51 protein-coding genes (1 of these 51 running past the window's edge) are annotated in these 57,671 nt (G+C 48.6%); 31 read left to right on the forward strand and 20 right to left on the reverse strand.

Going from position 1 to position 57,671, the window contains the following annotated elements; translation table 11 throughout:
- Window positions 1-191 precede the first annotated feature (191 nt).
- From DU481_RS06240 to DU481_RS06250, 3 genes are read left to right on the forward strand one after another with little or no spacing between them, the layout of a single operon-like run.
- Window positions 192-800, forward strand: coding sequence for a LemA family protein (locus DU481_RS06240; protein WP_090319944.1), 609 nt, complete (start codon window positions 192-194; stop codon window positions 798-800).
- A 60-nt stretch (window positions 801-860) separates the two neighbouring features.
- Entirely contained in the window at window positions 861-1,718 is an 858-nt protein-coding gene (locus tag DU481_RS06245) for a TPM domain-containing protein (protein ID WP_350133366.1), read from the forward strand.
- On the forward strand, window positions 1,719-2,219 hold the full coding sequence (locus DU481_RS06250) for a TPM domain-containing protein (protein ID WP_350133367.1): 501 nt from the start codon (window positions 1,719-1,721) through the stop codon (window positions 2,217-2,219).
- Window positions 2,220-2,276: 57 nt separating this feature from the next.
- Here DU481_RS06250 and rsmA read toward each other — a convergent pair whose 3' ends face one another.
- The 11 genes from rsmA to DU481_RS06305 all read right to left on the reverse strand — a co-directional run bounded on the left by rsmA (window position 2,277) and on the right by DU481_RS06305 (window position 14,656).
- Window positions 2,277-3,041 carry a 16S rRNA (adenine(1518)-N(6)/adenine(1519)-N(6))-dimethyltransferase RsmA gene (gene rsmA, locus DU481_RS06255; RefSeq protein ID WP_350133368.1) on the reverse strand — a complete coding sequence of 255 codons (765 nt, stop codon included), beginning with the start codon at window positions 3,039-3,041 and terminating at the stop codon, window positions 2,277-2,279.
- Window positions 3,031-4,041, reverse strand: a complete 1,011-nt coding sequence (gene pdxA, locus DU481_RS06260; protein WP_350133369.1) for a 4-hydroxythreonine-4-phosphate dehydrogenase PdxA — start codon at window positions 4,039-4,041, stop codon at window positions 3,031-3,033. Before pdxA ends, rsmA begins: the two co-directional genes overlap by 11 nt.
- Complete coding sequence (locus tag DU481_RS06265; RefSeq protein ID WP_350133370.1) at window positions 4,031-5,359, reverse strand: peptidylprolyl isomerase; 1,329 nt, start codon at window positions 5,357-5,359, stop codon at window positions 4,031-4,033. Before DU481_RS06265 ends, pdxA begins: the two co-directional genes overlap by 11 nt.
- Before the next feature lie 42 nt (window positions 5,360-5,401).
- On the reverse strand, window positions 5,402-7,618 hold the full coding sequence (locus DU481_RS06270; RefSeq protein ID WP_350133371.1) for an LPS-assembly protein LptD: 2,217 nt from the start codon (window positions 7,616-7,618) through the stop codon (window positions 5,402-5,404).
- A 181-nt stretch (window positions 7,619-7,799) separates the two neighbouring features.
- Entirely contained in the window at window positions 7,800-8,144 is a 345-nt protein-coding gene (locus DU481_RS06275; protein WP_350133431.1) for a DMT family protein, read from the reverse strand.
- 4 nt (window positions 8,145-8,148) lie between these two features.
- Complete coding sequence (gene ubiD / locus DU481_RS06280) at window positions 8,149-9,612, reverse strand: 4-hydroxy-3-polyprenylbenzoate decarboxylase (RefSeq protein ID WP_350133372.1); 1,464 nt, start codon at window positions 9,610-9,612, stop codon at window positions 8,149-8,151.
- An 11-nt stretch (window positions 9,613-9,623) separates the two neighbouring features.
- Window positions 9,624-10,493, reverse strand: a complete 870-nt coding sequence (gene ubiA / locus DU481_RS06285; protein ID WP_350133373.1) for a 4-hydroxybenzoate octaprenyltransferase — start codon at window positions 10,491-10,493, stop codon at window positions 9,624-9,626.
- Entirely contained in the window at window positions 10,490-11,032 is a 543-nt protein-coding gene (locus DU481_RS06290) for a chorismate--pyruvate lyase family protein (protein WP_350133374.1), read from the reverse strand. The genes ubiA and DU481_RS06290 overlap by 4 nt, the downstream gene beginning before the upstream one ends.
- Before the next feature lie 155 nt (window positions 11,033-11,187).
- Window positions 11,188-12,120, reverse strand: coding sequence for a bestrophin family protein (locus tag DU481_RS06295; RefSeq protein ID WP_350133375.1), 933 nt, complete (start codon window positions 12,118-12,120; stop codon window positions 11,188-11,190).
- A gap of 98 nt (window positions 12,121-12,218) precedes the next feature.
- Window positions 12,219-14,252, reverse strand: a complete 2,034-nt coding sequence (gene recG / locus DU481_RS06300) for an ATP-dependent DNA helicase RecG (protein WP_350133376.1) — start codon at window positions 14,250-14,252, stop codon at window positions 12,219-12,221.
- An 11-nt stretch (window positions 14,253-14,263) separates the two neighbouring features.
- Window positions 14,264-14,656, reverse strand: a complete 393-nt coding sequence (locus DU481_RS06305; protein ID WP_350133377.1) for a RidA family protein — start codon at window positions 14,654-14,656, stop codon at window positions 14,264-14,266.
- 153 nt (window positions 14,657-14,809) lie between these two features.
- Here DU481_RS06305 and murA point away from each other — a divergent pair, with 153 nt between their 5' ends.
- Window positions 14,810-16,060 carry a UDP-N-acetylglucosamine 1-carboxyvinyltransferase gene (murA, locus tag DU481_RS06310; RefSeq protein WP_350133378.1) on the forward strand — a complete coding sequence of 417 codons (1,251 nt, stop codon included), beginning with the start codon at window positions 14,810-14,812 and terminating at the stop codon, window positions 16,058-16,060.
- A 74-nt stretch (window positions 16,061-16,134) separates the two neighbouring features.
- On the opposite strand, the gene DU481_RS06315 is transcribed toward murA, so the two are convergent.
- Complete coding sequence (locus tag DU481_RS06315) at window positions 16,135-16,749, reverse strand: hypothetical protein (RefSeq protein WP_107803279.1); 615 nt, start codon at window positions 16,747-16,749, stop codon at window positions 16,135-16,137.
- Between the two features lie 222 nt (window positions 16,750-16,971).
- On the opposite strand from DU481_RS06315, the gene argH reads away from it, so the two are divergent.
- The 6 genes from argH to htpX all read left to right on the forward strand — a co-directional run bounded on the left by argH (window position 16,972) and on the right by htpX (window position 23,796).
- Window positions 16,972-18,387 (forward strand): argininosuccinate lyase, encoded by a 1,416-nt coding sequence (argH, locus tag DU481_RS06320; RefSeq protein ID WP_350133379.1) that lies wholly within the window; start codon window positions 16,972-16,974, stop codon window positions 18,385-18,387.
- 3 nt (window positions 18,388-18,390) lie between these two features.
- A complete protein-coding gene (locus DU481_RS06325; protein WP_350133380.1) occupies window positions 18,391-19,275 on the forward strand; it encodes a fructosamine kinase family protein in 885 nt (294 codons plus the stop codon).
- Between the two features lie 83 nt (window positions 19,276-19,358).
- Entirely contained in the window at window positions 19,359-21,035 is a 1,677-nt protein-coding gene (gene pyrG, locus DU481_RS06330) for a CTP synthase (RefSeq protein WP_350133381.1), read from the forward strand.
- Window positions 21,036-21,140: 105 nt separating this feature from the next.
- The gene (gene eno, locus DU481_RS06335) at window positions 21,141-22,424 is read left to right on the forward strand and encodes a phosphopyruvate hydratase (RefSeq protein WP_107803283.1); all 1,284 of its coding nucleotides are present in this window, start codon (window positions 21,141-21,143) and stop codon (window positions 22,422-22,424) included.
- The gene (gene ftsB, locus DU481_RS06340) at window positions 22,424-22,732 is read left to right on the forward strand and encodes a cell division protein FtsB (RefSeq protein WP_090320004.1); all 309 of its coding nucleotides are present in this window, start codon (window positions 22,424-22,426) and stop codon (window positions 22,730-22,732) included. The genes eno and ftsB overlap by 1 nt, the downstream gene beginning before the upstream one ends.
- A gap of 182 nt (window positions 22,733-22,914) precedes the next feature.
- On the forward strand, window positions 22,915-23,796 hold the full coding sequence (gene htpX, locus DU481_RS06345; RefSeq protein ID WP_350133382.1) for a protease HtpX: 882 nt from the start codon (window positions 22,915-22,917) through the stop codon (window positions 23,794-23,796).
- A 125-nt stretch (window positions 23,797-23,921) separates the two neighbouring features.
- Here htpX and DU481_RS06350 read toward each other — a convergent pair whose 3' ends face one another.
- On the reverse strand, window positions 23,922-24,266 hold the full coding sequence (locus DU481_RS06350; RefSeq protein ID WP_350133383.1) for an exosortase system-associated protein, TIGR04073 family: 345 nt from the start codon (window positions 24,264-24,266) through the stop codon (window positions 23,922-23,924).
- Between the two features lie 485 nt (window positions 24,267-24,751).
- Between DU481_RS06350 and DU481_RS06355 the strand changes: the two genes are divergently transcribed.
- From DU481_RS06355 to yut, 9 genes are all read left to right on the forward strand, one after another.
- Window positions 24,752-26,113: a hypothetical protein gene (locus DU481_RS06355; protein WP_350133384.1), complete on the forward strand. Its 1,362-nt coding sequence runs from the start codon at window positions 24,752-24,754 to the stop codon at window positions 26,111-26,113.
- A gap of 100 nt (window positions 26,114-26,213) precedes the next feature.
- The gene (locus tag DU481_RS06360; RefSeq protein ID WP_350133385.1) at window positions 26,214-27,101 is read left to right on the forward strand and encodes an urease accessory protein UreD; all 888 of its coding nucleotides are present in this window, start codon (window positions 26,214-26,216) and stop codon (window positions 27,099-27,101) included.
- 78 nt (window positions 27,102-27,179) lie between these two features.
- The gene (locus DU481_RS06365) at window positions 27,180-27,482 is read left to right on the forward strand and encodes an urease subunit gamma (protein WP_090320016.1); all 303 of its coding nucleotides are present in this window, start codon (window positions 27,180-27,182) and stop codon (window positions 27,480-27,482) included.
- Between the two features lie 39 nt (window positions 27,483-27,521).
- Entirely contained in the window at window positions 27,522-27,830 is a 309-nt protein-coding gene (locus DU481_RS06370) for an urease subunit beta (RefSeq protein ID WP_090320019.1), read from the forward strand.
- Window positions 27,831-27,863: 33 nt separating this feature from the next.
- Window positions 27,864-29,570: an urease subunit alpha gene (gene ureC, locus DU481_RS06375; protein ID WP_350133386.1), complete on the forward strand. Its 1,707-nt coding sequence runs from the start codon at window positions 27,864-27,866 to the stop codon at window positions 29,568-29,570.
- A 130-nt stretch (window positions 29,571-29,700) separates the two neighbouring features.
- A complete protein-coding gene (ureE, locus tag DU481_RS06380) occupies window positions 29,701-30,231 on the forward strand; it encodes an urease accessory protein UreE (RefSeq protein WP_350133387.1) in 531 nt (176 codons plus the stop codon).
- Window positions 30,232-30,234: 3 nt separating this feature from the next.
- On the forward strand, window positions 30,235-30,918 hold the full coding sequence (locus DU481_RS06385) for an urease accessory protein UreF (RefSeq protein ID WP_350133388.1): 684 nt from the start codon (window positions 30,235-30,237) through the stop codon (window positions 30,916-30,918).
- A 17-nt stretch (window positions 30,919-30,935) separates the two neighbouring features.
- Window positions 30,936-31,571, forward strand: a complete 636-nt coding sequence (gene ureG, locus DU481_RS06390) for an urease accessory protein UreG (RefSeq protein ID WP_350133389.1) — start codon at window positions 30,936-30,938, stop codon at window positions 31,569-31,571.
- Window positions 31,572-31,666: 95 nt separating this feature from the next.
- Window positions 31,667-32,647 carry an urea transporter gene (gene yut / locus DU481_RS06395; protein ID WP_350133390.1) on the forward strand — a complete coding sequence of 327 codons (981 nt, stop codon included), beginning with the start codon at window positions 31,667-31,669 and terminating at the stop codon, window positions 32,645-32,647.
- 175 nt (window positions 32,648-32,822) lie between these two features.
- On the opposite strand, the gene nikR is transcribed toward yut, so the two are convergent.
- Together nikR and DU481_RS06405 are read right to left on the reverse strand one after the other, a co-directional pair.
- Window positions 32,823-33,284, reverse strand: coding sequence for a nickel-responsive transcriptional regulator NikR (nikR, locus tag DU481_RS06400; protein ID WP_090319201.1), 462 nt, complete (start codon window positions 33,282-33,284; stop codon window positions 32,823-32,825).
- A 38-nt stretch (window positions 33,285-33,322) separates the two neighbouring features.
- On the reverse strand, window positions 33,323-35,401 hold the full coding sequence (locus DU481_RS06405; protein ID WP_350133391.1) for a TonB-dependent receptor: 2,079 nt from the start codon (window positions 35,399-35,401) through the stop codon (window positions 33,323-33,325).
- A 141-nt stretch (window positions 35,402-35,542) separates the two neighbouring features.
- On the opposite strand from DU481_RS06405, the gene DU481_RS06410 reads away from it, so the two are divergent.
- The 4 genes from DU481_RS06410 (at window position 35,543) to DU481_RS06425 (ending at window position 39,556) form a co-directional block, all read left to right on the forward strand.
- Window positions 35,543-36,511, forward strand: coding sequence for a metal ABC transporter substrate-binding protein (locus DU481_RS06410; protein ID WP_350133392.1), 969 nt, complete (start codon window positions 35,543-35,545; stop codon window positions 36,509-36,511).
- Window positions 36,489-37,310, forward strand: a complete 822-nt coding sequence (locus tag DU481_RS06415; protein ID WP_350133393.1) for a metal ABC transporter ATP-binding protein — start codon at window positions 36,489-36,491, stop codon at window positions 37,308-37,310. The genes DU481_RS06410 and DU481_RS06415 overlap by 23 nt, the downstream gene beginning before the upstream one ends.
- Window positions 37,310-38,146: a metal ABC transporter permease gene (locus DU481_RS06420; protein WP_350133394.1), complete on the forward strand. Its 837-nt coding sequence runs from the start codon at window positions 37,310-37,312 to the stop codon at window positions 38,144-38,146. The genes DU481_RS06415 and DU481_RS06420 overlap by 1 nt, the downstream gene beginning before the upstream one ends.
- Before the next feature lie 129 nt (window positions 38,147-38,275).
- Entirely contained in the window at window positions 38,276-39,556 is a 1,281-nt protein-coding gene (locus DU481_RS06425) for a diguanylate cyclase (protein WP_350133395.1), read from the forward strand.
- A 26-nt stretch (window positions 39,557-39,582) separates the two neighbouring features.
- Here the strand turns inward: DU481_RS06425 and olsF are convergent, their stop codons facing one another.
- From olsF to DU481_RS06450, 5 genes are all read right to left on the reverse strand, one after another.
- Entirely contained in the window at window positions 39,583-41,340 is a 1,758-nt protein-coding gene (gene olsF, locus DU481_RS06430) for a bifunctional ornithine lipid synthase OlsF (RefSeq protein WP_350133396.1), read from the reverse strand.
- A 121-nt stretch (window positions 41,341-41,461) separates the two neighbouring features.
- Complete coding sequence (gene vapC, locus DU481_RS06435; RefSeq protein ID WP_350133432.1) at window positions 41,462-41,860, reverse strand: type II toxin-antitoxin system VapC family toxin; 399 nt, start codon at window positions 41,858-41,860, stop codon at window positions 41,462-41,464.
- Complete coding sequence (locus DU481_RS06440) at window positions 41,860-42,054, reverse strand: type II toxin-antitoxin system VapB family antitoxin (protein ID WP_350133397.1); 195 nt, start codon at window positions 42,052-42,054, stop codon at window positions 41,860-41,862. Before DU481_RS06440 ends, vapC begins: the two co-directional genes overlap by 1 nt.
- Window positions 42,055-42,122: 68 nt before the next feature.
- A complete protein-coding gene (locus DU481_RS06445; protein WP_350133398.1) occupies window positions 42,123-42,887 on the reverse strand; it encodes an alpha/beta fold hydrolase in 765 nt (254 codons plus the stop codon).
- Window positions 42,884-43,912 carry a M14 family zinc carboxypeptidase gene (locus DU481_RS06450; RefSeq protein WP_350133399.1) on the reverse strand — a complete coding sequence of 343 codons (1,029 nt, stop codon included), beginning with the start codon at window positions 43,910-43,912 and terminating at the stop codon, window positions 42,884-42,886. The genes DU481_RS06445 and DU481_RS06450 overlap by 4 nt, the downstream gene beginning before the upstream one ends.
- 212 nt (window positions 43,913-44,124) lie before the next feature.
- Here DU481_RS06450 and DU481_RS06455 point away from each other — a divergent pair, with 212 nt between their 5' ends.
- From DU481_RS06455 to DU481_RS06490, 8 genes are all read left to right on the forward strand, one after another.
- The gene (locus tag DU481_RS06455; RefSeq protein WP_350133400.1) at window positions 44,125-44,934 is read left to right on the forward strand and encodes a UDP-2,3-diacylglucosamine diphosphatase; all 810 of its coding nucleotides are present in this window, start codon (window positions 44,125-44,127) and stop codon (window positions 44,932-44,934) included.
- A gap of 17 nt (window positions 44,935-44,951) precedes the next feature.
- A complete protein-coding gene (locus tag DU481_RS06460; RefSeq protein WP_350133401.1) occupies window positions 44,952-45,866 on the forward strand; it encodes a patatin-like phospholipase family protein in 915 nt (304 codons plus the stop codon).
- Window positions 45,867-46,138: 272 nt separating this feature from the next.
- Window positions 46,139-51,646, forward strand: coding sequence for an Ig-like domain-containing protein (locus DU481_RS06465; protein WP_350133402.1), 5,508 nt, complete (start codon window positions 46,139-46,141; stop codon window positions 51,644-51,646).
- Window positions 51,647-51,749: 103 nt separating this feature from the next.
- The gene (locus DU481_RS06470) at window positions 51,750-53,021 is read left to right on the forward strand and encodes a GNAT family N-acetyltransferase (RefSeq protein WP_350133403.1); all 1,272 of its coding nucleotides are present in this window, start codon (window positions 51,750-51,752) and stop codon (window positions 53,019-53,021) included.
- A gap of 175 nt (window positions 53,022-53,196) precedes the next feature.
- Entirely contained in the window at window positions 53,197-54,240 is a 1,044-nt protein-coding gene (locus DU481_RS06475) for an MJ1255/VC2487 family glycosyltransferase (RefSeq protein WP_350133404.1), read from the forward strand.
- A 41-nt stretch (window positions 54,241-54,281) separates the two neighbouring features.
- Window positions 54,282-55,283, forward strand: coding sequence for a diacylglycerol/lipid kinase family protein (locus DU481_RS06480; protein WP_350133405.1), 1,002 nt, complete (start codon window positions 54,282-54,284; stop codon window positions 55,281-55,283).
- A gap of 369 nt (window positions 55,284-55,652) precedes the next feature.
- Complete coding sequence (locus DU481_RS06485) at window positions 55,653-56,801, forward strand: ABC transporter substrate-binding protein (RefSeq protein ID WP_350133406.1); 1,149 nt, start codon at window positions 55,653-55,655, stop codon at window positions 56,799-56,801.
- Window positions 56,798-57,671: the beginning of a cache domain-containing protein gene (locus DU481_RS06490; protein WP_350133407.1), read on the forward strand. The gene runs 1,313 nt beyond the window's last position; only the first 874 of its 2,187 coding nucleotides appear in the window; the start codon lies at window positions 56,798-56,800; its stop codon lies beyond the right edge, outside the window. Before DU481_RS06485 ends, DU481_RS06490 begins: the two co-directional genes overlap by 4 nt.

The following is a 57,671-nucleotide window of genomic DNA, read 5'->3' on the forward strand; positions in this document are numbered from 1 at the left end:
TTTCATTAACTTCTACAATACCGTTAAGCCTCATAAGAGTTTGAATAATGCCACCCCTTATGAAATACTCGACGCTTATTTCAATCAACCTCTCTGTAAACAACCCTGAGGTTTCTTACAACTTAATAAAGATTGTAATTGCTACTTTCATCTCCATTTATAAAGTAATTTCAATTTTATGGGAGCAGGATATGCGCGCTTTTCTATCGCTCACGGTAATTCTCTATGCGCTTCTTTTAAGCGGCTGCGGTTACAATACGCTGCAAGCGACTGATGAACAAATTAAAGCCAGCTGGGCGGAAGTTTTGAATCAATATAAGCGCCGCGCTGACTTGGTTCCTAATTTGGTCAATACGGTTAAGGGATTTGCCGCACAAGAAAAAGATGTGTTGTTAGGCGTCACGACTGCTCGCTCCAGAGTCGGCAGTATTCAAGCCACCCCGGAGCTGCTCAATAATCCCGAAGCTTTCGCCAAATTCCAGAACGCACAAGGTGAGTTATCGAGTTCACTCGCTCGATTACTGGTTGTTACTGAAAACTATCCCGAATTAAAGTCGGATGCAAATTTCCGCGATTTACAGGCACAGCTGGAAGGTACTGAGAACCGCATTACCGTGGCACGCAATCGTTATATCAAAGCGGTGCAGGAATACAATATCGTGGTGCGTTCTTTCCCCAGCAATCTCACGGCAATGATGTTCGGTTTTCAAACCAAACCCAGCTTCACCGTGGAAAATGAGCAAGAAATATCAGCAGCGCCTAGAGTGGATTTCGCTGCGCCCGCACCGGCGGAAAAATAAGCCAATATGATACTCGCCAGAATAATCCGGCCGGGAATAGCAGCATGGTTGCTCATAACCATGCTGCTGAGTGCTACGTTCGCTATGGCCGATGCGGCCATTCCTCCGCTCAAAGCACATGTCAACGATTTGACTGCAACTCTCTCCGCCAGTGAAGTCATGCATCTGGAGCAAAAGTTACAGGCATTTGAGAAAACCAAAGGCAGTCAGATTGCGGTATTAATGATCCCGACTACGCAACCTGAAACCATCGAGCAATATTCCATACGCGTGGCGGAAACGTGGCAATTGGGGCGTAAAGGCATAGACGATGGCATTTTATTGCTCATCGCCAAGAACGATCGCGCCTTGCGCATCGAAGTTGGTTACGGACTGGAAGGCGTGATACCAGATGCGATAGCCAAACGCATTATCGCGGATATTATGACACCGCACTTCAAACTGGGGCATTTTGCCAACGGCATCGATGCCGGAATCGAGGCCATCATCCACCTGATTCAAGGCGAACCGTTGCCGCTTCCTAAAAACTCCCGAAATACTAATAGCGCTGCGGGTGAACATTCTCCGGTCGAAAATTTTGTTTCCCTTCTGATCGGAGCGATGGTGCTGGGAAGAATTCTACAAGTTATGCTTGGCCGCCTTGCCGGCGCAATGGTCGCCGGTATTGGCGTGGGAATCATCGGATGGTTGTCTTTTGCGTCGTTGACAGCTGCCATTCTGATTGCGATCGCGGCATTCTTCATCAATCTCTTTTTGAATAGCGGCGGAGGAATTTATCGAACCGGGCGTGGTGGCTGGTCAGATCGCAGTTACCGGCACGGCGGGTTTGATCGTGGCGGTTTCGGTGGTGGTGGCTTTGGTGGCGGGGGTGGCGGGGGTGGCGGTTTTGGCGGCGGTGGTGCATCGGGGAGGTGGTAAATGAATTTTGCTCGTATCCTGCGTCACTTATTAACCGGACAATTGACACAACGCCGCACATTTCCGGCCGTATCGCTTGCAGCGATCGAACAAGCGATTGTGCAATCGGAAATGACACATGGCGGTGAAATTTGTTTTGCCGTGGAAGCGGCGCTGAATACACTGCCGCTACTCAAAAACCAGACTGCCCGGGAACGCGCGATTGAGGTGTTCTCACAAATGCGGGTTTGGGATACCGAGCACAATAATGGTGTGCTGATTTACTTGTTATTGGGCGATCGCACGGTGGAAATCATCGCCGATCGAGGTATTCATGCCAAAGTCCCGGATCAGGAATGGCAGGATATTTGCCGGATGATGGAATCGGCATTCCGGCAACGGCAATTCGAGGCTGGTGTTATCGCGGGTATTCATGCCGTCGGCATGCAGTTGCAGAAATATTTTCCATTTGATCCGGAAAAAGATACCAATGAACTCCCCAATAAACCCGCAGTACTTTAAAGCAACGTGCGGCTGAGAGCGTCAGCCGTCGAATCAGTAGAAATGCAACGCCCATCGTCAAGATAGGAAATTCGCGATCGCGGCAAATTCCTCCACGGACAAATTCTCGGCGCGCAACCCCGAATCGATTCCCAAGGCGCTGAAATCACTGGCCGTTAAATGTTGTTGCAGTGTGTTGCGAAGCGTTTTGCGGCGCTGTGAAAATGCCGCGGTGACAATTTGTGAAAATAACGCTTCGTTCTTAACGATGCGCACAGACGAATCGCGTGGAGTCATGCGAACGATAGCCGATTCAACTTTGGGTACGGGGCGGAATGATTCCGCCGGGACACTGAAAACATATTCCATATCGAAACGGTACTGCAACATGACGGAGAGCCGTCCATAATCTGCGGTGGCGGGTGAACCGACCATGCGATCGACAACTTCCTTTTGCAGCATAAAATGCATATCCAGGATATGTTCCGCGAATTGGCTGAGATGAAACAGTAACGGTGTTGAAATGTTATAAGGTAAATTGCCGACAATGCGCAGTTTGCTGCCCAATGCGGAGAAATCGAATTTCAGCGCATCGGCGGCATGAATGGTCAATTCTTCCTGCGCAAACACCTGATTCAATTGGCTCACAATATCCCGGTCAATTTCGATCACGTGCAAGTGATCCAGAACCTGCAACAAAGGGCGTGTCAGTGCACCCAACCCCGGGCCGATTTCAATAATCCGGTCGCTCTTCTGCGGATAAATTTCAGCAACGATTTGCGCAATAATATGCTGATCGACCAGGAAATTCTGGCCAAAACGTTTGCGCGGGTTATGACGCATGATGGAGAAATTGGGTCTGGTTCTTTGCTAACTGCACAGCCATTTCAATCGCTGTCAGCAGGCTGCCCGGATTCGCCCGTCCTGTTCCAGCTAATTCCAAAGCAGTGCCATGATCAACCGATGTGCGAATAATGGGTAATCCCAAGGTAATATTCACGCCACCGCCAAAGCTGGCATGTTTCAGAACCGGCAAACCCTGATCGTGGTACATGGTGAATATACAATCGAACTGCTTCAGTTGCGCCGGGTTGAACAAGGTATCCGCCGGTACCGGGCCGGTCAGCTGCATGCCTTCGGCGCGTAATTTATTCAGCACCGGAATGATGACATCGATTTCTTCCCGGCCTAAATGTCCCGATTCACCGGCATGCGGATTAAGTCCGGCAACGGCAATGCGCGGATTTTCCAACATAAAGCGCGTGATTAGATCGCGTTGAATGATGCGCAATTTGCTTTCGATTCGATCCGCCGTGATGGCCGCGGCCACATCTTTCAGCGGTAAATGCGTGGTTGCTAGCGTTACACACATATTCCCGCCCGCCAGCATCATGACAACGGGGCTATGCAGTAATTCGGATAAATATTCGGTATGTCCGGTGAACGGGATACCGGCATCGTTGATCACGCCTTTATGCACGGGGGCAGTCACCATGCCGTCAAACTGACCGGACTGGCAAGCGGCGACCGCATGGCGGAGCGTCTCTAGCACATATTGCGCATTCGCCGGATTCAATGTGCCAGGAACCGCTGTTTGCGCCAATGGCACATGCATGAGCTGCAAGCTACCGGCTTCATGCGGCGCTGACGGCGCTGCAGCGGCATCGATCAGTTTCAGCGGAAGCTGCAACTGCTGCGCGCGGGCCATGAGCAACTCACCATCCGCAATGACAGCCAATCGGCACGATAACAGTTGTTGCGCGATTTGCACGCATAAGTCGGGACCGATTCCCGCCGGTTCGCCGGGTGTCAATACGAGTGAGGGAATGAATTTAGTGCTCATGGTCGTCGTCCAAACGGTATTCCACATAGGCTTGATCGCGCAGCTGCCGCAGCCATTCCTGCACCACGACATCGGCTTTACGTGAGCGTATCGCTTGCCTTGCCGTCTGACGGCGCCGGTCCAGGCTGATATCTTGCGAGCGGCGTTCCAGTACTTGGATTAAATGCCAGCCAAATTGCGACCGGACCGGATCGCTCACCTGCCCCGGCAGCAGCGCATTCATCGCTCGTTCAAAATCCGGCACGGTATCACCTGGCGAGAGCCAGCCGAGGTCGCCGCCGGAAGAAGCACTGGTATCTTCGGAATACAGTTTCGCGACTTCTTCGAAGTTTTCTCCTTTATCCAGTCGCTCCTTAATCTGAAGAATCTTTTGCTTGCCATCGCTTTCCGAAGTCAGTTCATTAATTTTAATCAATATATGGCGCGCATGTGTTTGGTCAATGATGACGGTCGGTGTTTCTTGCGCGCGCCTGCCGAGCAGCTTGAAAATGTGGAAACCGCTGGGGCTTTGCACCACCGGTGTCACATCGCCGGGTTGCAGCGGTTCCAGCAGCTCGGCGAAGGTTGGACCCATTTGCGTGACTGGGCGCCATTCGATAATGCCACCGGTCTTGGCGTCGGTGGCATCGGAAAATTCCGCCGCAACCTGGGAAAAATCCACGCCCTGCTGAAGCTTATCGGACGCCAATTTTGCCCGCTCCGCTCTTTGCTGAATTTGACTCGGCGCGGTATTTTCCGGCACCAGGATCAAAATATGCGCAAGCCGGTATTCGTCTTGGCCTTCGGAAGTGGATTTTTGCGTCTGGAGGTAATTATCCACCTCCCCTTCGGTGACATTTACCTGATGCTTTACTTCTCGTTCCTTAAGCCGCGCCATGATCATTTCATCGCGGATTTCATCGCGGAATTTGTTGTAACTGATGCCGTCTTTTTCCAGTACCGCATGAAATTCCGGCAAGGATAATTTATTGTCCGCCGCAATCCGTTGTATGGTCTCGTCCAATTCGCTTTCACCAACCGCCAGGCCAACCTCCTTGGCATGCTGTAATTGGATGTGTTTCATGACAACCGATTCCAGTACCTGATTTTCCAGGCTGCGCTGATCCGGTAATTGCACGCCTTGTTGCTGCAAACGGCCAACCGCTGTTTTCACCGCATCGTCAAGCTCCTGGCGCGTAATCACATCTTCGTTCACCACGGCTACGATATGATCGATGGGTTTGGCAGCCGGAACGAACATCGACTCCTGCGCGGCAATGGGAGCCGATAGCAATACGATAAGCAGCAAAGGAATGCAAAAATAATTGCTTTTATGCATAAAATGACAACACTGGATAAATGCGATAGGAAAAATCAACGCTTAATGGACGCTGGTATAGCCGGGAATGCTTTGTTGCAGCACCTGCAACGGGTTATTGCCAAGTCCCATTAACCCTTTCAACTCAAGTTGCACAAAAAATGCAGTGGTGGTCGTTTGTGTCGCGGTCGTCAACCGTTGCAGTACAACCCGTAAGGCCCAGCAGCATGAGTTATATTCAAAACCGGCTAAACCGGCCAGAATTTTATCATCCAGCAATGAATAATTGACCCGGGTAACGCCATGCCAATTTCCGCCCAGCGGCCATTGCATTGAAGTATCGACTTGTTCCAATACACCGCGGGTAAACCGGTAGCCCAGATTGAGCACCTTGCCGGCTTCCGGCTGGTAACTGATACCAGTACGGACTTTCTCAATCCATAATTTGGATTCGTCCATCTGGACATTCGAGTCGGCACTGATGGTCGGTGTCAGACGTCCGGATATCGCGGCAATGAAGTCCGACCGGCCGCTGGTGACTTGAGGCGGAAGCAATAGAACTCTAGGGTCGTTAAAATTGAATTGCTGTCCAACGGCAAGCCGCAATCGTTCGATACCCGTTTCTTGTTCCACGAATCGCGATGTCAACGCAGCTACGACACGATTGGCATCATTGATACGGTCACCGCCGCTGAAACGGTTCTCGGTCAGTATTTGCGCAAAGCTGAAGTCATTGACGGCGGAGTCAAAATTAGGCAAGTAGCTTTGATTCCGGTAAGGCGCATAAACATAGAATAAGCGCGGTTCCAGCGTCTGAATAAATTTTGTATCCCATAGCTTTACTTGACGATCAAATGCAATACCGCTATCCCAGCTGAAAATCGGCACGGTGCGGTCAAGGTTGCTGCTTTTACCTTCGACTGGCGCTGAATCAAGATTATAGTGCGTATAGTGCAACCCGAATTTGGGTGTGATATAGCCGTATTCATTACGCAACGGAACACTGACACTGGGATAAAAAACAAGGCGATTACCATCGACGAGCGTCGGATGATAAAAATTCGTCCAGCTGCTTTTCATCTCGAAATCCATTTTGCCGACATTATATTTGACGGCATTCAAAGCAAAATGCGGCAATCGCTCGTAGGGAGAAACAAACCGTGCCAATGGATCCTGGAGGGTCTGAAAGCGCTGTGCAAATCCGGTGAATTGCAATGCGCCATCTTGCCCTAATCGACCGGTGTATGAAACGCCAGCTTGTTGCGACAAGTTGGTCAAGCTGGTCTGGGCCAGGTTAGGGGTAAGCTCACGAAAATACCGGTCGTCAGATACCTCGTTATAATTCATAAAACCTTGCCAGCCCCGGCCGATATTTTGCGAATGTGTGTATAAAACGCCCCAGCGGGTTCGATTGGTATTGATGTCCATCGGCAGAATATCGAACAGCAAATGACCGTTCATATTGTTATTGCCGAGATAGCGCAGCTCGTTGCTTAACAAAAAACCACGCATCGTCATAATCCGCGGTGTTACCGTCGCATCGATATTGGGTGCGATATTCAAATAAATCGGCAACCCCATATCGAAGCCGGTTTTGGCGTTGTAACCCGCCACAGGCGCCAGTAATCCGCTTTTACGACGGCCGCTATAGGAAAAATTTACCCATGGTGAATACAGAATCGGCACATCTTTAAACACAATACTGACATGCTTTCCGGTAGCCACTTCTTGGTTGTTGTCAATTTCCAGCTCTGTCGCGCGTAGATACCAATCCCTTTTTCTTGGCGGGCAGGTGGTGTAGTTGGTCTCTTTAATCCGGTAGTGATCTTTGCCTTCAAAATACAAAATATCGCCAGCGCCGCGCCCTTTTCCTTGCTTCATGGAATAGCGCGGTTCGGTCAATTGACCGACTTCGGTTTTCATGTTGAGTTCGAGTTTTTTGCCTTGCAGAATTTCTTTAGGTCTTTCCAGATGGATATTCCCTTCAACTTCGGCATCTTCGGTCTGTTCGTAATATTTCACGCGGTCTGCCGTGAGGGTATTGTCACCCCGCTGTAGAACCGCATTGCCGGTCGCTTCGACTTCCTGTTTGTAATAACCGGTAATCCGATCGGCCTCGATGAACACCGGTTTTTTTTGCGGTTTGACGATGAGTTTAAGTGCGCTCTCAATTTCACCTTCGCCTTCGGTTTTGGGAACGACACAACTGCCCCATCCGTTGAGCGGTAAAGCGAGGACTAATGCCAGGATAAATATACTCGGGATAATAGGTAACTTCATTCTGGATTTAGTGTGCAATGCCTGTCTGTCTGATTCAATTATTCGCAATCCCTGATTACCGGACTCATCGCAAAATCCCACCGGCTTATTTATCCTAATAACTCAACATTGTACTATTTCTCGCAGTCGATGTTCTATCGAAAAATAGGGATTTTAAATTGTTCAGAAAATCAAAATTCAATTAGCGTGCGCGGAACATGAAATAAACCGCGCCCACCATACACAGTCCAGCCCATAGATAATCCAGTTTCAGCGGTTCTTTTAAATAAAACAATGCAAATGGAACAAAAATACTGAGTGTGATCACTTCCTGAAGTATTTTCAGTTGCGCCACTGAAAGCACGGTGAAGCCGATCCGGTTGGCGGGAACTTGCAGCATATATTCAAAAAACGCGATGCCCCAGCTCACCAGTGCGGCGATAATCCAAGGTTTGTGATTCAATTCCTTCAAATGCGCGTACCAGGCGAAGGTCATGAAAACGTTGCTCATGGTCAACAATACGATAGTTTGTCCAATCTCGCGCATGGCGCTAAATCCCCAGATCTTGCCACATGGCATCGACCCGCTGCTTGATCGCATCATCCATCGCTATCGGTGTGCCCCATTCCCGATTCGTCTCACCCGGAAATTTATTGGTCGCATCCAGCCCCATCTTGCCGCCCAATCCGGAAATCGGACTGGCGAAATCGAGGTAGTCGATCGGCGTATTTTCAACCAGCAGCGTATCGCGCACCGGATCGACCCGGGTGGTGATTGCCCAGATCACTTCTTTCCAGTCGCGCACGTTGATGTCGTCGTCGGTAACGATGATGAACTTGGTGTACATGAACTGGCGCAAAAAGCTCCAGATGCCAAACATCACGCGTTTGCTGTGTCCGGCGTACTGTTTTTTCATGCTGACCACCGCCATGCGGTACGAGCACCCTTCCGGCGGCAGGTAAAAATCAGTAATTTCCGGGAATTGTTTCTGCAGCAGCGGCACAAACACTTCGTTCAATGCCACGCCGAGAATGGCCGGTTCATCGGGCGGTTTGCCGGTGTAAGTGGAATGATAAATCGGGTTACGCCGCATGGTGATACGGTCGATGGTAAAGACAGGGAAAGTTTCCTGCTCGTTATAGTAGCCGGTATGATCGCCATACGGTCCTTCCAGTGCAGTTTCTCCGGGATGAATCGCACCTTCCAGTACGATTTCAGCACTCGCCGGTACTTGCAGATCGTTGCCGATGCATTTCACCACTTCTGTTTTGGCGCCGCGCAATAACCCCGCGAACTGATATTCGCTCAATGTATCCGGCACCGGCGTCACGGCACCCAGAATAGTCGCCGGGTCGGCACCCAGAGCCACCGCCAATGGATACGGTTTGCCCGGATTCAATAGGTTGAATTCCCGGAAATCCAGCGCCCCGCCGCGATGCGCCAGCCAGCGCATAATGACTTTATTCGGACCAATGACTTGCTGGCGGTAAATACCTAAATTCTGCCGGGTTTTGTTCGGTCCCCGGGTCACCGTCAGACCCCACGTGATCAGCGGCGCGACGTCCCCGGGCCAACAGGTTTGAATCGGTATGCGGCTCAGATCGACATCATTGTCTTCCCACACGATTTCCTGGCACGACGCGCTGCTGAGCTCCTTCGGTGCCATGTTCAACACTTGTTTCAATAGCGGCAGTTTATCCCAGGCATCCTTCAATCCTTTTGGCGGATCGGGTTCTTTCAGGTACGCCAATAATTTACCGACCTCGCGCAACGCCTCGACCGATTCTTGCCCCATGCCTAATGCCACCCGTTTCGGCGTGCCGAACAAATTGCCCAGCACCGGCATGCTGTGCCCTTTAGGGTTCTCGAATAATATGGCTGGACCTTGCGCTTTTAAGACGCGGTCACAGATCTCGGTCATTTCCAATGTGGGATCGACTTCGGTCTGTATGCGTTTCAACTCGCCCATCGCTTCCAATTGCGCGATGAAATCACGCAGATCTTTATATTGCATGGATTAAATCCTTAATGCGGAAAAATGAGGAAATCGAGCGCGATCCCGGCAAACACCGCCATTCCCACCCAATTATTATGCAAGAATGCTTTGAAGCACAGCGCCCGGTCACGATTACGAATCAAGGCATATTGGTATGCAATCAAACCGCATGCGGTTACCAACCCGGCGTAGTACGCCCAATTCATCTGCTGCATTTGCCCGATGATCAACATGATCGCAAGGAAACAAGCATGACACATCATCACGCCCAGCACATCGAAACGCCCAAAGGTAATCGCGGAAGTTTGAATACCGATTTTTAAATCGTCCGGTTTATCGACGATGGCATACTCGGTATCGTACGCAATCACCCAGAACAAATTGGCCAACATCAGAATCCAGATAATTGGCGGCAAGCTATCGGTTTGCGCTGCAAAAGCCATCGGAATACCGAAACTGAATGCAATGCCCAAATAAGCTTGCGGCATCGCAAAGAAACGCTTGGTGAACGGATAGCTCGCAGCCAGAAACAGTGCCGGTACCGAAAGCAGGATGGTCAGTTGATTCAAAGGCAGGATCAGCAGAAATGCACAAATACTTAATCCCGCCGCCAGTAGCAGAGCTTCTTTGGAGCTAACGCGGCCCGCTGCCATCGGGCGATTCTTGGTGCGCTCGACATGCGGATCGATCTTGCGGTCGGCATAGTCATTGATGACACAACCCGCCGAGCGCATCAGCACCGTGCCTAGCACAAAAATGACCAGAATCTGTCCATCGGGCAATCCCTGCGCGGCAAACCATAAACCCCACAACATCGGCCACAACAGCAGCAGAATACCAATCGGCTTGTCGAGCCGCATCAATTGCGCATAGGTTTTAATTCGATCTGCCAAGTTCATAGCGGTAAATTCAAGATAGCGGGTAAAAAAACTTCGGTGACTAAAATCGACTGTCCGTGCAACGTAAATAACGAACGCCGCGCCCATAGACTGGCCGGTTTCGAAGATAATCCGGCGCATGCGCGATCATACAAAAAATGGCCGCAACTGACTTTTTTAAATTCCAGCGGCGTGCGTTTGATTCTGGGGTTGGTAAACAAAACTGTTCCCAGCGATTTATTGCCCAATCCGCTCAATCCCCGCCATGCGCCACGCAGATTTTTATGCGCTACCACCGAATGCGCGAATACCACCGGCGTATTTCCGCAGTATAAATAAACTTCGCGCACCATGGCCAACTCACTAGCGCGCAACCCCATCACTGCCAATTCATCGCCGTAAATCCTGCTGAACGACTGAAATACGCGCTTTACGCGAAATTGTCCGCAGCGATCCTGGATGCGGCGCGTCAACGATCCGCGATCCTGTAACCAATTGCGTTGATGGTATGAAACAGAAGTCAGCGCGGAATGCCATGCCAGCGGATGGGCTTTGTTCATCGCGGCAAAGCTGCAAATTGAGATTGTTGCATGATAGAAATTCTTAACCTAATACCCGGCAAAGTCATACTGAGAATTGTTGGAACGGGATTATACAGTAGTCTCTAATAAACCATATCCGCATGATCCTGCCGCTGTTTCATAAAATAGCTGCCTTACATCAAGATATCATTGACCGGCTTTAATACTTCCGGACGATCGGGGTCTTCAATTAACTCCAGCAAATTAATTTCGATATTCCGTGAAATCGCGGTCAACGGTAGGTCATTCGGCTGCAAACCAAAAGGATCCTCAATTTCGTCGCCGATGGCATCCAATTCAAAGAATGCATAGGAAATCAGTAACACGACAATCGGTGTCAGCACACTGGTGGTTTCAACCAATCCAAACGGCAGGAAAAAACAATAGGAAGCCACGATCCGGTGGATCAGTACGGAATAACTGAACGGTAATGGAGTATTTTTGATGCGCTCGCAGCCGCCTAGAATATGAGTAAATTCGTTGATCTGCGCATCCATTACCGGATGATTGAGTCCACTTAACCACTGTTGCTGGCGTGCAGTTGCAAGATCGCGGCTCAGTTGCTGCAAAATTGCCAGCGGGCGGTGTGACGATTTGAGTACTTGAGCCAGGTCTTCCGGCGATAGAAATTTTTTGATTTCCTCCGCGGGATCTTCCTTGCGCAAGTGACAACGCAGTGCATGAGCATAGGCAATCACACGTTTGACGAATATTTCACGAAAACGCCGTACTGCTTCGGTATCGTGCGAGGATTCGATCAAAAAGCATGTTTGGCGGGCCAGAATGCGCGAGGTGTTGACTAACGCACCCCAAAGCTTACGCCCCTCCCAAAATTTATCATAGGAAGCGCTGTTGCGGAAACCCAGAAATATACCCAGCGCAACGCCAATCAGCAAAAAAGGAGTTGTCGTGAGCGTATATGCTTGAATGTCATAGCGTAGCTCAACATAAGTAACGATCATCGCGGAAATAGTGACCGTGAGAATACGCGGCCACGTCACCATGATACTACTGCCTCTGAAATGAAACAGCAGTCGTGTCCATGAGACTTTATCCTTAACAATCATGATAGTAATGATCCTTTGTTGTTTGATTCAATCTATTCATTTGATCTTAACCGGTAGAAGATGGCAGCGTATCTCTGCCGGTAATCCATTTTTTGTATTCATACCCGCAAATATTCCGTTTTATCCCCCAACCACCGCTCAATATGCCGCTGCGCCAAATCCGGATGGCAATTAAGCATTTCTTCCGCTGCGGCTTGCGCAGCCGTGAGTAACTCGACATCTTGCTCCAGATCGGCGAAACGCAGCATCGGTACACCGCTCTGCCGCGCCCCCAGGAATTCTCCTGGTCCGCGCAAATTCAAATCCTGGCGCGCGATTTCAAAACCATCCGTATGCTCGAAAATGATTTTGAGCCGCTTACGGGCGATTTCGGATAGCGGTTGCTGAAACAGCAAAATACAGATACTGGCTTCCGATCCGCGCCCGACACGGCCGCGCAATTGATGTAATTGCGACAACCCCATGCGCTCGGCGTTTTCGATCACCATCAGTGATGCATTCGGCACATCCACGCCAACTTCAATTACAGTCGTTGCCACCAGCAATTGGATTTCTCCTTGCTTAAACGCTGCCATCATCGCGGCTTTTTCCTGCGCGGGCAAGCGTCCATGCACTAATCCGATACGCAAATGCGGAAATACCTTATTCAAGCTTTCGCAAGTTTCCATCGCGGTTTGCAGTTGTAAGACTTCAGATTCCTCAATCAACGGACAAACCCAATAAACTTGCTTGCCTTGCTCGCAGGCATGTTGTATGCGGGCAATGACCTCGTCACGGCGGTTATCGGCGATCAATTTGGTTACGACCGGCGATCGACCCGGCGGCAATTCATCGATAACCGATACATCCAGATCGGCGAAATAGCTCATCGACAGCGTGCGTGGAATCGGCGTGGCGCTCATCATCAGCTGGTGCGGCACTTGATCGGATTGCGCGCCTTTCATGCGCAACGCCAGGCGCTGATGCACACCAAATCGATGCTGCTCGTCGATGATGGCCAAGCCCAATCGATGAAATATCACTTGATCCTGGAACAGCGCGTGCGTACCAGCAGCCAGTTGCGCGGCCCCGGATGCGATGTCATCCAGCACGGCTTGTTTTTGTTTCTTCTTTTGACTCCCGGACAACCAAGCCACTTTGATTCCCAACGGCTCAAACCAGCTGGTCAATTTCTGAAAATGCTGCTCGGCAAGAATCTCGGTCGGTGCCATGATCGCCGCCTGATAACCGTTTTCAATCGCCTGTAACGCAGCCAACGCGGCCACGATTGTTTTGCCGCTGCCGACATCGCCTTGCAACAAACGCTGCATCGGATACGCAGAGGCCAAATCGCGGCTGATTTCTGCGGAAACCCTGATTTGCGCGGTTGTCAGCGCAAAATTTAGTTGTGCGAGAAATTGCTGTTTCAAATTGTCTTTTTGCGCCAACGCTGGCGCGGAATGGCTGCGCCGTTGCCGGTAGTGCAAGCGCATCGATAATTGCTGCGCCAGTAATTCGTCGAATTTGATGCGCCGCCAAGCCGGATGCGTGCGTGTTTGTAGCGCTTCGATCGATACCTCGGGTGGCGGATTGTGCAAGCACATCACGCTTTCCCGGAAATCTGCCAGCCGATACTTGCTGATAATGCGGTCAGGCACGGTTTCGGTCAGCATGCGCTGCCCATTCTGCAGAGCTTGTGCGATTAATTTGGCAAGAATTTTTTGCGTCAAACCCGCTGTCGTGGGATAAACCGGCGTCATGGTATCCGCCAGCGATTCTCCGTCACGGACGATGCGGCACTTGGGGTGTACCATTTCGGCGCCGAAAAAACCGCTACGAATCTCGCCCAATAAGCGCACACGCTTTCCCACCGCATACGTTTTGATTTGACTGCCGTAGAAATTGAGAAAACGCATCACTAAAACACCGCTGCTATCTTCCACCTGGCAAACCAGTTGCCGTCTGGGACGAAAAACCACTTCATTGTGAATTATAACGCCTTCAACCTGCACTGTTTGCCCTGGCGGCGCATCGGAGATGGGAAACAGATGTGTTTCATCTTCATAACGAATCGGCAGGTGCAAAATCAAATCCAGTTCGGTATCAATGCCCAAACGGGATAATTTTTCCTGCACCTGCGTGCTGGCAGTCACTGAGTGACTGATCAGCTTTGCAACACCATGACTGCATCCATTTCCACCAGCGCATCACGTGGTAGTGCTTTGACACCAACGGCGGCACGAGCCGGATAGGGTTGGGAAAAATGACTGGCCATGATTTCATTGACCAGCGCGAAATTGCCAAGATCGGTGAGATATATATTGAGCTTCACAATATCGTTCAAGCTGCCGTCACTGGCTGCCGCGACTGCTTTCAGGTTGGAAAATACCTGTTGTATCTGCGCTTCAATTCCGTCCGCCATTCGCATGCTGGCCGGATTTAGTCCGATCTGTCCCGACAGATAGATGGTATACCCTCCTCCTCGCACCCGCACTGCTTGGGAATAAGTGCCGATGGCTTGTGGTGCATCGGCGGTATGGATGATTTGCTTGGTCATTTTTTCTCCTGATGAAATTGATTCCGTATTTTTTGTTATAGTTGGTGCCCGCGCATAACCTTAACCGCACTATTACGGTATGATGCAGTGAACTTGGGCACATTTCAACCAGACCGGAATTTTAATCGAAACTTCATTTGAATTTTTCATGCTATGCAAAAACTGATTATCCAAGGGGGCGTGCCGCTACACGGCGAGATTTCCATTTCGGGCGCAAAAAACGCCGCGCTTCCGCTGTTGTGTGCTGCATTGCTAACTGGGGAATCGCTTAAAATCAATAATGTTCCGGCATTGCATGACATCACCACCATGTTGTCATTGCTCAAGCAAATGGGAACAGACATTTCCGGCAGTAATAACGAAGTTGTGCTTTCGGCCGCTACGCTGTCCCAGCTGATCGCACCGTATGAAATGGTCAAAACCATGCGTGCCGCCATTCTGGTGCTTGGTCCTTTGCTTGCTCGCGCCGGCGAAGCGGAGATTTCACTGCCCGGCGGCTGCGCCATCGGTTTGCGTCCGGTCGATCTGCATATCAAAGGTCTACAGGCCATGGGCGCGGAAATTCATATCCGGCATGGCTACATTCATGCTGTAGCCAAGAAATTGCACGGTGCGCGCATCGTTTTCGATATTGTGACCGTCACCGGAACGGAAAATTTGATGATGGCGGCAACGCTCGCCGAAGGAACGACAATTCTTGAAAATGCCGCACGCGAACCGGAAATCATTGATCTGGCCAATTGCCTGAAAGCAATGGGGGCAAAAATTCAAGGCGCGGGCACTGACATCATCACGATTGAAGGTGTACCGTCGCTGCATGGCGCGGAGCACACGGTCATGCCCGATCGAATTGAAACCGGTACTTTTCTGGTCGCGACTACCGCCACCGGTGGCGAAATTCACTTGAAAAATACCGATGCGCATCTTCTCGACGCGGTTCTGGATAAATTGACCGAAGCCGGGGCGCGGATTGATTCCAACGGAAACTGGATCAATCTTAAAATGCACACGAAACCCAAATCGGTGAATGTGCGAACCGCCCCCTATCCGGCTTTCCCGACTGATATGCAGGCGCAATTCATGTCGCTGAATTGCATTGCAGACGGTACTGCGATCATTACCGAAACCATTTTTGAAAACCGCCTGATGCATGTGCAGGAATTGAAACGCATGAACGCCAGCATCGAGGTCGAAGGCAACGCCGCCATCGTTACTGGCATTGCTCGCTTGGATGGCGCCAATGTGATGGCGACAGATCTACGCGCTTCGGCCAGTCTCGTGATCGCCGGATTGATTGCGCAAGGTGAAACCGTAATTGACCGTATCTACCACCTGGATCGCGGTTATGAAAATATCGAAGGTAAATTGTCCGCGCTCGGCGCGCAAATCCGCCGCATCCAATAAAAAAGGCTTTTGCTATCGCAAAAGCCTTTCATTCATTGCAACAAGTCTTAAACCGCGTGCGCGGTCAATCGTTATTAGAATTTAGGTTGTTTGTAGCTGACAACTAAAGTCGCGATTTTCTTGTTCAAACCCATGACTGGAACGACCAGAATTTTTTTACCATCGACATCTGATCTAACCGAAATCTTTTGCAAATTCAGAATTTCTTTCGGAAATATTTCTGTGCCTTTTGCTTCTTCCAGACGTTTGTCGGTGGAAACCAGCAATTGCCCATCTTCACCGATTAATACCACACGTTCAGTATCTTTCATTCTGACGATTTCACTCAAATATTGATCGATCTGGTCAACATTGTTGCGGATTAATTCACCACGCACTGCCCAAGATAAAACTTGCCCGAAGCGTTCTTCTTCCTTCACGTATTGCTGATCGGCGTATTCCCGGGCTTGTTGTGTGATAATCGTGCGCTCGCTTTCAAGTTTCTTCGCCATATCGGATTCCACTTTGCTAACGGCGATCATTTTCCATGCAATGACGACGATAATCAATCCGACCAATGCACCGGCATACTTTGCGGGCAATTGCATCGTCGGGATCTGTGCCATCCATTCGAACTTCGAATTGAATTGTGAGAATAAATTATCAGCTTTGGATTGTTGGTTTGGATTTTGTTTATTGTAATCCGTCATGAATAACTCCTTGTGTTATGGGTGGCAGAGGAAAACGCGAATTATCCACTAATACGTATGGAAGGAAAAGTGGCGTGCATCAATTAACTGAAATGATTGCGCGCCGCGTACCGGATAATTGGATAAATCGCACCCGCACAAAATAACTGGTTGGGTATTTATGTTTTATAATGCCGCATGTTAATGTTTTGATCAGAAAACAAAGGAATAAAGAGCCACGTAATGAATAATGACCCTGCATTGCAACAAGATGATACTAAAAAAACCTGGTCGGGCCGTTTCAATGAACCGGTTTCAGCACTGGTGGAACGTTATACCGCTTCCGTGAGTTTTGACCAACGCTTGGCGGAATACGATATCCAGGGATCATTGGCGCACGCGCAGATGCTGGCGGAACAGGGCATTATCAGCGCTGCGGATTTAACCGCTATCCAGCAAGGCATGCAGCAAATCCATGACGAAATCCGCAGTCATCAATTTGTCTGGTTACAGGAACTGGAAGATGTGCACTTGAATATTGAAAAACGCCTGACCGCATTAGTTGGTGATGCCGGAAAACGGCTGCATACCGGCCGCTCGCGTAATGATCAGGTTGCGACCGATATCCGCTTATTTTTACGTGCCGCAATCGACGAAATTATCAACCTGATCAAGGCCATGCAACACGCATTGCTTAATCTGGCGGAACAGCATATCCATACGATCATGCCCGGCTTTACCCATCTGCAAGTGGCACAGCCTGTGTCGTTCGGCCATCACCTGATGGCGTATTTTGAAATGCTGAAACGCGACGTTGAACGCTTGACCGATTGCCGTAAACGGGTGAATCAGCTGCCACTCGGCGCCGCTGCGCTGGCCGGTACGAGTTATCCGATCAATCGCGAACGGGTTGCACAATTGCTCGATTTTGAGGTTGTTTGCCAGAATTCATTGGATGCCGTTTCCGACCGGGATTTTGCGATCGAATTCAGTGCCTGTGCCGCGCTCATCATGACGCACTTGTCACGCATGTCGGAAGAATTCATTTTATGGATGAATCCGGCGTTCGGTTTTATTCAATTGGCTGATCGCTTCTGCACCGGTTCTTCCATCATGCCGCAGAAAAAAAATCCCGATGTGCCGGAACTGGTACGCGGCAAAACCGGACGTGTCAATGGACATCTGGTTGCACTATTGACGCTGATGAAAGCGCAACCGCTGGCGTACAACAAGGATAATCAGGAAGACAAAGAGCCGCTTTTTGATATTGTCGACACTTTGACCGATACACTGCGGATTTACGCCGATATGCTAGGCGGTGTCCGCGTTAATCAAGAGACGATGCGTGCATCGGCACTTCGCGGTTATGCCACTGCCACGGATCTGGCCGATTATTTGGTCAAGAAAGGTATTCCCTTTCGCGATGCACATGAAATCGTGGCCAAAGCAGTGCAGTTCGCGGAACGCAAAGGCTGCGATCTCAGTAAGCTTGCATTGGATGAATTGCATCAATTCTCGATACAAATTGAATCCGATATTTTTGCTGTATTGACGTTGGAAGGATCGATGAATAGCCGGAATCACACCGGTGGCACCGCACCGGAGCAGGTGCAGGCAGCGATTCAAAAAGCCAAGGCATGGTTGACGTGGAAGATGTAAAACATGCATGCATGGCATGACATCAGTGCACAAATTTCCGCCGTCACGAATGCTCATTTTACAGTAAAAGAATCACGTCCAATTGGCGGCGGCTGTATCAATCAGACGTATTGCATCACCGATGGTGCACAGCGTTTTTTTGTCAAGCTCAATACACCTGGCAACTTTTTAATGTTCGAGGCGGAAGCCGCCGGTCTCGTGGAAATTCATCGATCGGAGACACTGCGGGTTCCTCTGCCCATTTGCTATGGACAAAATGATCAAGCCGCATGGCTGGTTTTGGAATATCTCGATTTAAATAGCGGTATGCGTGGCAAAGCAGCGGATTTAGGCAAGCAATTGGCTGCCATGCATCGCACAACTTCAAAGCAATTCGGCTGGGTGCGCGACAACACCATCGGGCAAACCCTGCAGATCAATATGCCGTCCTCGGATTGGGTCAATTTCTGGCGTACGCAGCGATTGGGTTTTCAATTGGATCTGGCCAAAACCAATGGACATAATGGCAAGCTGCAAAAGCTCGGAGAGCAATTGTTGATTAATCTGGATAAATTTTTTTCCGATGCATCGCCGCTTCCTGCACTGCTGCATGGCGATCTATGGAGCGGCAATTATGCTTATGATGCCAACGGAAATCCGGTATTATTTGATCCGGCGGTCTATTATGGCGACCGGGAAGCGGATATCGCCATGACCGAACTTTTCGGCGGTTTCCTTACCGATTTTTATTCTGCTTACCGGTATGATTATCCATTGGATTCCGGTTATAATATTCGCAAATTGGTTTATAACCTCTATCACATTCTTAATCATTTGAATCTTTTTGGTAGCAGTTACCGGCATCAAACTGAACAAACGATCAATACGTTACTCGCTGAAATTCATTAATAATACTGGACGCCCTATCCGCTCGGAGCCATGCAATTCAATTTTATCGATCTCATGAATTTTTCACATTGCGATAACCGCTCATGACCAAGTATGTTTTTGTGACTGGCGGTGTTGTTTCTTCCCTGGGTAAAGGAATTGCCGCTGCATCTCTGGGTGCGTTGCTGGAATCGCGCGGGCTAAAAGTGACGATGCTCAAGCTGGATCCTTACATTAATGTGGATCCCGGTACCATGAGCCCGTTTCAGCATGGTGAAGTATTTGTGACGGAAGACGGTGCTGAAACCGACCTGGACCTTGGGCATTACGAGCGCTTTATCAGCACGCGCATGACGCGGCATAATAACTTCACCACCGGGCAAATCTACGAAAGTGTGATTCGCAAGGAGCGGCGCGGCGATTATCTTGGCGGCACGGTGCAAGTGATTCCGCATATCACCGATGAAATCAAGCGCTACATTCAGATGGGTGTTGGTGATGCACAAGTTGCAATTATCGAGATCGGCGGCACGGTCGGCGATATCGAATCGCTACCATTTTTGGAAGCCATCCGGCAAATGGCGGTACAAAATCCGCGCACAGATACCTGTTTTATTCACCTTACTTTACTGCCCTATATCGGTTCGGCTGGTGAATTAAAAACCAAACCGACGCAGCATTCGGTCAAGGAATTACGCGAAATCGGTATTCAGCCGGATGTGTTGCTATGCCGCTCGGATCGTGAAGTACCCAAGGAAGAACGCAGAAAAATTGCGCTGTTTACTAATGTTCAAGAAGAAGCCGTTATCTCCGCCATCGATGTTGACAGTATCTACAAGATTCCGGGCTTGCTGCATGAGCAAATGCTCGACGAAATCATTTGCCACAAACTGAGTATTCTGGCAAAACCGGCTGATTTGAGCGTGTGGAAGAAACTGGTGTATGCGCTGGAACATCCGAAGCATACCGTCACGATTGCCATTGTCGGCAAGTATGTCGATTTAACCGAATCCTACAAGTCACTCTCCGAAGCTTTAATTCACGCGGGGATTCATACCAACAGCCGGATTAACATCGTCTATATCGATTCTGAAAATATCGAAAAAGAAGGCACGGATTGCTTGATCGACATGAATGCCATTCTGGTTCCCGGCGGTTTTGGCAAACGCGGCGTGGAAGGCAAAATCATGGCGATCAATTTTGCCCGTACCCACCGCATTCCGTATTTGGGAATTTGTCTGGGCATGCAATTGGCGGTGATCGAATATGCACGTAACAAAACCGGCATGAAAGGCGCACACAGCACCGAGTTTAACCCTGATACCCCCTACCCGGTCATTGGTCTGATCACCGAATGGCGGACTCGCGACGGACAGATCGAAGTGCGCGATGAGAATTCCGATATCGGCGGCAGCATGCGCTTGGGCGGACAGGAATGTGTTTTGAAGAAGGATTCGCTGGCCTGGAAAGCCTATGGTGCGGATACCATTAGCGAGCGTCACCGCCATCGCTACGAAGTCAACAGTTTTTATATTCCAAAATTGGAAAAAGCAGGGCTTTGCATCAGCGGTTTTTCCAAGGAAGAGAATTTGTGTGAAATGATAGAACTTCCGGAGATTGATCATCCCTGGTTTCTCGGCTGTCAATTTCATCCGGAATTCACCTCCACCCCTCGGTTAGGTCATCCGCTGTTCAAGTCCTATGTTCAGGCTGCGATTCATTTTGCTCATGAGCATCAGCACGCCGGAGATGAAAAAATACATGCTGTACGGAGCAATTAATTCAACAGAAAATTGCAGGCAGCAAAGCCAAAAATACTAGAAATTACCGCCAGTCATACCAAAGATAAAGAAACAACAATCACTTAACAACAGGGAAAACGTAGCATGAGTGCAATAGTAGATGTCATCGCCCGCGAGATTCTGGATTCTCGCGGTAATCCAACCATTGAAGCGGATGTATTGCTGGAATCCGGTGTGCTGGGACGCGCTTCGGTTCCTTCCGGCGCATCCGTCGGCACCCGAGAGGCGGTGGAATTACGCGATGGCGATGCGCAGCGCTACTCCGGCAAAGGCGTGCTGAAAGCCGTGGAAAATGTGAATACCGAAATTTCCGAAACACTCATGGGATTGGACGCCGTCGACCAAAGTTTCATCGATCAAGAACTGATCAATCTGGATGGCACCGAAAACAAATCCAGACTTGGCGCCAATGCGATTCTCGCGGTATCCCTCGCAGTTGCCAAAGCGGCTGCGGAGGAATCCGGTTTGCCGCTGTACCGTTACCTCGGTGGTGCGGCTTCAATGTCAATGCCGGTGCCGATGATGAACTTGATCAATGGCGGCGCGCATGCCAACAACAATATCAATATGCAGGAATTCATGATCGTTCCGCTGGGAATTGCCAATTTTCGCGATGCGATCCGCTGTGGCGCGGAAGTTTTCAGCACATTGAAGAAACTCATCAATGACAAAGGCATGCCCACAACCGTCGGCGATGAAGGCGGATTTGCTCCCAATCTGGAAAGCAATGAAGCCGCTTTGCAATTGATCGTGCAAGCCATCGATCAAGCAGGGTATCAACCGGGAAGAGATGTTGCCATCGGTATAGACTGTGCCAGTTCGGAATTTTACCACGATGGTAAATATCATTTAGGATCCGAGGGCCTGCAACTGACATCCGCGCAGTTTACGGATTACCTGGCATCTTGGGTGGATAAATACCCGATTATCACGATCGAAGACGGTATGAGCGAACTTGACTGGAACGGTTGGGAATTACTGACCGAGAAATTGGGTAAATCAATCCAACTGGTCGGTGACGATATCTTCGTGACCAATACCAGAATTCTACAGGAAGGCATTAAACGCAATATCGCCAATTCCATCCTGATCAAAGTAAATCAGATCGGCACTTTAACTGAAACCTTTGCCGCGATTGAGATGGCGAAATGCGCCGGTTACACAGCAGTCATTTCGCACCGTTCCGGCGAAACCGAAGATACCACCATCGCTGATATTGCGGTCGCTACAAACGCTCTACAAATTAAAACCGGCTCACTGTCCCGTTCCGATCGTCTCGCAAAATACAATCAACTGTTGCGGATTGAAGAGGACTTGGGAGATTCGGTCAGCTACGCCGGCCGGAGAGCATTTTACCAACTCAAATAATGAAGTTATTGAGTTTTCTCCTGCTCGTCGCCATTGCCGCGATGCAATACCCATTATGGCTTGGAAAAGCAAGCTGGCTGAGGGTCTGGCAAGTCGATCAGGAGGTCATTGCGGCACGAGCGGAAAATTTGCAGCTGCAAAATCGTAACAACATGCTCGAAGCTGAAGTCAACGATTTGAAGCAAGGACTTGAAGCAATTGAAGAACGTGCCCGTAGCGACTTGGGCATGATCAAAGAAGACGAGATTCTCTTTCAGATCGTCAGAAATACCCAGCCCCAATCCACGCAATCCAATCCTGCGCAATAAATTTCCGCGAACTCTTAAGAAATTTGCACGCCTAAAACCAAGCCGGGCAGCTGCATCATTTTGTTTGCAACCATCCGGCTTAAGCAGAAAATTTTAACTACAATTTGCTTGAAAAATGATCAGAAATTCATATATCAATACCAGTCTTGTTTTGTATTCGATAAACACCAAGGAGTAAAAGAATGAAAAGAACTCTTCTTTTTTTAGCAACTAATTTAGCCATTGTTGTTGTGCTAAGTATCACCTTGCGTTTGCTTGGCGTTGAAAAGATCCTCGATGCGCAAGGGACCGGCCTGAATATCAACTCCCTGCTGATATTCGCAGCGGTATTCGGTTTTGGCGGTTCGTTTATGTCGCTTGCTTTGTCCAAATGGACTGCAAAACGTTTTACTGGCGCTCAAGTGATCGAAATGCCGCGAAACGCACATGAGCATTGGCTGGTCACCACAGTGCAACGGCAGGCTGCGGCGGCTGGAATCGGTATGCCAGAAGTCGCTATTTACGATGCACCGGATGTTAATGCATTCGCCACCGGTATGTCGCGCAATGATGCGCTGGTCGCGGTGAGCACCGGTCTTCTCAACACCATGAGCCAGGATGAAGCCGAAGCAGTGCTGGCGCATGAAGTCAGTCATATCGCTAATGGTGATATGGTAACTCTGGCGTTGATTCAAGGTGTCGTTAATACATTTGTCATTTTCCTGTCGCGTGTCATCGGTCACACCGTCGATCGTGTCATATTCAAAACAGAAGAAGGTCATGGTCCCGCCTTCTGGATTACCAACATCGTTGCCGAAATCGTGCTCGGCGTGCTGGCCAGTATTATCGTCATGTGGTTTAGCCGTCAACGTGAATTTCGCGCCGATGCAGGCGGCGCCAGTCTGGCAGGAAGAGCAAAAATGATTGCCGCACTTCGCCGCCTGCAATTAGTGCATGAACAAGCGCACTTACCCAATCAACTCGCTGCTTTTGGTATTTCCGGCGGCAGTAACGGATTTTCTCGGCTATTCATGTCACACCCGCCTTTAGAAGAAAGAATCGCAGCACTTGAGGCGCAACACTAGAAATTGTAGTCCATACGTCTCTGTCACTCACGGCAAAACGCCGTACCGGTCGACCGGTACGGCGTTTTGCTTTTATGTTGCTGGGTAACGTAAAAAACTGTGCTGCCTACTGTTTCAACTGTGAATCAATAGGATGTTTCGCGCGAAAAATCTTGCCAGATAAAGGGAGGATTAACCGATGGTTTTGTTGGAATAAAAAAAGTTGCGGCATCCAGCACACCTATCAAACTGCGGCCAACCGTATGCATGATCCCCATTCCCAACCCGATGGTAATACCATAGGCCGGTCCTTCTTTTTGACTGGTCAAAATAATATTCTTCGGCAGTTCCACCCAACCAGTCACTGCATTCGCTATACCGCTGGTAAATTTCTCGGCTGAATTATTAACATAGCTGTCAGATGCAATCACTTGAGACGAGAAAAGAAATAGTATTGAAAACACCCAAGACAGTTTAACAATGCTTCTCATCAAAAAATCTCCTTTATACAGTTTTATAATTAAATTTCTGTTTCTAACAAAGAAATGGCAGAAATATGGCGAAAGTTTACCTTGTCATATTTAAACAGACAATTTTAATTTAGCAGAAATTACGGAATAAAATCGGGTAAACAACAAGGTCTACCGGATTCTCTCGTTGCCTCATACTGCAAAATATTCGCTAATGTTCATATTCCTTTGGTGACCCCGTTTCTGGCGGACATTCGCCGACAATTCCTTATCTCGCCGCAAGAAGAAAGCTTTTACAATGGTTGTTGCAGCAATCTTGTTATTATAAATCTATCAAATTAAATCAATGGCTTTATCTTAATATTTCATACTTTGCATAAGGATTGTATGACAAATCACTCTGTTAAAAATATTGCGATAAAATCAGTAAAAAAAGCTTCTGGCATCAATAAATCCCTACCGGATAATCATCCAGTTTGATAAATCTATTATAGGATGGGTGTTTTATGCAAAAAGGAAATGACACCTTGCAGATAAGAATCATGAATTTCAAAACCATGTCAGTTCTTGTCCATTTGTTGAATTTAAAATGCACCGATAATGAAAAATTATTTCATTACGGCACAAAAAATTTCCTGCTAATCATGCTCATGAGTGTCGCTTTGTTATCGATGCCAAAAGCATTTGCATGGGATGTATCCGTTAAACCGATTTCCGACAAGCTTGTATTAAAAACAAATGACACGCGATGGATCCGCTTAGGCGCAGGTTATCGCGGCACAGGATTGTGGACAGAAAACCTCAATGGCAATTTAAGTAGCGGTCATTACAGCAATGACAATGCGCGTCTCTATTTAAACGGTCAAATCAATCAATATCTCAAGTTTGAAGTCAATACCGAGTGTTTCTTCTGTAACAATACCGCCACTGGCGAAAACCCCAGGATGTCTTATAACATTCTGGATGCGATAGCAAAATTTGAATATAACCGGTACTTTAATATCTGGGGCGGGCGCATGCTGGCGCCTACGGAACGGGGAGAATTAAGCGGTCCTTTTTTTCAGGCTACGCATGATGCATTTAAAACGCCGTTCTTCTCTCAAGATTTCAGTGTTAAATTCGGCGAAGGCGGTGCAGGCCGTTATGGCCGTGACGATGGCGTAACTTTCTGGGGTAATGCAGCACCCGGTTTCGTACCTGGGACGCTTGGTTACGCGATGGGAGTTTTCCGCGGTTTGGAGTCATCGCATACATCCGGACCCAATTCGAGCGGTACAGTCCTTACAGCCGCGCGCGTTACCTATAACTTTTTGAATCCGGAAAAAAATCCCGGTTACTATACTTCCAGCACGTATTATGGCAAAGCCGGAGATATTTTAGCAGTGGCATTCGGCATGTCATATCAAAAGAATGGCGCCGGATCTTCTGTGCATCGCAGTGATTTTCTTGGTTTTGTAGGCGATGCGTTATTTGAGAAAGTGCTGCCCAATAACATGGGGGTCTTCACGGCAAATGGTGAATACAAGCAATTTTATGCAAATTATTCGACTGCCGCGTTTAGCGATAAAGACTGTTTTTGTATGTTCGATGGCAAATCATGGACAGTCACCGGTCTTTATTTAATACCCCATAAAATTGGTATCGGGCAATTCCAGCCCTACGGCAGATTTACCAGTGTTCAACCTAACCACAGTAGTAGCCGGGAAGAAATAGAAACGGGTGTCAATTACATTATCGATGGCTTTAATGCGCGCATTTCTGCTTATTATCAGCATGGCGATTTATTGCTGAAAGGACTGAACTACGCGCCTGGTATAGCGAGTCCGGCGGTCGATGTTTTTAAAATGTCGTTCCAATTGCAGATTTAGATCAATACCGCAATTAACAACGCGCAAATGCGGCACTAAGATTATGCTTCTACCTACTTACTCTGAAGAATCGGCAATTAAGTCATGGGATTCTGTTATTTTGAATGATCACAAGTCGTCTATTACCGCTCTATCCGGAAGCAAAAGCCACCCAGATCATCAGCCGCTACAAGCCAGATTATCGCTCAAATTTGCTGCCATTGACGATACGACACGTTTAGTAGAACGGGATCATTTTGGTCCACTGCTGGTACAAAAACCATTGTATCCGGAAGGACGGAAAGTTTGCCATGCCGTCATTATTCATCCGCCCGGCGGGATTGTTGGCGGAGATCAGCTCGAAATTATCGCTGATGCCGAAGCCTTTGCAAAGGTACAGATTACGACACCGGGTGCGTCCAAATGGTACAAAGCCAACGGCCACACTTCCCAGCAAAAAATTAGAATTCGCGTCAAAAAAGGTGCTTCTCTTGAATGGGTGCCGCAAGAAACCATCTTCTATAACCATACTGACGTATCCGTTGATCATCAAATAACACTTGAGGACGATGCAGTTTATATTGGTTGCGAAATCTTATGTTTTGGCCGGACTGCGTTTGGCGAAACGTTTAGTGATGGTCAAATCAAACAACGCACCAGCATTCAAAGGAATGGCAAGATCATTTGGCTAGAGCAAATCCGGTTACGCGGTGAAGATGCGGCGATGAACGGCCCATTGGCTTTATCGGGTAAAACGGTATGCGCCACGCTGCTGTTGACAGGAAAAACAATACCCCAGCCATTGCTGGATTTAGCCCGCGAGGAAGCGGAAAAGACCGCTAACGGAGCCGGCCAGGTAGGCATATCGCAGCTTAAAGCGGTTACTGTGGCACGTTATCTGGGAGATTCAAGCGAAGTGGCGCGGCATGTCATGTTGCGTATCTGGGGATTGCTTCGCCCGGAATTAACCGGATGCGCCGCGATTGTGCCGCGTATGTGGAGTACATGATCGATAGCGGTTTTACATGAACAGCGCAGGTGCTGCGGCAACTTTATTGTAAATGTTGTTTTACCCAGGAGAAAAACTATGGACTTAACACCTAGAGAAAAAGACAAACTGCAAATTTTTACCGCCGGATTACTCGCCGAAAGACGTAAAGCGCGCGGTTTACGGCTCAATTATCCGGAAGCGGTTGCATTAATTACTTGTGCGGTATTGGAAGGAGCCCGGGACGGTAGAACGGTGGCGGAACTGATGACTGCCGGTCAAAAAATATTGACCCGGGCTGATGTAATGGAAGGTGTTCCCGAAATGATTCCGGATATTCAAGTCGAAGCCACTTTCCCGGATGGAACCAAACTGGTGACTGTGCATAATCCAATTGTTTAATTGATATCAATAGAATAGGAGATTGTCATGAGAGTACCAATGATCCCCGGGGAAATATTCACAGAGCCTGGTGAAATCGAGTTGAACGCCGGTAGAAGAACAAAAATGTTAACCGTCTCAAATGGCGGAGACCGCCCGATCCAAATTGGATCCCATTTCCATTTTTACGAAGTGAATTCAGCAATGAAATTTGACCGTGAAGCCGCGTATGGCATGCGGTTGAATATTATGGCGGGAACGGCTGTGCGCTTTGAACCGGGACAAGAAAGAACTGTAGAACTGGTCGATCTCGCGGGAGACCGGATCGTTTATGGATTTAATCAAAAAGTGATGGGCAAACTTAAATAGTTTGTATCGCAATAATTTTACAGGAGTTAAAAAATGAGCGTAAAAATTTCCCGTCAAACTTATGCAGAAATGATGGGCCCAACGACCGGAGATCGAGTTCGATTAGCCGATACAGAGCTTTTTATTGAAATTGAAAAAGACTTCACAACCTATGGTGAAGAAGTGAAGTTCGGTGGCGGCAAAGTGATCCGGGATGGCATGGGACAATCGCAGCGTAATCACGCCGATGTGATGGATACGGTGATTACAAATGCAGTGATCGTTGACCATTGGGGGATCATCAAAGCGGATATCGGCATTAAAAATGGCAAAATCGCCAATATCGGCAAAGCCGGAAACCCCGATATTCAACCGAATGTAACGATGGCAATTGGTTCGGGTACCGAAATTATTGCTGGTGAGAATATGATCGTCACCGCCGGGGGCGTGGATACGCATATTCACTTCATCTCCCCGCAACAGGCCGAAGACGCCATGATGAACGGCATTACCACCATGCTGGGCGGCGGTACCGGTCCGGCGGTAGGAACAGCGGCAACCACCTGTACGCCGGGACCTTGGCATATTCACTCGATGCTCCGGGCATCCGATGGACTGGTCATGAATACCGGCTTCTTTGGCAAAGGCAATACCAGCTTGCCTACACCGCTTGAAGAACAAGTGTTGGCGGGCGCATGTGGATTAAAACTGCATGAAGATTGGGGAACAACATATGCAGCGATCGATAACTGCTTGGCAGTCGCCGACAAGTATGATGTACAAGTTGCTATTCATACCGACACCATCAATGAAGGCGGCTATCTGGAAAACACCATTGCCGCGATGAAAGACCGCACCATTCATACCTTCCATACCGAAGGTGCCGGAGGTGGTCACGCGCCGGATATTATCGCGGTTGTGGGCCTTGACAATGTTTTGCCGTCATCGACCAACCCTACCCGTCCTTACACCGTCAACACGCTGGACGAGCATTTGGATATGCTGATGGTATGCCACCACTTGCATGCCAATATTGCCGAAGATCTGGCTTTTGCAGAATCGCGCATCCGCAAAGAAACGATCGCCGCGGAAGATATTTTGCATGACATGGGCGCAATTTCGATGATGTCCTCCGATTCACAAGCGATGGGCCGTATCGGTGAGGTGGTTTTACGTACCTGGCAGACCGCGCATAAAATGAAAGTACAACGCGGTACATTACAGGAAGATAATTCCAAAAATGACAACTTCCGTGTTAAGCGCTATGTTGCAAAATATACGATTAATCCCGCTATCACACACGGTATCGCACATGCCATCGGATCGGTAGAAGCGGGCAAATATGCTGATCTTGTACTGTGGAGACCGGCATTCTTCGGGGTTAAACCATCAATGATTCTGAAAGGCGGCATGATTGCGGCATCGCTCATGGGCGACCCCAATGCATCGATTCCAACACCGCAACCGGTGCATTATCGCTACATGTTCGGCGGATACGGTGGCGGCATCAAAACATCCTGCTTTACATTCGCCTCTCAAGCCGCACTGAATGCTGGCTTAGTGGAACAATTGAAGCTGGATAAAAACCTGATTACGGTCAAAAATACCCGTAATCTGCGCAAGAAAGACATGATTCACAATAGCGCAACACCCAAAATGGAAGTCGATCCGGAAACTTATGAAGTACGCGCTGATGGACAATTACTGACATGCGGTGCCGAAGATGTGCTGCCAATGGCGCAACGCTACTTCCTTTTCTAGGGATGCGGTTGGCGTTGCAAATGCGCAGCAATGAAGTGAAAAGTAACTGCTCCATTGATAATGTTGACTATCATAGCTTCGTTGCTGTGATAGTCGGCGGATAATCGTTTTCATTGACCTAAATAATAAAATGCTTACGCTGAATACCAAGATAGATCACGCAGAATCAGTTTTCGCGCAGCTCGTGCTGCCCTATGAAATGCGCGAAAACAGCAGATTAAGAACGGCACTTGCATCGGGCGAGGAAGTGGCTATTTTTACCGCGCGCGGCACTGTACTGCGCAATAACGATTTACTCAAAAGCGATGATGGCCGCGTTGTGCAGATTATTGCAGCACATGAATCCGTTTATCGGATTACTTGCAAAACGCCGCACGATTTATTGCGTTGCGCTTTTCATTTAGGTAACCGTCACACACAAACGCAAGTAGGTGAAGGCTTTTTGCAGATTCATCAAGATTCGGTATTAAAACAGATGCTGGAAGGTTTGGGAGCCACGGTTGTGGAAGAAAGCGCGCAATTTGAACCGGAATCGGGCGCATATGGCGCAGGCGGCGGGCACCATCACCACCATGGTGACGGGCATTATCATGCGCATGGGCCGCTTGCTCCGATACCAGCGCGGCAAAAGATACACCGGCCCTCCGATCCTCAATCCTAGGAAATGACTTTGCAAGCCGCTGCGTTGCTCCGTTTACTGCAATTGGCAAGTCCTTCTTTGCCGATAGGCGCATACACCTATTCGCAGGGCCTGGAATCCGCCATCGAAAAAGGCGCTGTCCATAATGAAAGCTCGGCGCGTGCGTGGATTTCCGAATCCTTAAGCATCGTTGCCGACTTTGAAGCACCCATTGTATGGCGCTTGCTGCAAGCTTTCTCTGAACGTAATGCCGAAGCTGTGAATTATTGGAGCGAATGTTTTATTGCCGCCCGTGATACTGCCGAGTTCCGTGCGGAAACGATCCAAATGGGTTATTCCTTAGGAAAGCTCGTGCTAGATCTGAATATCGCGGATGAATCCTTGCGCGCAATCCTGGTAAACCAACCGGAAATTCCGCTGCCTACGGCTTTTGCGTGCGCCGCCGAAGCGCTTGCGGTGCCTCATGAAGCGGCACTGCTTGGTTTATTGTTTTCCTTGGTTGAAAATCAAGTGCTTGTTTGTGTTAAATCGGTGCCGCTAGGACAAGTTTCCGGACAAAGCCTGTTATTTTCGCTGCATGCCATGATAGAAAAAGCATCGCGTCACGCGCAGCTGCTTAACGACGACGAATTGTCGAATTGGGCGCCAGGGCTTTCATTACTGTCCATGCAGCATGAAATTCAGTACAGTAGAATTTATCGATCATAAATGCGAGGTATTACACCATGAACAAACAATCCAATCCGCTTCGAGTGGGCATCGGCGGTCCGGTAGGGTCCGGTAAAACAGCGTTATGCGAAGCGCTTAGCAAACGAATGCGCGACCGTTATGAGATGGCTGTAATTACGAACGATATCTACACCAAAGAAGATATGGAGATTCTATTGCGCGCTAAAGCGCTACCGCCAGAGCGGTTGATGGGCGTGGAAACAGGCGGGTGTCCGCATACCGCAATCCGCGAAGATGCGTCGATTAATCTGGAAGCCATTGCGCGCATGACGGCCGACTTTCCCGATCTTGATCTTATTCTGGTTGAATCGGGAGGCGATAATTTAGCTTCCACATTTAGCCCCGAATTGTCCGACCTGACGATTTATGTGATCGATGTTGCCGCTGGAGAGAAAATCCCGCGTAAAGGCGGACCCGGCATCACGCGCTCAGCCCTACTCGTCATTAATAAAATCGATCTGGCTCCCTACGTGGGTGCGAGCTTGGAAATAATGGCACGGGATGCCAAGAGAATGCGCGGCGAACGCCCTTTTGTATTCACCAATTTACGCACAGGCGAAGGTGTGGACCAGGTGATCGACTTTATTGTTAAACAAGGACTGTTAGAAGAAGTAAAACAGCAATCCGCTTAATTGCCGTGTTTCCGGCGCTTCACGTAATTATTTAGCTTGGATGTTAACTGAACGGCACAATCTTTATTCCACATCAATTTTAGGAGCTGATCATCATGGACTGGTCTTTATCGATTGACAAAGCAATACCAAGGCCTTTGCGTGTTATCCTCAGAGGAGTCGGGCAAGTATTTTTTTGCTGCAATGCAGTTACAGGCCTTATTTTTCTTATCGCTTTATACGTCGGCGGAATTACCGCCGGAATTGCTGCTACGGTGGGAGTTATCAGCAGTACGGTTGCGGCTTACCTCTTGGGTTTTTCGGAAGATGATATCGATGCCGGACTCTATGGATTTAATGGCACCCTAGTAGGCCCCTGTTTATTCTTATTTCTTGAAAACACACCGCAGCTTTGGTTGTATGTCGTTCTGGCTTCAATTCTATCCACCGTCGTACTGGCTGCGCTGATGCGAATTCTGCAGCCTTATAACATCCCAGCCTCCACCTCCCCCTTTGTTCTGACATGCTGGATGTTTCTGGTAGCCGTTTATGCTTTCGACGGATTTTCACGCGGCCCGGTGCTGCCTCCCCCGGGAATCCCTACCGACATTGCGGCTGCCTCGGTGGTTTCAACCGAATTCGCCGCCTTTACACAAGCTTCGGCTGAAGCCTGGTATACAGCCATCGCCAAGGGTATTGGCGAAGTAATGTTCGCCGATAGCATCATCGTCGGCATTTTATTCCTGACCGGCATTGCGATAACTTCTCTGCGTGGCGCATTCATGGCGTTTTCCGGTGCGGTTGTTGGAGTTGCCGTTCCGGTTTTGCTGGGCGCGGATAAAACGCTCATTGAAATGGGGCTCTATGCTTTCAATCCGGTACTGACTATGATGGCGGTAGGCTGGGTTTTTCTCAAACCCAGTACGGGCAGTGCGATTTTGGCTTTGCTGGCAGGGGTTCTCACCATTATCTGCCAAGCCGGCTTAGCCAGCTTCCTGGCGCCGATCGGTTTGCCGACGCTGACATTTCCTTTTGTTCTGGTCATGTGGATGTTTCTGTTTGCGGCCGGCAAATCCAAATATTGGGGAAATGCCTAAACATCGTTGGCGAACCATGAAAAACTATCTACGTTGCCGTTACGGTGTTAAGAACACGCTCAAAATGTTCATTCATTAAACAAAAACTGTTTTTCAATAGCCTGAGAGAATCCTGAATTTAAGCCCCGCCACTGAGCGGGGCTTTTTATTGTCCGGCGCGCAATCGATGTTATTTTTAAGTCATCGGACTGCTATGCGTATGCGAAGTGACGGAATGGGAATGCGGCTCTTGTTTCTGCTCGAGCGGAACGATATGCAGCTTGCCATGCCGTACTCCGTTGGTGGCGATCACCTGGTGTGCAAAAAGTCTGACATCTTGAATGGTACCGCGCAGAATCGCAACCTCAAGGCAATTATCGTGATCCATATGCACATGCATGCTCGACAACGTTAAATCATGATGGTGGTGGTATGCGGAGGTTACTTGACTGGCTAAATCTCTTTCATGGTGATTATAAATGTAGCTGAGCGTGGCAATACAATAGCCTTTGTTGTCTTTTTCCAGGCGCGTGGATTCAAGGTAATCCCTCACCAGGTCGCGGATTGCTTCCGATCGATTATCATAACCGCGTGCTTGGGATACCTTATCAAATTGCTTAAACAATTGATCATCCATTGAAATAGTAAACCGTTCCATAACATTTCCTTGAATTTTCACCGGCCAGATTCCGGTAATTAAAAGTTTGCCACCAGATTAACACGAATTGAACGGCTTTCTATGGGATGAAAATGTAAGTCCTTCACACCGGCGGCAGGTTCACCCGGAAGCCTTGATGCATAATAATAGTCGATTGCATGGGCTTTGGAATTCAACAGATTAAATCCTTGTACGGCTACTTGCACATTTTTGCCGATTTTGTAGCCGATCTGTCCATTCAACGTAATTGTATGATTCGATTGCACGCTGTTGTCTTCAATCAACGAGCGCTTGCCAAAATACCGCCACTGCATGTTACCAAACAACCGCCCGATGTTGTCCACCGATACCGCCAGCTTGCCGGCGCCTCTGATCGCTCCCGGTATATGGTCGCCGCTCGGGTCGGGATCGCTAAAATGTGCGCGCGCCAGCGCATAATCCAGGTCGATCGTTAGCCAATCGGACGGCATATAAAACGCTGAGATTTCAAACCCCTCTCGTCGGCTTGGGCGGCTGGCTTCGGTAGTACCAGCATCGCCGACAAATAATAACTCCGAATCCAGATCCAAGCGAAATACAGCCAAAGATGCCTGCAATCCGGGAATAATCCCGGTACGCACACCGGCTTCATATCCTGTCGAACGCACCAGCGGATTGACCCTATTCACCGGATCGCCGGATTTGGGATCAACGGTAGCCGTCGTACCACGTGCGTCGTTGCTATGAAACCCGCTGCCGTAATTAGCATAGAATTCGGTTTGCGCCCACGGTCCAAAAATCAGGCTGAGTTTTGGATTGGTCATGCTGTCATAGCGTTTGCCCGAATTAACATTGAGACTGCTGTCGACATCGAACCAGTAGTAATCCGAACGTACACCGGCCACGGTACGGAATTTCTCCAGCCATTGAATGCTGTTTTGATAGTATATGCCTACACTATTTTCATTAATATGATCTCTTCGAGTAGTCGATAATGTTTGACGCTGCTTCGTACTAAGCAATCCATTGTCGATCACGTCATTTTGCAACTGCACTCCGGCTGTATTTTCGACCTCGAGCCCGCCGATTTTGTTGCTCCAGAGATGATTGATATTCAGCGCAGACTGGAAGCGCTTATCGATTTGAGAGAATTGATCACCGTTGATGGGATCATCGAGAAAATAGGTAAAATTTGAAAATAGCGCCAGATTACTGTGCACGGTATAGAGATTTAATTGCGTGGTACCCAACCGGCTCACATGTTGCAATGCACCCGAAAGGCTGAAGCGATACGATTCACCGCCATCGCTGGGATCGATCGCCCCCAGCCTTGGAACGTAGCCATTCACAACGCCCCGGAGCGGAATCTGATCGGTGGAATTCCATTTTCCGCCATATCCCATTGCTGTCACATTAAACTTGGTCGGGCCGCTATCCTGGCTATAACGCAACACTGCATTAAATTTCTTGAAATCTTCATTCTTAATCCAGGGACCGTCTTTGGTCAGCAGCTCCAGGGCATATAACACATGACCTTTGCCGGTCTCATGCGATTTTGCTATCAATCCGCGCATAAATCCTTGCTGACCCAAGCCGTAGCTGGCGATGCCTTTCGGCAACTTGTCAACGTAGCTCATGCTGACTGCACCGGCTGAGGAAAAATCGCCTTGATTGGCATAGTAAGGTCCTTTTACGTACTGCACATTACCGCTCAATTCCGGAATGATGAAATTGGTATCCGACCAGCCTTGCCCGTGCCCATGCGAGCGCTGATTGACCAGCATGCCGTCCACGGTAATGCGTAAGTCCGTGCCATGATCGAGATTAAATCCACGTAAGAAATACTGATTGGCTTTACCTTCACCGCTATGCTGTGTGACGATCAAGCCGGGCACGGTTTCCAACAATTCTCCCGGGCGATAAACGGTACGCGCATCGAGTTGTTGCTTTAGGACTGTACCCTCACTGGCGGAATTCGCAGTGCCGATCAACTCGCGCAAATTAGCACGTATAATCATTTCCTTAAGTGTCGGAACGCCAGCTGCTTCGATTGAGAAAGGCATCCATGCCAATAACAAAACACTGTTGCGGAAACTCTGCCGTTTCGATATAAAAGTTAGTTTTATTTCTTTCTTCATGCATTTTCCCTCCAAAAACCATGCGTTTTCATGCACTAATGTGACGTATCTATAAACTGACTCAGAACCTAAGAATGTATGATAAATTGATTTTTTTTCATATTAACTTGCTGCAGCATAAGTGCAAAGGAAAATCTCCCGATGAAAAAATTAATGGATCGAATCGCCAAGCCACTTTTATACGGGTTCGCGCTGATGCTTTCACATTCGGCATCGGTATTTGCGGTTGCTGAGAAATTGAATATCGTGACCACCGTTTCACCGATCACGAATATGGTGCAGAATATTGGCGGAAGCCATGTCAAAGTAACCGGAATCGTTCCGGATGGAACCGATTCTCACACTTTTGAACCCCTCCCTTCCGATGTAAAAACACTGCAAGCAGCCAGCATCATTATTGTGAATGGTCTTGATCTGGAGTCGCCAACACTGAATCTGGCCAATAAAGTAAAAAATCCTGCCACACCGATTCTGCAATTAGGTAACCGAGCATTGACCGAAGCGGAATGGCATTACGATTTCAGTTTTCCACGTGAACAAGGGCATCCGAATCCGCATTTATGGCTCAATATTGCATTAGTGATGCGCTACGCGGAAATCGTCAAAGATCAATTGATCGCGATGGATCCAGCCAATACGGCAAGCTATCAGCAAAACGCGACAATCTATCTGGCCAAACTGCAAAAACTCGATCAGGCAATTTTCAAGTGCGTTGAGAGCATTCCGGAAAACAACCGTAAACTCGTCACCTATCATGATTCTTTTGCTTATTTTGCGCCACGCTACGGCATGACCGTAATCGCTGCCATACAACCTTCCGATTTTTCAGAACCAGGCCCGCAGGAAGTCATCAACATCATCAAGCAAATCAGAGAAACCGGCGTGCCCGCGATCTTTGGTTCGGAAGTTTTTCCCAGCAAGGTGATGGCGCAAATCGCACGTGAATCAAAAGCCAAATTTGTCGATCAATTGTCCGACGACGCATTGCCTGCCGCGCCTAACCATTCGTTTATTGGCATGATGGTCCATAATATGACCATCATGACCGAAGCGCTTGGCGGAAACCCAACATGCGTGGCTAACATCGATGCCAGCAACATCCCCTTCTGATCCGCAAGCACACCCTGCGGTCAAATTAACCGGCGTCACCGCTGGCTATGAGCACAATATCGTATTCGACAACCTTTCGCTGGAAATCGCCGCAGGTCAATTTGTCGGCATCGTCGGTCCTACAGCCAGCGGTAAGACCACGCTGCTTAAAATCATCTTGGGCTTGCATTCAGCGCACGCGGGCAAGGTGCAATTGCATGACAGCACACCTGCAAATAAAGTAAAGCCTGGCGCCATCGGCTATGTGCCGCAACTGGGCAGCGTCGACTGGAATTTCCCGGTAACCGTCGCAGAAGTAATTACGATGGGGCTATACACTAATGGCCGCATTTGGCCCTGGCTCAGTGGACAGGAACACGCACGCGTGCGCGATCTTGCACATCGATTGAGCATCGATAATTGTTTGCAGCATCATATTAGTGATATATCGGGCGGCCAGCGGCAGCGTGCGTTTTTAGCGCGCGCGTTGATTAACAATCCCAAACTGCTGATACTCGATGAACCGACTTCCGGCGTGGATATCAAGACGCAACATGAAGTATTGCATTTATTGAGCGACATCAACCGGGAAGGCATCAGCATCATTTTGACGACGCATGACCTAAACGCAGTGGCCTCTCACCTGCCATGGATTATCTGTTTTAACCGGGGAATTGTGGCGCAAGGCCGCCCGCACGACATTTTCACGAATGAAATCATGACCCGGACTTACGGCGGTGATATTGTCATCGTAAAATACCAAGGTCACTTACTCATTGCCAACAGCACACCGCTCAATTTCAACGGCGATAATCAGTAATGGAGTTTCTGCTTGAACCGCTTGAATATGAATTTTTTCGCCATGCCTTGCTCGCGGCCTTCATGATCGGCGCATCCAGCGGATTGATCGGCGTTTATGTCGTGCTGCGCGGCATGAGCTATGTCGGTCATGGACTATCGCATGCGGCAATTGGCGGCGCAATCGTGGGTATCACCCTGAATTTGAATTTTTATACGGGTGCATGTGCGATGGGGCTGCTCGCGGCGCTGATCATCAACAAAATTACAAAAAATAACAAAATCAAACTCGATGCCGCTATCGGCATAGTTACAACCGCCATGTTTGCGCTTGGTGTGGCGATTGTCAGCAAAATGCGTAATTTCAAGCAGAACTTCGAAGCGGTATTATTCGGCAACATCCTCGGCATCACCGGTGAAGATTTAATGATTATTGGATTGGTGACTTGTATCACACTGATTACAATGTTCTTTAGCTACCGCGCCTTACTCTTCTCCACATTCGATAGCGAAGCGGCCCAAGTATCCGGTATCAAAACGGCGCCGGTGCAATTGCTATTTTCCTTGTTACTGACACTTTCCGTGATTGCATCCTTGAATGTAGTTGGCGTCACCATGGTTGCCGCCACACTCATTGCACCTGCGGTCACGGCGAGAATGTTGACCGATAGCTTTAGCAAAATGATTATTTATTCCATGTTCCTGGGTGCAATAACCGGCGTAACCGGTATGTATCTCAGCTATATTCTTAACGTACCTTCCGGCACAACCATCGTGCTATTCAGCGCGCTGGTATTCAGCCTGTCGTTATTGATAAAACCGGCGCGCAGCCTCAAAAAACGATTACCGCTTCCCTAACGCCCAGCATCTTTCCAGCAGCTCCGCTCAAAGAATCGAGAGTTATGTCGCTATAACAGTTCACTTTAATTTGCGGCATGTTCGATTCCACCAACACCGGCCCATTCGGGTAACAAGGAGCGCAAGAATATGGAAGGATTGATTGTTGAACCATCCAGGACTTATCAAAAACTTCTCTCAACCGCGATTGAATCAGGCGGACTCGGAACCCGGCAGGTTTCAACTGGCAACGAAGCATTGATTCTGCTCAAACAACAATCTTTTGACCTGGTATTTATCGCCACTCACTTGCAGGACATGGATGGCCCGATGTTTTCGTCGCAACTCCGCGCCGATTCCCGTACCCGGCAAATTCCGCTGGTGATGATTACCGCAAACGACAATAAAGAATTTCAGGACGAAGCATTTTCAGCCGGGGTAACAGAAATATTTTCCAAGCACGAACTGGATAAAATCACCAGTTATACGGTGCAGTTCTCGAGAAAACGATGCAACAAGGCCATGAGCGGTCGTATTTTGTATCTTGAAGACAGCACATCCATGGCAAGCGCGGTAACTACATTGCTCACCGAATGCGGTTATACGGTAGATCATTTCAGTAATGGTGAAAAAGGATTGCTGGCGTTGCAAGACAATGATTATGATCTGGTGTTAGCCGACACGTTATTGAAAGGAAAGCTCAATGGCCACGGTATTGTCAAAGCGATCCGCAATCTTGAGAATGACAAAAAGGATGTGCCGCTGCTGGTTTTCTCGGTTCTGGACGATGTTGCACACAAAGTCGAATTGCTGCGCTCCGGCGTCAATGATTACGTCAGCAAGCCGTTCATTCAGGAAGAGTTACTGGCGCGAGTCAACACGTTGATCAGCCATAAAAAACTGCTCAATAAAGCAATTATCCAGCAGAACCAGATGCACGAGCTGGCGATGAAAGATCCGCTCACCGGTTTATACAATCGCCATTTTCTGCTGGAGACGGCGCCGTCAAAATTGCGTGAAGCCGCCCGGCACAGCATTCCATGCAGCTTGATCGTGGCCGACATCGACCGGTTCAAAGCTATCAATGATAACTTCGGTCTCGCTAGCGGGGATAAAGTATTAAAAGAAGTTGCTGCGACACTCACCGGCTCCATTCGCAGGGAAGATATCGCGGCACGTTATGGTGAGGAAGAGTTCGCCCTGCTGCTGCCGCATTGTGATCTTGAGGGTGCGGCAATGATCGCCGAAAAAATACGCCAATCCATCGAACATCTGCAACCTTCTGGCATTCATGTCACCGCAAGTCTGGGCGTTGCCGAACTACAGCTCAAAACATCCGATGGCTTCTCCGATCTATTGAAAGCCGCAACGGAAGCGGTCGATCGTGCTAAATCAAACGGATGCAATCAAGTTTCCGTACATCGTCCATAAACAATCGCAAATATCAATCGTAACCGCTATGCGGAATTTCGCTTTAGTATGGCGGCTTCGTGGCTTTCAATATAGCGTTGATGTTTCTTTTCCTTGATGGCGCCGACATGCACCAGAATTAGCGCATCGACACAGTTGGAAAATTGCGGATCGATATTAAAACCGAGAAACTCGCAACCGCCCGGCTCGCATAATTCCACGTACTGCTTATACAGAACCGGCACTTTAACCCCGGCTGCATCCAACTTTTCTTTCAACAGTGCATACGCTTGCTTGTATCCCGTTTCATCTGTGGCTTTGCCAAACATTGCGAAATCCGCTGCTGCATTGAATTGAAACGGCAGTCTGGGCGCGGCCAGCTGTTTGTCATTGCCACACAGTTGCTGATAGAAATTTGCAATCGTCTGTTGCGCCGCTTCCGGTAGCGCAGTGCTCATCGACACCGGTCCGGTCATATAACGAATTTCCGGGTGCTGATACAGATAAGCGCCAATGCCGTACCACAAATAATCCAGGCTGCGTTTATTCTGGTAGCGCGGTTGAATGAAACTACGCCCCAGTTCGATCGATTGTTCCAGATACGGCAGAAATGCCAGGGTGAATTCGAACAAGCTATGCGTGTACAACCCATCCGCACCGCGTGCTTTGAGAATTTTTGCCGCTTCACCGATGCGATACGAACCGATAATCTCCAGTTCGTCTTCGTCCCACAGTATCAAATGGCGGTAATAACGATCATAGCTGTCGATATCCAGCGTGTTGCCGGTGCCTTCCTGCACCTGACGGAAAGACAATTCGCGTAAACGGCCGATTTCACGCATCACGCTGGAATTTGGCATATAATCAAACAGATAAATATGCTTGCCGTCCTGGGTTTTCCCGATGAGTTGCGAGGCTTTTAACTCCTTGCGAATTAACTTGGTGCGAACGGGATGAATTATGTTTTCAATCGGTTTGAACAGCTCTTTTTTCTTCTTTTCGCCCAGTAAATAAACCTGCTTGCGCATCAGTTTCGCCACAGCCTTTTTAGACAAATCCATCGCCGCAATCGATTCCCACGGAATCGGCTTGCCGATACGGAACGAAACCTCACCGCCTTGTTTATTGAACATTTCGTTGACTAGCATCATCGTGCCGAGCGGCTTGTAAATACTCGATAGTCCGTAAAATACCGCGGAATTTTTGCCGCCGATATGCATCGGTACAATCGGCGCTTTGGTTTTCTGCGCCAGCGAAATAAAACCGGATTTCCATTTGCCGTCACGCACGCCCAGCGGGGAAATACGCGATACTTCACCGGTGGGAAACACAATCACCGCTTGCTCAGCTTCCAGCGCCTCGATAATCTGATTCATGTTGTCACGGTGCTGCGCAACTTTGGAAAAATTATCCACCGGCAAAAACAAACTTTTCAGCGGATCGATGCAGTCCAGCAAGCTCGTCGCCACAATTTTCACATCGGTGCGAATCTCCGATACCAGCTTCAGTAGCGCCAAACCATCTAAGGAACCGAGCGGATGATTGGCGACGATCAACACCCGGCGCTGATCGGGAATACGCGCCCTGTCTTTACTGGAAACCTGAAACGAAAAATTGAAATGCTCCAGCACCGCATCGTTGAATTCCAATCCCTCCAAATGCCGATGCGTCTCGATGAAACGATTGATTTCATCCTGATGCAGTAACTTCTTCAAAAACGAAGAAGCCGCTTTCATCAGCGGCTTGTCACTCTGTGTATCCGTGCCTGGAAAATAATCCTTTAACATCGCATCGACATCCAGCATAAAACAGACTCCATTACGGGAATTGAATGCTGATGAAGATATAGGATTAATGTGACAAGAAAATGACAGTTAGTCTAAGACTCTCTAACAAGCCATTCCAGTGAAATATTGACGTTAAAAGTCATAAATCCGACGCATCTTTCAGCTTCAGATTTTCAACATATGGGGCAAAATCACGATCTGAGAAAAGTAAAGGTGTTTTGGTTTCGATGCAGTACGTGGCGATGAGACAATCGATGGTTTTTCTGATGGTAATGCCTTGCTTTCTGAGCGTGCGATAGTTTTGGGCCGATTTAATTGCCAAATCACTATTGCAAAGTTGCACAAGTTCAAGCTCTGTCAGTAGTGATTTTGCTATTTGGTAATCTTTGTCACTTCTAAATCCTTGCAGCACTTCAGCCAAAATTAAATCTCCAACGATGATCACCGTGCTGGACAGATAATGATCGAGTTTTTCGGTCTGACCGTTAATTTTGCCGTTGAAAAAATCCACCCATACACTGGTGTCGACCAATACCATCAATCCGTTCTCGTGTCATCGAGATTACCATCCCATTTCAGTTTACCCCGATATCGCTTGATCTCTTCTTGTTTCTTTATTCTTATCAAAGTTAACAGGCCGAGTTCTACGGCTTCTTTTTTGGTCTTTGCGCCGGTCAGCTTGATGACTTCATTCATCAGTTCGTCGTCAATAACAATATTGGTTCTCATCATACCTCCATGTGTATGGTTGCACTCTATTTTACACATAGAATATAGAATACGCACATGATTCACCGTTGCTATTGGCTGGATAGCTCGTTTATCGTTGTATCGAACCATTGCCTGATGTTTTGAGCCAACCACTCCGATTCATCCAACGGCAAATCATGTCCGGCGGATTCATGTTCAACGTAATCAGTGTTCCAAGTTTGCGCGAGTTTTTGGCTACAGCGGTAATCGACCAACCGGTCTGCCCGGCTGGTGACGACCAATAGCGGTTGCTGCGGTTTTGTGGTGACTGAAAATTTCATAGCAGCGAGGAATTGGTTTCTGGTGCTGGCGGGGGCTAACGGGTTTTGCCGTTGCCATTGTTGCCAGGATTCGAGCAATTTTTTATCGTGTTGATGGCGGTTGGAAGTCAATCGCAGAATGCCCGATTCTCTTTTCGCAGCAGAATGAAAAATCAGACGCAGTACATGCGCATACGCCGTCCAGCGTAAACGGCGGTAAAACGGCGATAGCGGTCTCGCACTGGTATTGATCAACACTGCGGCTTCGATTTCGGCGGGATAGCGTGTCATCCAGTCGATGGCAATCATGCCGCCCATCGACAAAGCGATCAGCCGGATTGGCTGATTTGAATTGATTTGCTGACGCAACGCGCCGGTCATAGCGGCGATAGTGTCTGGGCTGGTTTCATGATGCCGCATGCCGTTGCCGGGAATATCGGGTGTGCTGATCAGCGCAGCGGGAAATTGTTTTTGCAGTTGATCGGTAAATTTTCCCCAATGACGCGCTTCGCGCCATAAGCCGCGCAACAGTACAAAATGCGGCGGATGGTTCATGAATACCACAGCGCCAGCGCTTGCTGTTCCAGTTTTTCCGCGTCACTTTGATTGATCCAATTTTGGTATGACAGTGTGGCGTGCAGCAAAAATTCCATCAGGATCAAATGGCTCCTCAGCACGCGGTTCAGCCGGTGCGGTTTGATCGGGTGATACAGCCCAAGCAATTGACGCAGCTGCAGCGGATTCTTGCGGATCCAGCGCCACGATCCCATTTCCAGCGTCAATGGCAGAAAAACATTGTTCTGTTTCAATGACTTTAAATACAAAAAATCCCACAAGTCGCCGTGCACCAGATAGTGCTGCGATTGCGGTTCAAATAAATAATCCTGGTGCGGATAGGTTTGCATGAACAGGTTGCGCAAATAACAGACTTCCTTCAAATGTTTGATCGGCTCACAGCGGCTGCGAGCATAAGGAAACCAGATCTGATTGCGGAAACCGAAACCGGAATGGCAGTCGAGCACCAGGCTGAATGGCGCGGGCAAGACTTCCTGCGTGATGAAATCGCACAGTGCTTGCGCTTCGGGTTGCATGGGTTCATTGGTTTTTCCGCGATACCACGGCAAAGTGGATGAAATCCGGTGCCCGCCAGCGAGCAGGATGGTTTTTTCCTGGCTATCGACCGGCGCGTTGCGCATCAAATCGACACCCTGCCCGTTCGCTCGGGTTTTATTGAGCATTCCGGCCGGATTGACGAGGGGTAGAAAATGAATGCACACGCGTTGCAAAATCTCGGCCAAAACCCGGTCCCACTTCAAGCGCTCCAGCAAACCTTCCAGGAATGCGATGACAACTTGCGTGCCGATACGCTCCAAGCCGTGAATTCCGCCGACATACGCCACGCATGGCACATCCGGCGCACGATTACCGAGCGTCAACGCATACACCGGTAACTCATCATCACCATATGGCACTTGGCATAGCACTTGGTGGTGCAGATACGCAGCATTGCCTTCTTGCAGAATGGTTTCAATCTGTTCAAGTTCCGGAAATGGCTGTTGAATCGTGGATGGCGCGCGCATTGTTGATTAAGAAAGTATTGCCGGAGTCCCGGTTGCAATAAAAAGCCCATGTTACTCGAATCATTTCATTTACAGCAAAGAATCACAGCAAAAACGGCCCTCTTTCTCTTTTTTCACAAAGACTTCATCAATATTTAACAAATGCTTCAAAGAAGCTTAACAAAATCACTTTAAGCTGCACTGCCATCACCAATCCATTTAAAAAGGCATTTATGATTAAGAATAAAGCCCCCATCAAGGTACGCAGTGTTTGGATTTCGGATGTGCATCTCGGGTTTCGCGGTTGTCAGGCGGAAGCACTGCTGCATTTTCTGCACTCGGTTGAAACCGATTATCTCTTCCTGGTCGGTGATATCGTTGATTTCTGGAGCATTAAAAAGAGCCCCTACTGGCCACAACATCACACCAATGTGATCCGATCCATTCTGGGCAAGGCCAAGCACGGCACCAAAGTGATTTATGTGCCGGGCAATCACGATGAAGCGTTGCGCGACTGTATCGGTCACGTCTTCGGCAACGTCGAGATTCACCAGGATTACGTGCATACCACCACGGATGGTAAGAAACTGCTGGTCATGCACGGCGACGAGTTCGACATGATCGTTAAAAACAGCCGCTGGCTCGCTAAGCTGGGCAATATCGCCTACGATACCCTGCTGGATATGAATCACTACATCAATCGGTTGCGCAAATTCTTCGGTTATTCCTATTGGTCGCTCGCAGCCTACCTGAAGCTGAAAGTGAAGAACGCGGTCAGTTATATCAGCAGTTTTGAAGACGCATTGGCGCATCTGGCCAAGGATCGCGGCGTCGATGGTGTTGTATGCGGTCATATCCATCACGCGGAATTGCGGGAAATCAATTCGGTGCTGTATTGCAACGACGGCGACTGGGTGGAAAGCTGTTCTACCCTGTTGGAGCATCTCGATGGTTCGCTGGAACTGGTTTTTTGGGCTGAGCGGTTTGAGCAGCACAAAAATCTCGTGCACGCGGAATTGCTGGCCAATAAAAGAGCGGCCTGATTCATTTGGAACACTCATTGCCAGCTAAAACCATTCTCAGCCTGGACGGCGGCGGCAGCCATCTGCTGATTCAGTTAAGCGTATTGGCCTGCCTGGAAGAAGATACCGGCGTTGCCACGTACGATTTGTTCGATCTAATTGCCGGTTCTTCTTCCGGTGGATTGATCACCTGCTTGATCCTGGGGCGGCAATTGAGCGCGAAGCGCATGATCGAAAAGGTTGTGCAAGAGAAATTGCTGGAAAAGATAATGTCGGAACACCGGTTCGGCCGTTTATTGAACAAATTGCAAGTCCGTCCCAAGTATCAAGGCATTCCGAAAAAACTGGCGTTGCAACAGGAACTGGGTGATTTGAAACTATCGTCACTCAGCAAACAGATTTTTATTCCCTGCTTCAATCTCAATCAGGATCAGCTGGAAATTTTCACCAATGTCAGCGAGCCGGATTTTTTACTCAGCGAAATCGCCGATGCCTGCACCGCCGCGCCATCGTATTACCCGCCGGTGCAAATGCAGGATGGCGGCTGGCGCATCGATGGCGGTGTCGGCATGAATAATCCTGGGTTCAATGCTTATCTCTATGCACAACGCTGTTGGAGTCAGCACAACATCAAACTGCTTTCGATCGGCTCCGGCTGGCGCAGTTTTGCGATCAACGGCACGAAAGCCTGCGGATACGGTGGCGTGCAATGGTCCGCGCAAGGCATCGCATCGATCATACTCAGAGAAAAGATGATGACTAATGTGAAAACAACCGCGGAAATATTAGGCGATCAAGTGCTGTACATCAATCACCACTTGAAAGACTATGACATGCCGGATCACATGGATTCCGCCAATAACGCAGTCGTGCAGCAAAAAGCATTGGATATCGGTAAACGCTGGTACGCGCTGCATCGCGAACAAATTCAGCAATGGCTGCAACCCAAATAATCACCGGTGTTTTATTCAAAGCACAAAAAAATCATTATTCCTCAATATTGGCAAGCGAAATTAATTGCTGTTTGGTTACTTATTTTCACGTTTGCCACGCGATTGCCATGGCTATAATTTAGATTAACTAATCACTAGAATTAATTAATCTAAAATGTGATTTTTATCACACTCATGTCGCTTTTCATCAGTTATACTCGCTGCGCTATCCATAAAAATCAACCAATTAATCTTTTCAAACGCACGGCAATTAATTTCGGGGAGAAAACATAATGGCGGTTAATCCAGTAATCCAGAAGGCAGATTCATTTGCGCAAAACTCCAAAGCTCAGAATGATAATTTCACGGATTTAAGCAGCGGCCGTGACAGCTTCACACTGGATGTGCTGGCGAATGATCAAGGTGGTTTATTAAAGGTATTATGGTCTTTGGATGAAGGCAGCGGCGCCTGGAACGAGCCTAGCGATTTGTTGACCCGTGATAACTACGACGCGATTAACTATAGCGAGCTAGGCGCGCAGATTTCGATCACCAAATTTGGTACCGTTTCTTACGTTATTACATCGGAATTACAAGCAAAACTTAAAGATCTATCAACCGGCGAGAGCTTAACCGATACCTTTATCTACGCCATGAAGGTCGGTCAAGGCAATAGCCCGCTGAGCTGGGCTAAGGCAACAGTGACACTCAACGGACTGAATCATGCGCCAGAACTGACCGGAACGACTGCCATTCTGCCGAATGGAGCGGAAAACACCGGCTATGAAATCCTAACAAGCGATTTGCTGAAGGGTTTCACCGATGCCGATAAGGATGAAATAACAATCAAGAATCTGTTGGTTACTCATGGCACGCTGACAGAAACCGCAACCGGCTGGGTCTTCACACCGGAAAATAATTTTTCCGGTGATGTCGAATTAAGCTATGACATTGTAGATGGACATGGCGGAAGCCTGGGCGCGGCGCTTAAATTCACACTTGAACCCGCATTCATAGACACTACCCCACCCACACTTTATTATTCCGAGCCTGCCGACGACACAACTGAAGTTCCGGTTACCAACAATATTGTTTTACACTTCGATGATGCGGTCACACCAGGATCCGGCAACATTATCGTCACTAACGGCACGGATACCCGCCTCATTGCTGTCGATGATAGCAGTCAGATCACATTCAGCGGCAGCAAGGTAATTATTAATCCCAGCACCAATCTAGTGCCCAATACCACTTATCATGTCGAGATAGCCAATGGTGTCATTGCCGATGATTCCGGAAACCCTTACGCTGGAATGAGTGATCCAGCAGCACTCAACTTTACGACGATTGCTGACAACACGCCACCGGTTCTGAGTTGGAGTTGGCCATTTGAAGGACAACCATTCAAGATCGATGACAATATCACCCTGAATTTCAATGAAGAAATCATGGCTGGAACCGGCAACATCATCATCAGCAATGGAACCGATACCAGAGTCATTGCGATTGATGACGCCAGTCAAGTGACCATCAATAACTTCACCGGCCTCGGCATATTCAATTACGGTTCAATCACCATCAATCCTACCGAAGATTTGATTGTTAATTCCACCTACAGCATCCAGATTGCTCCAGGTGTGATTACCGATACATCGGGTAATGCTTGGGAGGGCATCAATGATGCACTGAGCTTTAGCACGATCGGACCTGGTCCGATTTTGGATTGGAGCAACCCAGGAGACGATGCCGCCGATTTCCAGATGGACAACACGATCGAATTATCCTTCGATGAGCTAGTTAAACCGGGCAGCACGGGCAATATCATCATCAGCAATGGCTCCGACACGCGCATCATTTCGATCAATGACAGCAGCCAAGTGACATTTGATGGTTACTATAATGTAACGATCAATCCCACCACCGATTTGATCCCCCACACGCATTACAATATCAAGATCGATAGCGGCGCTATCACCGATCTGGATGGTAACCCTTTTGTTGGAATTAGCGACGACACCACACTGGATTTCTCCACAATCACGAGTGAACCGCTTTTGTACAATAGTTTTCCTGGCGACAATTCGACCGATTTTCAAGTGGATCAAAATATCGAATTGTTTTTTAATGAATGGGTTAAACCTGGCAATAGTGGCAATATCATCATCAGCAATGGCACTGATACGCGTGTCATCTCGATCAATGACAGCAGCCAAGTAATCTTCGATGGCTACAATAGCGTGTTCATCAATCCAACAGACGATCTGGTGCCCAACACGCATTACAGCATCAAGATCGATAGCGGCGCTATCACCGATCTGAGTGGTCACGCCTATGCCGGAATCAGCGACGACACAGCGCTTGATTTCTCCACGATATCATCCGATCCACAGCTTTTCTGGAGTAATCCTCTGGACAACGCTACCGACTTTCAAGTTGACAACAACATTCAACTATCTTTCAATGAAGCGGTTCAAGCGGGCAGCAATGGTAATATCATCATCAGCGATGGCTCGGATACCCGTACCATCTCGATTAATGATAGCAGTCAAGTGACCTTTGATGGTTACGGCAGCGTGATCATTAATCCAACAGACGATCTAGTCCCCAACGCGCATTACAGCATCAAGATCGATAGTGGTGCTATCACTGATCTGAGTGGCAACCCATTCGCCGGTATCAGCGACGATACCACACTGGATTTCTCCACCGTCTCGTCCGAACCACAGTTATCCTGGAGTAACCCAACGGATGACTCCACCGACTTTCAAATTGACAGCAACATTCAATTAACTTTCAATGAAGCGGTTCAGGCGGGCAGCAATGGTAATATCATCATCAGCAATGGCTCCGATACCCGTACCATCGCCGTTAACGACGCCAGCCAGGTTACTTTCAACGGCAGTAAGATAACCATTAATCCAACGGACGATCTGGTTCCCAATACGAACTACAGCGTCAAAATTGACAATGGCGCTATCACCGACTGGAATGGTTATGCCTATGCAGGCATTAATGACGATACCACGCTGAATTTTTCCACCATTTCGAGCGACCCACTGCTAAGCTTCAGTAATCCCTGGGATAATCTCACCGAATTCCAAGTGGATCAGAATATCGAACTCTATTTTAATGAGCAGATTAAGCCTGGCAGTAGCGGTAATATTGTCATCAGCAACGGTTCAGATACCCGCACCATCGCGATTAACGATCCTAGTCAGGTCACTTTTGACGGTTTTAACGGTATCATTATCAACCCGTCCGCCGATCTGGTACCCGGCACTAACTACAGCATCCGGATCGACAGCGGTGCCATCACCGACGTGAGTGGCCATGGCTATGCGGGCATTAACGACGATACCACGCTGAATTTTTCCACCATTTCGAGCGAGCCTCAGCTAGTCGGCAGTATTCCCTGGGATGATTTCACCGAATTTCAATTTGATCAGAATATCGAACTCTATTTTAATGAACAGGTTAAGCCCGGTAGTAGCGGTAATATTGTCATCAGCAATGGCTCCGATACGCGTACCATCGCCATTAACGATGCCAGCCAAGTCAGCTTCGATAATTCCAATCGAGTCGTCATTAATCCGATCACCAACTTGTTTCCCAATAGCCACTACAGCATCAAGATCGATAGCGGCGCCATCACCGATTTAAACGGTCATGACTACGCCGGTATCAACGATGACACCACATTGGATTTCTCCACCATTACGGGTGAACCTCGCCTCAATGGCAGCAATCCCATTGACGGCTCCGCCGGTTTCCAAGAGGATCAAAATATCGAACTCTATTTTAATGAACCAGTTAAGCCGGGCGATAGCGGCAACATCATCATCAGCAATGGTTCCGATACCCGCACCATCGCCACTAACGATGCCAGCCAGGTCACTTTCAACGGCAGCGAAGTGACCGTTAATCCAACAGCCGATTTGGTCCCCAACACGAACTACAGCATCAAAATTGACAGCACTGCCATTACCGACTTGGATGGTAATTCGTACACCGGCATCAGCGACGATACCACGCTTAATTTCGCCACGACTACCAGCGAACCACTCTTGTTCTCGACTACTCCGCGGGATGATTCAGCCGACTTTCCAGCTGACAACAACATTAAGCTAGAATTCAATGAATTGGTTCAAGCTGGCAGCAATGGTAACATCGTACTCAGCAATGGCTCCGATACCCGTACCATCGCCATTAACGATACTAGCCAGGTCACTTTCAACGGTAGCAAAGTGACCGTTAATCCAATAGCCGATCTGATTCCCAATACGAACTACAGCATTCGGATCGATAATGGCGCAATCACCGATCTAGGCGGCCATGTCTATGCAGGTATTAACGACGATACCACGCTAAACTTCTTGACGATCGGTACTGAACCACGGTTATATGGGAGCAATCCTTGGGATGATTCAGTTGACTTTCCGGTGGATAACAATATTACGTTATCTTTCAATGAAGAGATTCATGCAGGCAATAGCGGCAATATCGTAATCAGCAATGGCTCCGATACCCGTACCATCGCCATTAACGATGCCAGTCAGGTTACTTTCGATGGCTATAACAGTGTGACCATCAACCCAGCTGCCGATCTGATTCCCGACACAAATTACAGCATCCGCATTGATAGCGGCGCCATTCTCGATTTGAGCGGCAATGCTTATGCCGGTATCAGTGATGACACCACACTCAACTTCTCTACGATAACCACCGAGCCACGGTTATTCTTAAGTAATCCTTCGGATGGATTCACGGATTTCCAAGCTGATCAGGATATTATTTTAATTTTTAATCAATTGGTTAAACCAGGCGCTAGCGGCAATATCATTATCAGCGATGGCTCCGATACACGCACTATTGCAATCAATGACAGCAACCAAGTATTTTTTGATGGATACACTGGGATAATTATCAATCCAACAGATGATCTAATCCCCAATAGTCATTACAGCATCAAGATCGATAGTGGCGCTATCACTGATCTGGAAGGTAATGCTTATGCAGGAATCAGTGATGACACGACGCTTGATTTCTCCACCATTACGAGCGAACCTCGTCTGTCTAGTAGCAACCCTGCTGACGACTCCAGCGATTTCGAAGTAAACGGTGACATTCAATTGTCTTTCAATGAAATAATTCAAGCCGGCAGCAGCGGCAATATTGTTATCAGTAACGGTTCCGATACTCGTACCATCGCCACTAACGATGCCAGTCAAGTCACTTTTAACGGCAGCAAGGTAACTATCAATCCAACAGCCGATCTGGTTCCCAATACGAATTACAGCGTTAAAATCGACAACGGCGCCATTATCGATCTCGCTAATAATCCTTACGCCGGTATCAATGACGATACGACGCTCAACTTTACGACATTATCCAGCGACCCGCTATTGTCAGGCAGTTCGCCGATGGATGATGCCGTTGATGTTGCGGTGGGTAGCAACATTAACCTCTACTTCAATGAAGAGATAAAACCGGCAAACGGTAATATTGTGATCAGCAATGGCACGGATACACGGACGATTTCGATCAATGATTCCAGCCAGGTTACTTTCAGTAGCAGTAAATTCGGCGGCAATCAAATCTTTATCGATCCGGCAGCCGATTTGGTTCCCAATACGACTTACCATATTGAAATTGATGCCAGCGCAATCACCGATACCGCTGGAAATTATTACGCCGGAATCAGCGATGACACTACGCTCAATTTCACGACGACCGATACGCTTGTTACACCGGCAATTGTTGGAGTGGCAGGTATTGGCGATCCGGTTTTTCCAGTTCTCTAATACCTAAGCTGTATCCTTCAAGCAGCGCCATCGCCATTGGATGGCGCTGCTTGAATGTCAAAGAAATCACCGCGACCATGCTTTTTTGACTCAAAATTTCTCCATGCGACAAATTTCCGAAGCCCTGCAACGTGCTGTCCGCCATCAGCAATCCGGACAGTTTTCCGAAGCGGAAGCGGTTTGCCGCCAAATTCTTGCCGCACTGCCGGATCAGCCCGATACATTGCATCTGCTCGCGATTATTTATGCCCAAACCAAGCGGTATGCGCAAGCGAATGATAATTTCCGTAAAGCGATCACCCTAGCACCTGCGCGCGCCGATTTTATCGGCAATTATGCCAATGCGTTGTGGGAACAAGGTTCGATCGAAGAAGCCATCAGTTATTGCGAGCGCTCGCTCGCCATCAATGCCAATCAAGCCGAAGTGCTCAACGTATTGGGTAATGCATTGATGGTGCAAAACCGACACGAGAAAGCGGTAGAAATTTTCCGCCGGGCGCTCCATTTGCGTCCGCAGTATCCGCATGCACTCAATAACCTGGGCAATGCGCTGCAAAAAATGAACCAGACCGCGGAAGCAATTCCCTGCTATCAACAAGCAATCGAGTTGCAGGGCGATTATTCGGAAGCCTGCAATAATTTGGGGCAGGCCTTAAAAAACCTGGGAAGAATTGATGAAGCCAGAGCCCAGTTCCATAAAGCATTACAGTTAACCCCCAACTTCAATCAGGCGCGCAACAATCTTGCCGAAGTCGATTCCTGCTGGTTGGAACCGTTGGAGGGAAAGAAGTTATACTTGCGCCGCTACGAAGCACAAGACGCTGCTTACTTGCGGTACTGCCACCAAAATAATGACTTCATGGCGTTGTACAATCAATATATTCCGCGCCATCAACCGACCGATGAATTAGCCGAAAAATTGCGTCAGACGCAGGCATTGCATCCTTGCCAGACTAAATCCGTCGACTGGATCATTTTCCGCAAAGAAACCGGCCAACCGGCCGGTATCGCCAACCTCGTCGACATCAATTTATCGCATCGCCGGGCGGAGTTTCTGATCGGATTGCCGGACTCTGAAGATCGCACCCGCGGCATTGCGCTCGAAGCAACCTTATTGGTTCTGGACTATGTATTCAACCGGGTGAAATTAAACAAACTGATCGCCCATGTGTACGCGCACAATGCCTTTTCCCAGAAAAATGCTTTGGCGCTCGGATTTACGCAAGAAAGCTATTTACGTGAACATCTGGTGGATCCGCATGGCAATCTTCTGGATGTATATGGCAATGGCATGACTATGCGCGATTTCCATTCCAATCCCAGAATTTCCAAACTCTCACTGCGCATACTTGGCCGCGATATTACCGTCGTATAAGCAGCGATTGTCTGCATTTCTAAGTTTTTCCGCCTTTTAGCACGTCCGATGTAATCCATCTAACTGTCATTTTTCTGTCATGACAGCTTGCTACACTCTGCCCGATTTAATAAAACCCTGACACATCCAGGTTTCAAATCACCATCGCAGATATCCATTAAGGAACTGGAGCACCATGAAAATTTTTTACGGCATCCAAGGAACAGGCAATGGCCATATCACGCGTGGCCGTATCATGGCGCGTGAGTTGCAAGCAGCGGATCTCGAAGTCACTTATTTGTTCACTGGTAGGCCGCAAGACAAGTTTTTCGCTATGGAAGTTTTCAACGGCCATCAGTGGCGCGAAGGACTGACATTCGCTACCAACAAAGGCAAAATCAATCACTTGAAAACCGTATTGCAATCCAAACCGCTCAATTTTCTCAAGGATATCCGGCAACTGGATTTGAGTGCTTACGATCTGGTCATTTGCGATTTTGAACCAGTAACCGCTTGGGCAGCGCGCAGGCAAAACAAAAAAACCGTCGGTATCTGTCATCAATACGCTTTCCAACATGACATACCGCGCGCAGGCAATGATCCAGTTTCCGAAATCGTACTGAAAAAATTCGCGCCGGTGGATTTAAGCATCGGCTTGCATTGGCACCATTTCGATCAGCCTATTCTACCGCCGGTGATTGAGACGCCTTTTATTCCCGAGCTGATTCAAAAAAACAAAATTGTCGTTTATCTGCCGTTTGAAGATCAGCAGCACATCATCCAACTATTCTCACGCTTCAAAAATTTCGAGTTCTTCATCTATTCCCCGGAAGCATCGCCTTCGCATCATGCGCATATCCATTGCAAACCCTTATCGTTGACCGGATTTCAGCAAGATTTATCGGATTGCGCGGGTATCATCTGCAATGCCGGCTTTGAATTGGCCAGCGAAGCATTGCAATTAGGCAAAAAAATCCTGGTAAAACCCGTGCATGCACAAATGGAACAAGCTTCTAATGCAGCAGCGCTCAACCTGCTGGGTTATGGGCAGATGATGCAAACCGTCGATGCCAGACGTATTGAACAATGGCTCTATGAAACCAAAGCGGTCCGTGTTACTTACCCGAACACGGCCAAACATCTGGTGCAATGGATCAAGGACGGTATGCCCCCCGTCGAACAGTCATGGTGCAATCTAATCTGGTCGGAGGTCAATATCACCCCGGTTGAATTATCGTGAATTTAAACAGACACGCTGGAATTAACCCGCACATTTCATCCATGAACGACAATCATTTATTTCAACCCAATCCGCTGCTCCTTAAAATACCGGCACCGGAAAAAATCCTGATCATTTTTAACCCGATATCCAGCGCTGGCAATACGGAATCGCTCGCGCATCAAATGGCAGCAGCGCTTTCGCAGCAAGGCAAGCATGCTGAAATTTGTCCCTCCGAAAAAAAAATGAAGGGCTATACCCGCATCGTGGATAATATCGCGGCCAGTGATCTGGTTGTGGTGGTGGGCGGTGACGGCACCATCCGGAAGTTATTGGACCTCCTCAATAAAACAACCACGCCGGTGTATGCCATACCGGGCGGAAACGAGTCGCTGTTTGCGCGTTCCTACGCCATGAGCACCGCAGCGGATGATTTGCTCCAGGCCATCGCTTCCGGAGTTTGCTTGCAGCAGTTTTACGGTTTGATCAGCGGCAAGGGCATTCGCGGTGAGAAACCTTTTTTTCATATGGCTTCGATGGGATTGGATTCTTTAACGGTCAAGAACATCGGCAAGCGAAAAGGCCCGCTCAATGATTCGATTTACCTTTGGCATGGATTGAAAGCGCTGTGTTCACTGCATCACCCTACTGTCTCGGTGAGTGTCGATGGCGAGCAAGTCATCGACCATGGTTCCGGGTATGTCATCGTGGCCAACAATTCGGCGTATGCGAAAAACTTGCAACTCGTGCCGAGCGCCGATCCATCCAAAAACGAATTGGTCGCCGGTTTTCTGCCAGGTGCCCGGCCGCAGCATGAATTGGTCAAAGCCATGCGCATTCTGCAGCAAAAACCTGCAAACCTCCCCATGCAGTATTTCAGCGGCAAGCAAATCGCTTGCACGTTGCACGACAAGGCCTATCCACTTCAGGTCGACGGCGATTATTTCCGCAATCGCGACATCGAAGCCGAAAGCACCATTGTATTCAGCGTCAGTCAGCGGCCCATCCGAGTATTAATTCCGCCCGCTCTGAATACAACCGCATTGCACGTCAGCAGCGACTGATCCCACCCCATTGGTTTTACTACCACAGATTCTTAATTGATTGTTCTCCAATGAGAATCCCGGATTCGCGGGATTCTCATCATACCGTGCAAGTACGACCAGCAATACCACAAGCTGGATTCAATAATTCCCCTCGCTGCTGAAGCCTTTTGCATTGCGTGCACCGCCTTTGATGCACGCTATCGATAAAACAGCTGGAATGGTTTCTATGTCGGGATAGATATGATATGGTATCGCATTTAAGTATGAAACAATCTAAGATACAGAATGTTAGTCGATAGAGTTAATCATACACTCGAAATTAAACCAAACCATCGGTCAAGCCAAAACAATACCGGCAGCGCAATCCTTCTCATCTGAATGACCAGCATGTTTAAATCCATCTCGATAAAGAAAATAACCCTTTTCTATACACAGTGTTGCGCCTATATCGTTGTGCTCTGCTGGTGCAGTCTTGCTCATACCGAACCCATACAACTCGGCATGAGCACTTCGCTCAGCGGCCCCAATCAGTTATTGGGACGCGCCATGTACCTGGGTATGAATGCTTTGTTCGAGGAAATCAATCAGCAAGGCGGTATTCGCGGCCGCATGATCAGTCTGACCGTACTCGATGACGGTTATGAGCCGGATAGTGTCAAGGTGAACACGATGCAGTTAATTGATCAGCATAAAGTCATCGCGATTGTCGGTAACGCCGGTACGCCGACGGCGGCGATTGCCGCACCCCTTGCCAACGCACGCGGCGTAGTATTTTACGGCGCTTTCACCGGCGCCGATCTATTACGCAAGATTCCGCCGGATCCTTATATATTTAACTTCCGCGCCAGCTACCGGCAAGAAATGGAGTTGATCGTGCAGGATATTCTGGAGCGCGGTATTTCTCCGTACCGCATTGCACTCTTTTTGCAGGATGACACGCTGGGACAGACCGGCTTCGACATCACCAAAGCGGTCTTGGAAAAATCGGGTTTCAAGCATACCGACCGGCTGCTGGTCACGTACTACCCGCGCAATTCTTTAGCGATACAAAGCGCAATCAAAGCAATGATTCAAGCAACACCGAAGCCCGAAGCGATCATCATCGTGGGCGCATACCAACCCGCCGCGCAGTTTATCCGCTTTTCTCACCGCATTTTCCCCAATGCGCGGTTTTATAACTTATCCTTTTCCGCCGCTTCGCTATTGGCCGATGCCCTACCCGGCATCCATGGGCGAATCTATATGACTCAGGTGGTGCCGCCCGCGGAAACCGGCTCCGAGGAACAAGACTTCATCTGGCGCGAAGGTTATCTTGCGGCACAGGTTCTGGTGAAAGCGCTGCAAAGCATCCCCGGTGAAATCAGCGGCGACACCCTGAAACAAGCATTGGAGGCGTTAGGATCGGTGAATTTGGAAGGTTTTGGCACAGTCACCTTAAATCCTGGCGATCATCAAGTGAGCGATCATGTTTGGCTGACGCATCTGGATAAAACCCGTCAATGGAATAGCGTGAAAACGACCGGAGAAAATAATTGAAGGAAACCCAGCAACTTGAATCGCCGGAACAAGGGAAGTGGACATTCATTTCCTGGATCAAGGGAATTCTCGGTATTTGCATGGTCATCTTCCTGTGCATTTTTATTGCGTCAACCAATGGTATGGTGCAGAAATACCGCACCACCATGCAGCTATCGCAACAACATGCACTAGCCACCACGCAAACCATTGCCGATTCGATTAACGATCAATTAGCCGCGCTGGCTTCCGCCGCCAATGAACTTGCGGAAAACTTGCGGGAAATTTCTTGGAGCCAGGAAACAATTGATACCGTATTGAACGAGGCGGCGCTCAATCATTTTGGTTTCAATGCGCTGGGCGTAGCTTTCGATTTATACCAAGCCGACCCGCAACTGCGTCTATTTGCACCTTTTATCCGCCAGCAAGGTACGGCCTATCAACTGGACCGGATCGATCAGTATTATGACTATACCGGTCATGCGGCATATAGCGCGAAAAACGGCAACAGCAAGAACAGTGACTGGTATCTGCAAGGCACCGGCGGAAGAAGCGGTTGGCTGGCGCCTTACTTTGATATGGCCTATCAGCAGCATACGCTGAAGTATGTCGTGCCGTTGCAAAAAAATACGGAAGCTAAAAAAGTGGCAGGCGTGGTATTTTTGGATATCGATCTGGATTGGGTCAGGCAGCAAGTCGAGAACCACGATGTGGGCGATAATGGTTATGCGATCGTCGTCAATGAATTCGACCAAATTATCTATCATGGGCTCAAGGGTTCCAAGAAAATCGTCAGTGATTTGAATCAAGCCATTACGCCGACTTACTTTGCCGAATTCACTGCGGGAAAATTAGGGACTAATGAGCTCACCGGCCGCTCCGCTTGGTTCA

Source organism: Nitrosomonas sp., from assembly GCF_040240425.1.
GTDB lineage: Bacteria > Pseudomonadota > Gammaproteobacteria > Burkholderiales > Nitrosomonadaceae > Nitrosomonas.

Bases quoted from the DNA above. Each gene is read 5' to 3' on its own strand.
- DU481_RS06240 (WP_090319944.1), top strand. From the start codon at position 192: ATGCGCGCTTTTCTATCGCTCACGGTAATTCTCTATGCGCTTCTTTTA.
- DU481_RS06245 (WP_350133366.1), top strand. From the start codon at position 861: ATGCTGCTGAGTGCTACGTTCGCTATGGCCGATGCGGCCATTCCTCCG.
- DU481_RS06250 (WP_350133367.1), top strand. From the start codon at position 1,719: ATGAATTTTGCTCGTATCCTGCGTCACTTATTAACCGGACAATTGACA.
- rsmA (WP_350133368.1), bottom strand. From the start codon at position 3,041: ATGCGTCATAACCCGCGCAAACGTTTTGGCCAGAATTTCCTGGTCGAT.
- pdxA (WP_350133369.1), bottom strand. From the start codon at position 4,041: ATGAGCACTAAATTCATTCCCTCACTCGTATTGACACCCGGCGAACCG.
- DU481_RS06265 (WP_350133370.1), bottom strand. From the start codon at position 5,359: ATGCATAAAAGCAATTATTTTTGCATTCCTTTGCTGCTTATCGTATTG.
- DU481_RS06270 (WP_350133371.1), bottom strand. From the start codon at position 7,618: ATGAAGTTACCTATTATCCCGAGTATATTTATCCTGGCATTAGTCCTC.
- DU481_RS06275 (WP_350133431.1), bottom strand. From the start codon at position 8,144: ATGCGCGAGATTGGACAAACTATCGTATTGTTGACCATGAGCAACGTT.
- ubiD (WP_350133372.1), bottom strand. From the start codon at position 9,612: ATGCAATATAAAGATCTGCGTGATTTCATCGCGCAATTGGAAGCGATG.
- ubiA (WP_350133373.1), bottom strand. From the start codon at position 10,493: ATGAACTTGGCAGATCGAATTAAAACCTATGCGCAATTGATGCGGCTC.
- DU481_RS06290 (WP_350133374.1), bottom strand. From the start codon at position 11,032: ATGAACAAAGCCCATCCGCTGGCATGGCATTCCGCGCTGACTTCTGTT.
- DU481_RS06295 (WP_350133375.1), bottom strand. From the start codon at position 12,120: ATGATTGTTAAGGATAAAGTCTCATGGACACGACTGCTGTTTCATTTC.
- DU481_RS06305 (WP_350133377.1), bottom strand. From the start codon at position 14,656: ATGACCAAGCAAATCATCCATACCGCCGATGCACCACAAGCCATCGGC.
- murA (WP_350133378.1), top strand. From the start codon at position 14,810: ATGCAAAAACTGATTATCCAAGGGGGCGTGCCGCTACACGGCGAGATT.
- DU481_RS06315 (WP_107803279.1), bottom strand. From the start codon at position 16,749: ATGACGGATTACAATAAACAAAATCCAAACCAACAATCCAAAGCTGAT.
- argH (WP_350133379.1), top strand. From the start codon at position 16,972: ATGAATAATGACCCTGCATTGCAACAAGATGATACTAAAAAAACCTGG.
- DU481_RS06325 (WP_350133380.1), top strand. From the start codon at position 18,391: ATGCATGCATGGCATGACATCAGTGCACAAATTTCCGCCGTCACGAAT.
- pyrG (WP_350133381.1), top strand. From the start codon at position 19,359: ATGACCAAGTATGTTTTTGTGACTGGCGGTGTTGTTTCTTCCCTGGGT.
- eno (WP_107803283.1), top strand. From the start codon at position 21,141: ATGAGTGCAATAGTAGATGTCATCGCCCGCGAGATTCTGGATTCTCGC.
- ftsB (WP_090320004.1), top strand. From the start codon at position 22,424: ATGAAGTTATTGAGTTTTCTCCTGCTCGTCGCCATTGCCGCGATGCAA.
- htpX (WP_350133382.1), top strand. From the start codon at position 22,915: ATGAAAAGAACTCTTCTTTTTTTAGCAACTAATTTAGCCATTGTTGTT.
- DU481_RS06350 (WP_350133383.1), bottom strand. From the start codon at position 24,266: ATGAGAAGCATTGTTAAACTGTCTTGGGTGTTTTCAATACTATTTCTT.
- DU481_RS06355 (WP_350133384.1), top strand. From the start codon at position 24,752: ATGCAAAAAGGAAATGACACCTTGCAGATAAGAATCATGAATTTCAAA.
- DU481_RS06365 (WP_090320016.1), top strand. From the start codon at position 27,180: ATGGACTTAACACCTAGAGAAAAAGACAAACTGCAAATTTTTACCGCC.
- DU481_RS06370 (WP_090320019.1), top strand. From the start codon at position 27,522: ATGATCCCCGGGGAAATATTCACAGAGCCTGGTGAAATCGAGTTGAAC.
- ureC (WP_350133386.1), top strand. From the start codon at position 27,864: ATGAGCGTAAAAATTTCCCGTCAAACTTATGCAGAAATGATGGGCCCA.
- ureE (WP_350133387.1), top strand. From the start codon at position 29,701: ATGCTTACGCTGAATACCAAGATAGATCACGCAGAATCAGTTTTCGCG.
- DU481_RS06385 (WP_350133388.1), top strand. From the start codon at position 30,235: ATGACTTTGCAAGCCGCTGCGTTGCTCCGTTTACTGCAATTGGCAAGT.
- ureG (WP_350133389.1), top strand. From the start codon at position 30,936: ATGAACAAACAATCCAATCCGCTTCGAGTGGGCATCGGCGGTCCGGTA.
- yut (WP_350133390.1), top strand. From the start codon at position 31,667: ATGGACTGGTCTTTATCGATTGACAAAGCAATACCAAGGCCTTTGCGT.
- nikR (WP_090319201.1), bottom strand. From the start codon at position 33,284: ATGGAACGGTTTACTATTTCAATGGATGATCAATTGTTTAAGCAATTT.
- DU481_RS06405 (WP_350133391.1), bottom strand. From the start codon at position 35,401: ATGAAGAAAGAAATAAAACTAACTTTTATATCGAAACGGCAGAGTTTC.
- DU481_RS06410 (WP_350133392.1), top strand. From the start codon at position 35,543: ATGAAAAAATTAATGGATCGAATCGCCAAGCCACTTTTATACGGGTTC.
- DU481_RS06415 (WP_350133393.1), top strand. From the start codon at position 36,489: ATGCCAGCAACATCCCCTTCTGATCCGCAAGCACACCCTGCGGTCAAA.
- DU481_RS06420 (WP_350133394.1), top strand. From the start codon at position 37,310: ATGGAGTTTCTGCTTGAACCGCTTGAATATGAATTTTTTCGCCATGCC.
- DU481_RS06425 (WP_350133395.1), top strand. From the start codon at position 38,276: ATGGAAGGATTGATTGTTGAACCATCCAGGACTTATCAAAAACTTCTC.
- olsF (WP_350133396.1), bottom strand. From the start codon at position 41,340: ATGCTGGATGTCGATGCGATGTTAAAGGATTATTTTCCAGGCACGGAT.
- vapC (WP_350133432.1), bottom strand. From the start codon at position 41,860: ATGGTATTGGTCGACACCAGTGTATGGGTGGATTTTTTCAACGGCAAA.
- DU481_RS06440 (WP_350133397.1), bottom strand. From the start codon at position 42,054: ATGATGAGAACCAATATTGTTATTGACGACGAACTGATGAATGAAGTC.
- DU481_RS06445 (WP_350133398.1), bottom strand. From the start codon at position 42,887: ATGAACCATCCGCCGCATTTTGTACTGTTGCGCGGCTTATGGCGCGAA.
- DU481_RS06450 (WP_350133399.1), bottom strand. From the start codon at position 43,912: ATGCGCGCGCCATCCACGATTCAACAGCCATTTCCGGAACTTGAACAG.
- DU481_RS06455 (WP_350133400.1), top strand. From the start codon at position 44,125: ATGATTAAGAATAAAGCCCCCATCAAGGTACGCAGTGTTTGGATTTCG.
- DU481_RS06465 (WP_350133402.1), top strand. From the start codon at position 46,139: ATGGCGGTTAATCCAGTAATCCAGAAGGCAGATTCATTTGCGCAAAAC.
- DU481_RS06470 (WP_350133403.1), top strand. From the start codon at position 51,750: ATGCGACAAATTTCCGAAGCCCTGCAACGTGCTGTCCGCCATCAGCAA.
- DU481_RS06475 (WP_350133404.1), top strand. From the start codon at position 53,197: ATGAAAATTTTTTACGGCATCCAAGGAACAGGCAATGGCCATATCACG.
- DU481_RS06480 (WP_350133405.1), top strand. From the start codon at position 54,282: ATGAACGACAATCATTTATTTCAACCCAATCCGCTGCTCCTTAAAATA.
- DU481_RS06485 (WP_350133406.1), top strand. From the start codon at position 55,653: ATGTTTAAATCCATCTCGATAAAGAAAATAACCCTTTTCTATACACAG.